Annotated in this window: 53 protein-coding genes (1 of these 53 running past the window's edge); 17 read left to right on the top strand and 36 right to left on the bottom strand. The window is 68.0% G+C overall.

Annotated features, from left to right (window positions below; translation table 11 throughout):
• Positions 1-460, top strand: partial view of an MFS transporter gene (locus DIE17_RS20785; RefSeq protein ID WP_044843220.1) — the end only. Its footprint begins 968 nt before the window's first position; only the last 460 of its 1,428 coding nucleotides appear in the window; the start codon falls outside the window, past its left edge; it ends in the stop codon at positions 458-460.
• Between the two features lie 104 nt (positions 461-564).
• Positions 565-897 carry a cupin domain-containing protein gene (locus tag DIE17_RS20780; protein WP_044843221.1) on the top strand — a complete coding sequence of 111 codons (333 nt, stop codon included), beginning with the start codon at positions 565-567 and terminating at the stop codon, positions 895-897.
• 13 nt (positions 898-910) lie between these two features.
• On the opposite strand, the gene DIE17_RS20775 is transcribed toward DIE17_RS20780, so the two are convergent.
• From DIE17_RS20775 to DIE17_RS20765, 3 genes are all read right to left on the bottom strand, one after another.
• On the bottom strand, positions 911-1,888 hold the full coding sequence (locus DIE17_RS20775; RefSeq protein ID WP_124921260.1) for a helix-turn-helix domain-containing GNAT family N-acetyltransferase: 978 nt from the start codon (positions 1,886-1,888) through the stop codon (positions 911-913).
• A 138-nt stretch (positions 1,889-2,026) separates the two neighbouring features.
• Positions 2,027-2,785 (bottom strand): SDR family oxidoreductase, encoded by a 759-nt coding sequence (locus tag DIE17_RS20770; RefSeq protein ID WP_124520955.1) that lies wholly within the window; start codon positions 2,783-2,785, stop codon positions 2,027-2,029.
• A gap of 113 nt (positions 2,786-2,898) precedes the next feature.
• On the bottom strand, positions 2,899-3,843 hold the full coding sequence (locus DIE17_RS20765) for a LysR family transcriptional regulator (RefSeq protein WP_124488134.1): 945 nt from the start codon (positions 3,841-3,843) through the stop codon (positions 2,899-2,901).
• 183 nt (positions 3,844-4,026) lie between these two features.
• Between DIE17_RS20765 and DIE17_RS20760 the strand changes: the two genes are divergently transcribed.
• Entirely contained in the window at positions 4,027-5,241 is a 1,215-nt protein-coding gene (locus DIE17_RS20760) for an FAD-dependent monooxygenase (protein ID WP_124921259.1), read from the top strand.
• An 84-nt stretch (positions 5,242-5,325) separates the two neighbouring features.
• Here DIE17_RS20760 and DIE17_RS20755 read toward each other — a convergent pair whose 3' ends face one another.
• Both DIE17_RS20755 and DIE17_RS20750 read right to left on the bottom strand, forming a co-directional pair.
• Complete coding sequence (locus DIE17_RS20755) at positions 5,326-6,726, bottom strand: LLM class flavin-dependent oxidoreductase (protein ID WP_124921258.1); 1,401 nt, start codon at positions 6,724-6,726, stop codon at positions 5,326-5,328.
• Positions 6,723-7,988, bottom strand: coding sequence for an acyl-CoA dehydrogenase family protein (locus DIE17_RS20750; RefSeq protein WP_044843227.1), 1,266 nt, complete (start codon positions 7,986-7,988; stop codon positions 6,723-6,725). The genes DIE17_RS20755 and DIE17_RS20750 overlap by 4 nt, the downstream gene beginning before the upstream one ends.
• A 293-nt stretch (positions 7,989-8,281) precedes the next feature.
• On the opposite strand from DIE17_RS20750, the gene DIE17_RS20745 reads away from it, so the two are divergent.
• Entirely contained in the window at positions 8,282-9,520 is a 1,239-nt protein-coding gene (locus DIE17_RS20745; protein WP_124488131.1) for an SfnB family sulfur acquisition oxidoreductase, read from the top strand.
• 130 nt (positions 9,521-9,650) lie between these two features.
• Here DIE17_RS20745 and DIE17_RS20740 read toward each other — a convergent pair whose 3' ends face one another.
• Positions 9,651-10,589, bottom strand: coding sequence for an alpha/beta hydrolase (locus tag DIE17_RS20740; RefSeq protein WP_124488130.1), 939 nt, complete (start codon positions 10,587-10,589; stop codon positions 9,651-9,653).
• 61 nt (positions 10,590-10,650) lie between these two features.
• The gene (locus tag DIE17_RS20735; protein ID WP_124921257.1) at positions 10,651-11,754 is read right to left on the bottom strand and encodes an OpgC domain-containing protein; all 1,104 of its coding nucleotides are present in this window, start codon (positions 11,752-11,754) and stop codon (positions 10,651-10,653) included.
• A gap of 381 nt (positions 11,755-12,135) precedes the next feature.
• Between DIE17_RS20735 and DIE17_RS20725 the strand changes: the two genes are divergently transcribed.
• Positions 12,136-13,290: a porin gene (locus tag DIE17_RS20725; RefSeq protein ID WP_044843230.1), complete on the top strand. Its 1,155-nt coding sequence runs from the start codon at positions 12,136-12,138 to the stop codon at positions 13,288-13,290.
• A gap of 51 nt (positions 13,291-13,341) precedes the next feature.
• Here the strand turns inward: DIE17_RS20725 and DIE17_RS20720 are convergent, their stop codons facing one another.
• Complete coding sequence (locus DIE17_RS20720) at positions 13,342-14,253, bottom strand: LysR family transcriptional regulator (protein ID WP_124921256.1); 912 nt, start codon at positions 14,251-14,253, stop codon at positions 13,342-13,344.
• 138 nt (positions 14,254-14,391) lie between these two features.
• Here DIE17_RS20720 and DIE17_RS20715 point away from each other — a divergent pair, with 138 nt between their 5' ends.
• Both DIE17_RS20715 and DIE17_RS20710 read left to right on the top strand, forming a co-directional pair.
• On the top strand, positions 14,392-15,408 hold the full coding sequence (locus tag DIE17_RS20715; protein ID WP_124921255.1) for an aldo/keto reductase: 1,017 nt from the start codon (positions 14,392-14,394) through the stop codon (positions 15,406-15,408).
• A 279-nt stretch (positions 15,409-15,687) separates the two neighbouring features.
• A complete protein-coding gene (locus DIE17_RS20710; protein ID WP_124488125.1) occupies positions 15,688-16,428 on the top strand; it encodes a sulfite exporter TauE/SafE family protein in 741 nt (246 codons plus the stop codon).
• Positions 16,429-16,447: 19 nt separating this feature from the next.
• Here the strand turns inward: DIE17_RS20710 and DIE17_RS20705 are convergent, their stop codons facing one another.
• Both DIE17_RS20705 and DIE17_RS20700 read right to left on the bottom strand, forming a co-directional pair.
• Positions 16,448-16,834 (bottom strand): ester cyclase, encoded by a 387-nt coding sequence (locus tag DIE17_RS20705; RefSeq protein WP_124921254.1) that lies wholly within the window; start codon positions 16,832-16,834, stop codon positions 16,448-16,450.
• A 42-nt stretch (positions 16,835-16,876) separates the two neighbouring features.
• A complete protein-coding gene (locus DIE17_RS20700; RefSeq protein ID WP_124488124.1) occupies positions 16,877-17,773 on the bottom strand; it encodes a LysR family transcriptional regulator in 897 nt (298 codons plus the stop codon).
• Between the two features lie 536 nt (positions 17,774-18,309).
• Here DIE17_RS20700 and DIE17_RS20695 point away from each other — a divergent pair.
• The 3 genes from DIE17_RS20695 (at position 18,310) to DIE17_RS20685 (ending at position 21,327) form a co-directional block, all read left to right on the top strand.
• Complete coding sequence (locus DIE17_RS20695) at positions 18,310-19,146, top strand: peptidoglycan DD-metalloendopeptidase family protein (RefSeq protein ID WP_124488123.1); 837 nt, start codon at positions 18,310-18,312, stop codon at positions 19,144-19,146.
• Positions 19,147-19,335: 189 nt separating this feature from the next.
• Positions 19,336-20,226: a class A beta-lactamase gene (gene bla, locus DIE17_RS20690; RefSeq protein ID WP_124921253.1), complete on the top strand. Its 891-nt coding sequence runs from the start codon at positions 19,336-19,338 to the stop codon at positions 20,224-20,226.
• A gap of 228 nt (positions 20,227-20,454) precedes the next feature.
• Positions 20,455-21,327, top strand: coding sequence for a LysR substrate-binding domain-containing protein (locus DIE17_RS20685; RefSeq protein ID WP_124921252.1), 873 nt, complete (start codon positions 20,455-20,457; stop codon positions 21,325-21,327).
• Between the two features lie 31 nt (positions 21,328-21,358).
• Here DIE17_RS20685 and DIE17_RS20680 read toward each other — a convergent pair whose 3' ends face one another.
• From DIE17_RS20680 to sapR, 9 genes are all read right to left on the bottom strand, one after another.
• Positions 21,359-21,694 carry a type 1 fimbrial protein gene (locus DIE17_RS20680; RefSeq protein ID WP_124921251.1) on the bottom strand — a complete coding sequence of 112 codons (336 nt, stop codon included), beginning with the start codon at positions 21,692-21,694 and terminating at the stop codon, positions 21,359-21,361.
• 364 nt (positions 21,695-22,058) lie between these two features.
• On the bottom strand, positions 22,059-22,313 hold the full coding sequence (locus tag DIE17_RS20675; protein WP_124488210.1) for a GlsB/YeaQ/YmgE family stress response membrane protein: 255 nt from the start codon (positions 22,311-22,313) through the stop codon (positions 22,059-22,061).
• A 145-nt stretch (positions 22,314-22,458) separates the two neighbouring features.
• Entirely contained in the window at positions 22,459-23,220 is a 762-nt protein-coding gene (locus tag DIE17_RS20670; RefSeq protein WP_124520696.1) for an ABC transporter ATP-binding protein, read from the bottom strand.
• Complete coding sequence (locus DIE17_RS20665) at positions 23,217-24,131, bottom strand: ABC transporter ATP-binding protein (RefSeq protein WP_124921250.1); 915 nt, start codon at positions 24,129-24,131, stop codon at positions 23,217-23,219. The genes DIE17_RS20670 and DIE17_RS20665 overlap by 4 nt, the downstream gene beginning before the upstream one ends.
• Position 24,132: 1 nt before the next feature.
• Entirely contained in the window at positions 24,133-25,047 is a 915-nt protein-coding gene (nikC, locus tag DIE17_RS20660; RefSeq protein WP_124492228.1) for a nickel transporter permease, read from the bottom strand.
• A 66-nt stretch (positions 25,048-25,113) separates the two neighbouring features.
• Positions 25,114-26,184: an ABC transporter permease gene (locus tag DIE17_RS20655; RefSeq protein ID WP_124921249.1), complete on the bottom strand. Its 1,071-nt coding sequence runs from the start codon at positions 26,182-26,184 to the stop codon at positions 25,114-25,116.
• A 10-nt stretch (positions 26,185-26,194) separates the two neighbouring features.
• Positions 26,195-27,796, bottom strand: coding sequence for an ABC transporter substrate-binding protein (locus DIE17_RS20650; protein WP_124921248.1), 1,602 nt, complete (start codon positions 27,794-27,796; stop codon positions 26,195-26,197).
• A gap of 64 nt (positions 27,797-27,860) precedes the next feature.
• Positions 27,861-28,424 (bottom strand): D-alanyl-D-alanine dipeptidase, encoded by a 564-nt coding sequence (gene ddpX, locus DIE17_RS20645; RefSeq protein WP_124489615.1) that lies wholly within the window; start codon positions 28,422-28,424, stop codon positions 27,861-27,863.
• A 15-nt stretch (positions 28,425-28,439) separates the two neighbouring features.
• A complete protein-coding gene (sapR, locus tag DIE17_RS20640) occupies positions 28,440-29,321 on the bottom strand; it encodes a sap1 transcriptional regulator SapR (protein ID WP_044843248.1) in 882 nt (293 codons plus the stop codon).
• 257 nt (positions 29,322-29,578) lie between these two features.
• On the opposite strand from sapR, the gene DIE17_RS20635 reads away from it, so the two are divergent.
• Together DIE17_RS20635 and DIE17_RS20630 are read left to right on the top strand one after the other, a co-directional pair.
• The gene (locus tag DIE17_RS20635) at positions 29,579-29,827 is read left to right on the top strand and encodes a helix-turn-helix transcriptional regulator (protein ID WP_044843249.1); all 249 of its coding nucleotides are present in this window, start codon (positions 29,579-29,581) and stop codon (positions 29,825-29,827) included.
• A 3-nt stretch (positions 29,828-29,830) separates the two neighbouring features.
• The gene (locus DIE17_RS20630; protein ID WP_124921247.1) at positions 29,831-31,165 is read left to right on the top strand and encodes a type II toxin-antitoxin system HipA family toxin; all 1,335 of its coding nucleotides are present in this window, start codon (positions 29,831-29,833) and stop codon (positions 31,163-31,165) included.
• A 36-nt stretch (positions 31,166-31,201) separates the two neighbouring features.
• Here the strand turns inward: DIE17_RS20630 and DIE17_RS20625 are convergent, their stop codons facing one another.
• From DIE17_RS20625 to DIE17_RS20595, 7 genes are all read right to left on the bottom strand, one after another.
• The gene (locus tag DIE17_RS20625) at positions 31,202-32,455 is read right to left on the bottom strand and encodes a hypothetical protein (protein ID WP_124921246.1); all 1,254 of its coding nucleotides are present in this window, start codon (positions 32,453-32,455) and stop codon (positions 31,202-31,204) included.
• Between the two features lie 26 nt (positions 32,456-32,481).
• Positions 32,482-33,024 (bottom strand): class I SAM-dependent methyltransferase, encoded by a 543-nt coding sequence (locus tag DIE17_RS20620; RefSeq protein WP_124921245.1) that lies wholly within the window; start codon positions 33,022-33,024, stop codon positions 32,482-32,484.
• Positions 33,025-33,103: 79 nt separating this feature from the next.
• Positions 33,104-34,693: an ABC transporter substrate-binding protein gene (locus DIE17_RS20615; RefSeq protein ID WP_124921244.1), complete on the bottom strand. Its 1,590-nt coding sequence runs from the start codon at positions 34,691-34,693 to the stop codon at positions 33,104-33,106.
• A gap of 139 nt (positions 34,694-34,832) precedes the next feature.
• Positions 34,833-35,165, bottom strand: coding sequence for a hypothetical protein (locus DIE17_RS20610; protein WP_059533926.1), 333 nt, complete (start codon positions 35,163-35,165; stop codon positions 34,833-34,835).
• Between the two features lie 247 nt (positions 35,166-35,412).
• On the bottom strand, positions 35,413-35,742 hold the full coding sequence (locus tag DIE17_RS20605; protein ID WP_044843255.1) for a hypothetical protein: 330 nt from the start codon (positions 35,740-35,742) through the stop codon (positions 35,413-35,415).
• A gap of 135 nt (positions 35,743-35,877) precedes the next feature.
• The gene (locus tag DIE17_RS20600) at positions 35,878-36,798 is read right to left on the bottom strand and encodes a bestrophin family protein (protein WP_124921243.1); all 921 of its coding nucleotides are present in this window, start codon (positions 36,796-36,798) and stop codon (positions 35,878-35,880) included.
• Between the two features lie 12 nt (positions 36,799-36,810).
• Complete coding sequence (locus DIE17_RS20595; protein WP_124921242.1) at positions 36,811-39,135, bottom strand: FdhF/YdeP family oxidoreductase; 2,325 nt, start codon at positions 39,133-39,135, stop codon at positions 36,811-36,813.
• A 153-nt stretch (positions 39,136-39,288) separates the two neighbouring features.
• Between DIE17_RS20595 and DIE17_RS20585 the strand changes: the two genes are divergently transcribed.
• Complete coding sequence (locus tag DIE17_RS20585; RefSeq protein WP_124921241.1) at positions 39,289-40,710, top strand: PLP-dependent aminotransferase family protein; 1,422 nt, start codon at positions 39,289-39,291, stop codon at positions 40,708-40,710.
• A 67-nt stretch (positions 40,711-40,777) separates the two neighbouring features.
• Here DIE17_RS20585 and DIE17_RS20580 read toward each other — a convergent pair whose 3' ends face one another.
• Positions 40,778-42,019, bottom strand: a complete 1,242-nt coding sequence (locus DIE17_RS20580) for a mechanosensitive ion channel family protein (RefSeq protein ID WP_124921240.1) — start codon at positions 42,017-42,019, stop codon at positions 40,778-40,780.
• Between the two features lie 312 nt (positions 42,020-42,331).
• Between DIE17_RS20580 and DIE17_RS20575 the strand changes: the two genes are divergently transcribed.
• The gene (locus DIE17_RS20575) at positions 42,332-44,050 is read left to right on the top strand and encodes a SulP family inorganic anion transporter (RefSeq protein ID WP_124921239.1); all 1,719 of its coding nucleotides are present in this window, start codon (positions 42,332-42,334) and stop codon (positions 44,048-44,050) included.
• A gap of 96 nt (positions 44,051-44,146) precedes the next feature.
• Here the strand turns inward: DIE17_RS20575 and DIE17_RS20570 are convergent, their stop codons facing one another.
• On the bottom strand, positions 44,147-45,022 hold the full coding sequence (locus tag DIE17_RS20570) for a LysR substrate-binding domain-containing protein (protein WP_044843261.1): 876 nt from the start codon (positions 45,020-45,022) through the stop codon (positions 44,147-44,149).
• A 95-nt stretch (positions 45,023-45,117) separates the two neighbouring features.
• Here DIE17_RS20570 and DIE17_RS20565 point away from each other — a divergent pair, with 95 nt between their 5' ends.
• Entirely contained in the window at positions 45,118-45,714 is a 597-nt protein-coding gene (locus DIE17_RS20565) for a LysE family translocator (protein WP_124489625.1), read from the top strand.
• A gap of 34 nt (positions 45,715-45,748) precedes the next feature.
• Here the strand turns inward: DIE17_RS20565 and DIE17_RS20560 are convergent, their stop codons facing one another.
• The 6 genes from DIE17_RS20560 to DIE17_RS20535 all read right to left on the bottom strand — a co-directional run bounded on the left by DIE17_RS20560 (position 45,749) and on the right by DIE17_RS20535 (position 50,252).
• Positions 45,749-47,203 carry a DHA2 family efflux MFS transporter permease subunit gene (locus DIE17_RS20560; protein WP_124921238.1) on the bottom strand — a complete coding sequence of 485 codons (1,455 nt, stop codon included), beginning with the start codon at positions 47,201-47,203 and terminating at the stop codon, positions 45,749-45,751.
• The gene (locus tag DIE17_RS20555; RefSeq protein WP_124921237.1) at positions 47,200-47,763 is read right to left on the bottom strand and encodes an isochorismatase family protein; all 564 of its coding nucleotides are present in this window, start codon (positions 47,761-47,763) and stop codon (positions 47,200-47,202) included. Before DIE17_RS20555 ends, DIE17_RS20560 begins: the two co-directional genes overlap by 4 nt.
• A gap of 70 nt (positions 47,764-47,833) precedes the next feature.
• On the bottom strand, positions 47,834-48,289 hold the full coding sequence (locus tag DIE17_RS20550) for a MarR family winged helix-turn-helix transcriptional regulator (RefSeq protein ID WP_124921236.1): 456 nt from the start codon (positions 48,287-48,289) through the stop codon (positions 47,834-47,836).
• A 168-nt stretch (positions 48,290-48,457) separates the two neighbouring features.
• Entirely contained in the window at positions 48,458-48,694 is a 237-nt protein-coding gene (locus tag DIE17_RS20545) for a hypothetical protein (protein ID WP_044843266.1), read from the bottom strand.
• Positions 48,695-48,740: 46 nt separating this feature from the next.
• Complete coding sequence (locus DIE17_RS20540) at positions 48,741-49,820, bottom strand: serine hydrolase (RefSeq protein WP_124921235.1); 1,080 nt, start codon at positions 49,818-49,820, stop codon at positions 48,741-48,743.
• Between the two features lie 195 nt (positions 49,821-50,015).
• Positions 50,016-50,252, bottom strand: coding sequence for a hypothetical protein (locus DIE17_RS20535; protein WP_185500292.1), 237 nt, complete (start codon positions 50,250-50,252; stop codon positions 50,016-50,018).
• A gap of 93 nt (positions 50,253-50,345) precedes the next feature.
• On the opposite strand from DIE17_RS20535, the gene DIE17_RS20530 reads away from it, so the two are divergent.
• Complete coding sequence (locus tag DIE17_RS20530; protein WP_124921234.1) at positions 50,346-51,221, top strand: LysR family transcriptional regulator; 876 nt, start codon at positions 50,346-50,348, stop codon at positions 51,219-51,221.
• A 71-nt stretch (positions 51,222-51,292) separates the two neighbouring features.
• Positions 51,293-51,577, top strand: a complete 285-nt coding sequence (locus DIE17_RS20525) for a transcriptional regulator (protein WP_124921233.1) — start codon at positions 51,293-51,295, stop codon at positions 51,575-51,577.
• A gap of 52 nt (positions 51,578-51,629) precedes the next feature.
• Here DIE17_RS20525 and DIE17_RS20520 read toward each other — a convergent pair whose 3' ends face one another.
• On the bottom strand, positions 51,630-52,373 hold the full coding sequence (locus DIE17_RS20520; RefSeq protein WP_124921232.1) for a transporter: 744 nt from the start codon (positions 52,371-52,373) through the stop codon (positions 51,630-51,632).
• 68 nt (positions 52,374-52,441) lie between these two features.
• Positions 52,442-55,222, bottom strand: coding sequence for a magnesium-translocating P-type ATPase (mgtA, locus tag DIE17_RS20515; protein ID WP_124894294.1), 2,781 nt, complete (start codon positions 55,220-55,222; stop codon positions 52,442-52,444).
• Between the last annotated feature and the right edge of the window lie 835 nt (positions 55,223-56,057).

Below are 56,057 nucleotides of genomic sequence, written 5' to 3'. Positions count from 1 at the left end.
GAACGTGCTGTTCGCGTTGACCGGCGGCTTGCTGGGCATGCGTCTCGCGTATCGATATCCGTCGCGTCACGTCGCGATCGCGGGCTTCGCGCTGCAGTTCGTCGCACTCGTCGCGCTCGCGCTGGCGGGGCATCCGCACGGCGCGTTCGCGATCGGCCTCGTGCTGCTGATGCTTGGTACATGGCTGTTCGCCGAAGGTTTCGGGCCGGGTGCGCAGATGATGATCTATCCGACGCTGTCCTATCCGGCAGCGATCCGCGGCACCGGTGTCGGCTTCGGACGCTCGCTGTGCGGGATCGGCCAGGCGCTCGCGCTGTTCGTGCTGCCGATCCTGCAGGCCCGTCTCGGCACGGACATGTTCTGGGTCGTCGCGGTCAGCGCGGCCACGCCGATCGTGTTCCTGCTGATCGTGCGTCATGAACCGACGGCGCGCGATATCGACGCCGAGGCGGCCGCGTGAATGCAGCGCTTGCCGGAACCCGCAAACAAGTTCGCCGCAATGCCGGCCTTCGCGCTACATTGGCGTCATTCGCCTTCAGCCGAAGGCCGACCCGGAGTCGAACCATGCAACGCCAGACCGGCAACCTGTTCAGCCTCGAAGGTGCGCGCGGCGACGACGAGCGCGTCGACGTGCTCGTCGCGGGATCGCGCCTGAACGTCGAGCGGATCGTGTCGATGGGGCACACGAGTCCCGATGGATTCTGGTACGACGATTCGCGTGCCGAATGGGTCGTGCTGCTGTCAGGCGCCGCGGTGCTCGAGTTCGAAGCGGACGCGACGCTGCACGACATGCGCCCCGGCGATTACGTGCTGATCGAACCGCATTGCCGGCATCGTGTCGCGTGGACGCATCCTGAAGAACGGTCGGTCTGGCTCGCGATCTATCACGATCGATGAAACGTGCGGCGACTTATCGACCTGGCCGCCGCCGGCTGAAGCGCTGCTCGACGACGTTGGTTCCCCATTGCGCGCCCTCCGATTCGCTGGTCAGCGCAAAACCGAACGATTCATACAGGTGGCGTGCCGAATCCAGCCCCTTGAACGTCCACAGGTAGGTCTCGTCGAACTGCTGCTCATCGACGAAATGCATGGCGCGCGTCATCAGTTCCCGTCCGATCCCGAAGCCACGCAATCCATCATCGACGATGAACCACCGCAAATGTGCGATTCCCGTGGCTTTATTCCCGTCTATCGCGACCGACGCGAGCGCGCGGCCGTGTTCGGCATGGAGCCACAGAGCCTTGCCCTCGGCCGGCAGGGTGCCGGCAAATTCCGCGAGTTCGGTCGCCACCTTTTTCTCGAAGAAAGCGCCGAACCCCCAGTGTTCCGAATAGAAGCGCGCGTGAAGGCTTGCTATGTCGCCGATACAGCCGGGCTGGTAGCCGTCGACGATCTGCGTGGTGTCCGCTTTAGGCGTGCGCGCGTCGGTGGCATTGTCTTGCGCGAGCGCATCGCTATAAAGCGCGAGGGCGCGGACGAGAGTTTGCTGGTCCGCCGGAACCATCCGGCGTAACGCATTCGACACCTGACGTGTCGCAAACTGGTCGATCTTCTTGCGCAGTTTCTGCCCGTCGGCAGTCAGGTACAGCTGCGTCGCACGCGCATCGTCGGGCGAGATGCGGCGCGTCACGAAGCCGGCCGTTTCGAGCCGCGAAAGCTGCCTGCTCGTGTTCGATTTATCCAGACGCAGAATGCTGCCCAGATCCTTCGCGCTGATGCCGGGCGCCATGCCTATCTCGAGAACGGCGTGAACGGCAGACGGCGCCAGATCGCTGTCGGCCAATGTCGCCCGCATGAAACCCAGTTCGCGAACCAGTTTGCGCGAGAAGTCCCGAAGCTCGAGGATCGTCGCTTCGCGCGTCTTCGACGGAATATCGATGAGGTCCATGGCGAGCCCGGGAAAGTTGCGTGTCGCAAGTAATATTAGTTGCGACACGCAACTTGTCAAGGACGAGCGGCGCCGGGGAGCCGGGCGACGTGCCCGGCATCGCGGCCCGGCGCGGCAGAAACGGCGCGGCGCCGGGCTTTATCCCCGTCCCACGAACGGCATCGTCGTCGCCATGATCGTCATGTTCAGGATGTTCGTGTCCAGCGGAAGAGTCGCCATCTGAACGACCGCATTCGCGACATGCGTGACGTCCATCCGCGCCTCGGGCGCCATGCGGCCGTCGGCCTGCAGCACGCCTTCCGTCATGCGATCCGTCAGCGACGTCGCCGCGTTGCCGATGTCGATCTGGCTGCACGCGATGTTGTATGCACGGCCGTCGAGCGCGAGCGACTTGGTGATGCCGGCCACCGCATGCTTGGTGGCCGTGTACGCGATCGTGTTCGGGCGCGGCGTATAGGCGGAGATCGAGCCGTTGTTGATGATCCGGCCACCCTGCGGCGTTTGCGCCTTCATCAGGCGCCACGCGGCCCGCGCGCACAGAAAGACGCCCGTCAGGTTCGTCGCGACGACGTCGTTCCATACGTCGAACTCGTGTTCGTCGAGCGGCACGGCCGGCGCATTGCGCCCGGCATTGTTGAAGAGGACGTCCAGCCGCCCGAACCGCTGCGCGATCTGCGCGAATGCGTGTTCGACCGACGCTTCGTCGGTGACGTCGGCCGGAAACGCGTGTGCGTCGCCACCGTCGGCGACGATCGCCTCTTTCGTTTCACGCAGCGAGGCTTCCTTGCGTCCGAGCAGCGCGACGGCAAATCCGGCGTTCGCGAGCGCGATTGCCGCGGCACGACCGATGCCGGATCCGGCGCCCGTGACGGCGGCGAACTTCTTCGAGGCAGACATGGCTTGATTTCCTGCGGGTTGGATGAGGAAAGCGGCGGCGGGCGCGCGATGGACTCGCCGCGCCGGTCGAAGCGACATCCTACCGCGCACGCCGGATTTCGCGACGCGAGCGGCTATGCCTTGCGCGTCGGCGCGGCCTTGCGTCCACGCGTTCCGGCTTCCGCGAACAGGCTGACCACGACGTCCCTGAGCCACCGGTTGCCCTCATCCTGATTCACGCGCGCGTGCCACAGCATGTGGATCGGCGCGCCCGGCAGCGTGACCGGCAACGCGCGCCAGCCGAGCGAAAACGGCGCGGCGAGCTGCAGCGCCAGGTGTTCCGGCACGGTCGCGATCAGGTCGGTGCGCTGCAGGATATAGCCGACGCTCATGAAATGCGGCACCGTCAGCCGCACGCGGCGCTTCACGCGGCGGCGCTTCAGCCATTCGTCCACCTGGCCGTGACCGGTGCCGGCCGACACCACGACGAGATGCTCGGCCGCTCGCCATGCGTCGACGGTCAGCGGCGCGTCCTCGAGAGGATGCCCGCGCCGGAACAGGCACACGTATCGCTGATCGAACAGCCGGCGCTGATAGAACCCGCCCTGCAACTGCGGCAGCAGGCCGATCGCGAGATCGACGCGGCCGTCGGCCATCTCGTCGGCGAGATTGACGCTCGTGTTGCGCACCGTATTGAGCGCGATGCCCGGTGCCGTGCGCGACAGGTGTTCGAGCAGCGCGGGCAGGAACACGACTTCGCCGATATCGGTCATCCCGATCGTCATCGTGCGCGATGCGCGCAGCGGATCGAAACCGGTCTCGGGGTTGAGCGCGGCATGCAGCGTCGACAGCGCGTGCGCAACCGGTTCGGCCAGGCGCAGCGCGAACGGTGTCGGCACCACGCCGCCCGGCCCGCGCACGAACAGCGGATCGCCGAGCCGGCGGCGCAGCTTCGCGAGCGCGTTGCTGACGCCCGGCTGGCTCATGTTCATCTGCTCGGCGACGGTCGACACTCGCCGCTCCTGCATCAGTCGCTGAAACAGCAGCAACAGATTGAGGTCGATCTCGCTCAGTTCCATGGTTCCGGGTTGTCTCCGATCATTCCGTTTGGTGATGAGGCAGATTCCCTGCATTTTATTGTGGGATAAGGGGGCGCTGCTGAAAATACCGATACGGCGCTCGCATTCGACAGGCGCGCCGGGCGGGGCACGCGCACCGCGGTCTCGACCACTCACCATCTGAATATCGGAGACACGTTCATCATGCAGACGAATCTGAGGATCGCGATCGTCGGGGCCGGCATCGGCGGCCTGACGCTGGCGCTTGCATTGCGCGAGCTGGGCATCGACGCGCAACTGTACGAGCAGACCGACGTGCTGCGCGAGGTGGGGGCAGCCGTCGCGCTGTCGGCCAACGCGACGCGCTTCTACGAACGGATGGGATTACGGCCGGCTTTCGACTCGGTGTGCGCGGAGATTCCCGGCCTCGTCTATCGCGACGGGCGCAGCGGCACGGTGATCGGGCATCATCGCGGCGAACCCGACTATCGCCGGCAGTTCGGCGGCGCGTACTGGGGCGTGCATCGCGCGGACCTGCAGGCGATCCTGTCGAAGGCGGTCGGTGTCGAGCAGATTCATCTCGGCCATCGGCTCGTCGATCTCGCGCAGCATCCGGATCGCGTCACGCTGAGCTTCGCCAATGGCGCACGCGTCGACGCCGATCTCGTGATCGGCGCGGACGGCGCGCGTTCGATCACGCGGCGCTGGATGCTCGGCTACGACGACGTGCTGTATTCGGGGTGCTCGGGCTTTCGCGGCGTGGTGCCGGCCGAGCGGATGGACCTGTTGCCCGATCCCGAGACCATTCAGTTCTGGGTCGGGCCGCACGGCCATCTGCTGCACTATCCGATCGGCGACAACGGCGACCAGAACTTCCTGCTGGTCGAGCGTCATCCGTCGCCGTGGCCGTCGCGCGACTGGGTCATGCCGGCGCAAGAGGGCGAGCAGTTGCGCCTGTTCAAGGACTGGCATCCGGCGGTGGTGCAGATGATCACCGCGGTGCCGATCAGCCAACGCTGGGGGCTGTTCCACCGGCCGCCGCTCGGCCGCTGGAGCCGCGGGCGCGTGACGCTGATCGGCGACGCCGCGCATGCGCTGGTGCCGCATCACGGGCAGGGCGCGAACCAGTCGATCGAGGACGCGATGGTGCTGGCCGCGCAGCTGGCGAAGGCCGGGCGCGGCAACTGGCGCGAGGCGCAGGAAGCGTACGAGCGGCTGCGGCGCGGCCGCACGCGCAAGGTGCAGTACGCGTCGATCTCCGCGGCCGACGTGCTGCATCTGCCCGACGGGCCGGCCGCGCAGGCGCGCAATGCGCGTCTCGGCGAGCGCGACAGCGTGCTGCATCACCTGAACTGGATTCACGATTTCGACGCGCTCGCCGATGAACCGAACGAGCGGCAGGGCGGGACGTGGCTGTGAGCGGCAGGGCGCGGTGCGATCGGCGGCAGCGCGACCGGTGATCGGCGCGGCAGTTGCACGGTCGTTCGTCGGGGCGGCTGGCCGTCACGCGTAGTCGGCCACCTGTTGCGCGTCGCGCTTGACCTGTTCGATGTCGCGAAACCGCGCGGCCGGATGGTTGTCGGGCAGCCGCGCCGACGCACCGAACAGCTTCTCGCGCAGCGTGCCCGGCGCATATTCGGTCGGATAGACGCCGCGCCGCTGCAACTCCGGCACGAGGTAGCGCACGATGTCCTCGAAGGTTTCGTGCGCAACGGCATACGCGAGATTGAAGCCGTCGACGTCGGTCGCGGCGACCCATTCCTGCAGGATGTCCGCGACGGTCTGCGCGGAGCCGACGAACACGGGCCCCATCCCGCCGATGCCGCCCCACGCGGCCAGTTCCTCGATCGTCCACGCGGTATCGCCGCCGGCCAGATGCTCGACGGCCGACACGATCGCGTTCGTCTCGACGCGCCGGACGGGATCGGTCGGCGCGTACTGGCCGAAATCGATGCCGGTCCAGCCGGACATGAACACGAGCGAGCCGTCGTACGACACATAGCGGCGGTACTCGTCGAACTTGGCCTGCGCCTTCTCGTCGGTCTCGTCGACGATCACCGTGACGAGGTTGTAGATCAGCACGTCGTGCGGGTCGCGGCCCGCGGCGGCGGCCTGCGCGCGCACGTCGGCGAGATAGCGCGCGAGTTGCGGGCGGGTCGGCGCGGCGACGAACACGCATTCGGCGTGCTGCGCGGCGAACGCCTTGCCGGGGCCGGACGCGCCGGCCTGGAACAGCACCGGCGTGCGCTGCGGCGACGGCTCGCACAGGTGATAGCCGGGCACGTCGAAGAAGCGCCCCTTGTGGCCGATCTCGTGCACCTTCTCCGGATGCGTGAACACGCGGCCGTCGCGATCGCGCACGACCGCGCCGTCTTCCCAGCTGCCTTCGAACAGCTTGTACAGCACCTCGACGTATTCGGCCGCGACCGCATAGCGGTCGTCATGGGTGCGCAGTCCATTGTCGCCGACGTTCTTCGCGCCGCTTTCCAGATACGACGTGACGATATTCCACGCGAGCCGGCCCTTCGTGTGATGGTCGGCGGTCGACAGCCGGCGCGCGAACGTGTACGGATGCTCGAACGTCGTCGACGCGGTGATGCCGATACCGAGATGCTCGGTCGCCGTTGCGATCGGCGCGGCGAGCTGCAGCGGATCGTTGACGGGGATCTGCGCGGCCTGGTGCAGCGCGTGGTAGTTGCTGCCCTGGTAGACGTCGTAATAGCCGATCACGTCCGCGATGAAGATCGCGTCGAAGATCCCGCGTTCGAGCACTCGGGCGAGATCGGTCCAGTAGTCGAGATCCTTGTACTGCCACGAACGATCGCGCGGATGCGCCCACAGGCCGGGTGACTGATGGCCGACGCAATTCATTTCGAACGCGTTGAAGCGGATGGTCTTGCTCATCGCGCCGCTCCCGTTTCCGTGCCGGCTTGCGCACCTGCACCGTTGCCGACGCGCCAGACGAACGGTGGCGTGCGTCCGTTGATGACCCAGTCGCCGACGATCCGCGCCTTGTAGACGAGCGGATTGTGCGATGACACCGTGCGCGCGTTGCGCCAGTGACGGTCGAGCGCGGTCGTGCTGCGCGTCGCGGATGCGCCGAGCGCGTCGAACAGGCGCGTCGCCGCGCGCAGCACGAGTTCCGACACGACGAGCTGGCTCTGCGCGGATTCGATTTCGGCGGCGACGTTGGCGGCATGTTCGGCTTCGTCGTCGCCGCCGAAGCGTGCGACGTACGCCTGCTGCAGCGGTTGCGCAGCGCGCAGCGTGAGCGCATCGGCCGCATAGGCCCACGACGCGATTTCGCCGATCACCTGCTGGAGCTGCGCATCGTCGCCGGCGCGCGCGGCGTTGCCGTGGCTGTACACGCGCGTGCGGCCGCGCACGAGCTCGCCCGCGTCGCGCACGATCGCATGGCCGATGCCGGCCAGCGTGGCGACGTGGAACAGCTGGTAGAACGCGGTCTGGTATTTGAAGCGGCGTGCGAAATCGATCACGTGGTCGGCGTCGACCGCCGCATTCTCGAAGCGCGTCGTGCCGCTGCCGGTCGTTTTCTGGCCGAAGCCGTCCCAGTCGTCTTCGAGTATCACGCCGGGCTGCCCGGTGGCGATTGCGACGATCACGTCGCTGCCATCCTCTTCGCGCTGCGCGAACACGTCGATCCAGTCCGCGAACAGGCTGCCGGTGCTGTAGAACTTCCGGCCGTTCAACACGAGCCGGCCGTTTTGCTCCGATACCTTGGTGATCGTCTGGCCGAGCGGAACGTCGCCGGCCTCCGACCACGCATTGCCGACGAGCTGGCCGCTCGCGAAACGATCGAACCACGTCGTGCGCTGCGGCCCGGGCGGCGCGTTCAGCCAGTCCTCGACGAACGCGAAGTGGCCGCGCAACGCTTGCGGCAGATTGGAGTCGGCGGCGGCGAGTTCGGTCAGCAGCCGGAACAGCTGCGGCAGCGACGCGCCGGCGCCGCCGTCACGCACCGGCAGCCGTATCGCGCCGAAGCCGGCGGCCTTGAGCCAGCCGATCGCTTCGTACGGCAGTTCGCGGCGGCGTTCGCGCTCGGCGGTGCCGGCGGCAATCCGGTCGAAGATCGGCCGGAACCGGCTCGCGAGCGCGTCGTAGTCGGTGCCGGTGGACAATTCGGTATCTGCGTGCGACGAAGTCATGCGGGGTTCCTCGTAGGGCGGGGCCGTTTGCACCGGGAGCCCAGTATAGGAAGCACGACGCGCACGTTCCAATAACGGATTCGCAGATCGTTATCGTCGCTGCGCATTACGCGAACGGCGCCGTGAAACGTCGACGCCAGGGCGTCGATTGCGACGCCGAAGCGCGGAAGCGGATGCGGTGCCGTGCGATGTCGTTTGTTATCCGAAGGAATATCGTTACGAGAATCGCTCGGTTTGCCGGCCTGCGGCGCGCTGCTAGATTGAGTGCTTTCGTGATTCGACAGGAGAGCCCGATGTCAGATACGAGCGCGACGATTCAGGACCGGCCGGCCGACGCAAGACCGCAGGTGGCCCGCGTGATCGCCGACGACGCGCAGGCGATCGCGGTTGCGCAGGCACTCGCGCAACGGCTGGCCGAAGGGGCGGCCGAGCGGGACCGCGAGCGCCGGCTGCCGCGCGACGAGATCGAATGGTTCTCGCAGTCGGGGCTGTGGGCGATCACGGTGCCGAAGGCCTACGGCGGCGCGGGCGTCTCGAACGTGACGCTCACCGAGGTGATCAAGATCGTCGCGGCGGCCGATGCGTCGCTCGGGCAGTTGCCGCAGAACCACTTCGGGCTGGTCGACGTGATCGCGCTGACCGGCACCGATGCGCAGAAGCGCCATTTCTTCGCGGAGATCCTGAGCGGCAAGCGCTTCGGCAACGGCTTCTCGGAGAAGGGCACGAAGCACGTGCTCGACCTGAAGACGCGCGTGCGGCGCGACGGCGACGACTATGTCGTCGACGGCACGAAGTTCTATTCGACCGGCGCACTGTTCGCGCATTACGTGCCGGTGCTCGGCCTCGACGATGCGCAGCAGGCATGGCTCGCCTACATTCCGCAGCCGACGCCGGGGCTGACCGTGATCGACGACTGGTCGGGCTTCGGGCAGCGCACGACCGCGAGCGGCACGGTGGTGCTGGACAGCGTGCGCGTGCCGGCTTCGCATGTGTTGCACGCGCAGCGCGTGTCGGACGAGCCGACGCTCAACGGCCCGCTGTCGCAGATCATTCAGGCGGCGATCGATGCCGGCATCGCGAAGGCCGCGATCGCCGATACGGAGGCGTTCGTGCGCACGCGCACGCGGCCGTGGGTCGACAGCGGCGTCGAGCGGGCGGCCGACGATCCGTTGATCGTCCGCGAGATCGGCCGTCTGCACATCCAGCTGCATGCGGCGGAAGCGCTGCTCGAACGTGCGGCGCGCACGCTCGACGAGATCGGCGCGCGCGGCACGGTGACCGACGACGATGTCGCGCGTGCATCGGTCGCGGTCGGCGAGGCGAAGGTGTTGACGACCGAGATCGCGCTGCTAGCGGGCGAGAAGCTGTTCGAGCTGGCGGGCACGCAGTCGACGCTCGCCGAACACAATCTCGACCGGCACTGGCGCAATGCGCGCACGCACACGCTGCATGATCCGGTGCGGTGGAAGTATCACCTCGTCGGCAACTACTACCTGAACGGCGTTCGGCCGGCGCGTCACGCGTGGAATTGAATCGGGCGCGAGGCAGCGCGACAGCGCGGCGCGCGCCTTGCGCCGGTGACGCCGGCGCAGAGTAGGAAGCGGCGTCAGGTGATCGTTGTGCGGTTGCCTGACGCGTCGGCCGGCTCCATTACGTCACGCATTACTTCACGCATTCCAGCGCGTACTTCAACCCCGACCCGAGCACCCCGCGCCACACGTCCCACGTGTGCCCGCCATCGACGATGCGCAGTTCGGCCGGGTTCTGCGCGCGGCGCAGCTGCGTGTACAGCACGCTCGATTCGGCCTGGATCGTCAGGTCGTCGTCGCCGGCCGCGATGAACATCGGCACGCGCCAGTTGCGCGCGAAATAGCCGCGCATCAGGGCCGGGTAGTTCAGCTCGTGCCACACGCGCGGGTCGAACTGCCGGTCGCCGAACACGCCGACATAGCGCGCGGCGGAATTGAGCGGCGGCTCGTTCGCGTAGATCGCGGGGCTCAACAGCATCGCGCCGCAGAACAGGCCCGGTTCGAGCAGCGAGAAACGCAGCGCGCCGAAGCCGCCCATCGACACGCCGCCGATCGCGCGGCCCGCGCGTTGGTTCGACACCGCGAAGTGCGCTTCGACTTCCGGCAGCAGGTCGTTCAGGAACGCGCTCTGCATCTTCTCCTTGCGGTCGACGTACCAGTCGGTGCCGCCTTGCGGCATCACGATCACGACGGGCGGGATCTCGCGGCGTTCGATCAGCGTGTCGGCCGTGGCCTGCAGCCGGCCCTGCGTGATCCAGTCGTTTGCATTGCCGGCATTGCCGTGCAGCAGGTACAGCACCGGGTAGCGCGCGCCTTCCGGGTTGTAGCCGGGCGGCAGGTAGACCGTGTACGACCAGTCGCGCTTGAGCGACGCCGACCGGAACGCGCGCAGCACGACGCTGCTGCCCGGATTCACCGGCGGTTCCTGGGCGGCCGGCGCCACCGTTGCGGGCGGGACGATCGCGGGCGCGGACGTCGCCGGCGCGGCCGCGGGCCCGCCCGGCGTGGCGTGGGCAGTGGCGATGGAGCCGGCGATCAGGGCGACGGCGAACGGAAGGGCGAGTCGGCGCATGGCGAAGCGTTTCAGGAGAGGCGCCCGCTATCGTAGCAGCGGCGCGTGACGGCGCGGCACGTCATCGCCGCGTACGGAACGGGAACGACAGCCGCGACACCAGCGGCGCATAAAGCTTCGCGACGAGATACAGCAGGCCCATCGCGACGACGTCGGCGGCCAGGCCGAGCGGCACGTCGAGATAGCCTTCGGTCGCCTGGTAGAGCAGCGAGTCGACCGCGAGCGAGATGCCGGTGCCGGCGACGAAGCACAGCAGCCCCTGGCGGCCGATCGTGCCGATCCACGGTATCGCGTGCGCGACCTTCTTCATCCACCCGAGGTGCACGAGCTTGGCCGCGAGCCACGCGATCGCGAGGAAGTTCGCGAGCCGCAGCGCGCCGAGGTTCTGCTTGATCGACGGATCGGTCGGGAACGGCTCGACGCGCAGCCGGTAGTACGCGCCGGCCGCGACGATCGCGAGCGACACGGCCGTCAGCAGCCAGCCCTGGGGTTTCGGCGCGAGCGTCTGGTAGACGGGCTGGCAGCGCGCGATCACGCCGAGCACGAACAGGAACTGCCACGCGAACGGGTTGAAGTCCCACGGCGCGCCTTCGACGGTCGGCAAGAAGCGCGCGACGTGCGGCGCCGCGTACCAGAGCGAGCCGCTGAACGCGAGCATCAGCCACGGCTGGGTGCGCGCGAGCGGCAGCGCGAGCGGGACGAGCAGCGCGAAGAACGCATACATCGGCAGCACCGACGCGAGATACGGCTGGCGGCGGAACAGCAGGATGTCGCGCAGCGCGGCGAGCGGCTTGTGGAGCAGGCCGTCGAGATCGTTGGTCGGCATGTTCGGGCCGTCGATCGAGAACGCGTTCAGCACGGCGGTGATCAGCAGCATCAGGCCGGCCGTCACGAGGAATGCGCGGTAGATCTCGAACGCACGGCGGATGAAACGCTGGCGCGCGGCGGCCTCGTCGTGGCGCTCGGCGAGCGAGTTGTACGCGATGGCGGTCGCGAAACCGCCGAGGAACACGAACACCTCGGCCGCATCGCACAGCGCGTACGCATGCAGCGTCACGCGCGACAGGATGCTGCCGCCGATGTGATCGACGACGATCACCAGCAGCACGAGGCCGCGGAAGAAATCGAGTTCGGCGTAGCGGCCGGCCCGGGCGGCGGCGGTCATCGGGCCGCCTCCCGGCGCGCGCCGCGTGCGCGGCCGGCACCTGCCGCGCATGAATCGGGGTGAAGCATGAATTCGTGAAGAAATGACGAACGGATGCGCATTGTGCCACCGATACGGTGCCGTCCGGGTTTACGCGGATAGCGGGCCGGCCGGCCGCTGCCGATAAGCGTGCTCATGGCATCGGAAAAACAGGGCAGTTGGACGAGCGCAACGCTTTGCTGGCCGCGCCCACGCCCCGATGGACGGGCGGTTTGCGACGTGACACCATTTTGTCCTCGCGGCCGCACACCGCGCAGTCCGCCCTGCGGGCCACCTCTATAAAACAGACCAAACAATTGCCGGGCGAATGGCCTGCCCGGCACCCGGCTCCGGAGATCCGTCATGAAGAAGCACGTCATTTTTGCCGCCGCGCTGGCTGCTTTCGCCGCGCCGGCCTTCGCGCAGGACAGCGTGACGCTGTACGGCCTGATCGACGAGGGCTTCAACTACACGAACAACGTGAGCGTGAACGGGGTCGGAAAAACGAATTACCAGCTCGCGAGCGGCTATGCGCAGGGCAGCCGCTGGGGCCTGAAGGGCAGCGAGGACCTCGGCGGCGGGCTGAAGGCGATCTTCACGCTGGAAAACGGCTTCGACGTGAACAACGGCCGGTTCAACCAGGGCGGCCGGATGTTCGGCCGCCAGGCGTTCGTCGGGCTGAGCGCGTCGCGCTTCGGCACGCTGACCTTCGGCCGCCAGTACGATGCGGTCGTCGACTATCTCGCGCCGCTCACCGCGAACGGCAACTGGGGCGGCACGCTGTTCTCGCACCCGTTCGACAACGACAACACGGACAACTCCTTCCGCGTCAACAACACGGTCAAGTACGCGAGTCCCGACTGGAACGGACTGTCGTTCGGCGGCACCTACAGCTTCAGCAACAGCACGGGCTTCTCGACCAACCGCCAGTACAGCATCGGCGCGCAGTATTCGCTGGCCGGGCTGCAGGTCGCGGCCGCGTATCTGCAGGCGAACAGCCCGGGCGTCGGCAATGCGGGCGCGATCGCGGCCGACGACGCGAACTTCGTCGCCGACCGCCTGCGGATCTTCGGCGGCGGCATCAACTATACGTTCGGTCCGGCGACGGTCGGCTTCGTCTATACGAAGACCGACGTGAAGAACCCGGTGTCGACCGTCTACCTGCCGGCGTCGACGTTCGACGGCCTCGGGCTCACGGCGACCAGGTTCCAGAACTTCGAGATCAACGGCAAGTACCAGCTCACGCCCGATTTCTATCTCGGCGCGCAGTACGTGTATACCGACGGCAAGTTCGACGCCGCAGCCGGTTCGTTCAAGCCGAAATATCACACCGTCGGGCTGATGGCCGACTACAGCCTGTCCAAGCGCACCGACGTCTACCTGCAGGGCGCATGGCAGAAGGTCGCCGGCGACAAGACGGGCACCGCGGCCGACGGCGGCTACGTGGTCGGGACGGACGGTCCGTCGTCGTCGGCGAACCAGTTCGCGGTGCGCGCCGCGATCCGCCACAAGTTCTGATGCGCTTGACCGGCCGGCGCCCGGGGTGGGCTGCCCTGGCGCCGGCCGTCGTCATTGCGCCCGGTGCGCGTCGTCGAGCGTGTGCGCGAGCCAGTCGACGAAGATCCGCACGCGCGGCGCCAGATGCCGGCCGTTCGGAAACACGACCGACACCGGCAGCGGCGCCGCATGCCATTCCGGCAGCACCTCGACCAGCGAGCCGTCTTCCAGCAGCGGCGCGAGCCCGTCGCGCGGCGCCTGGATCAGCCCGAGGCCCGCGAGGCAGCACGCGAGATACGCGTGCGAGCTGTTCACCGCGACCACGCTGCGCATCTTCACGGTCTGCAGCGCGCCGGAATCCATGTCCGCATATTCCCAGTCCAGCTCGCGGCCCGTGCGGCTCGAGAAATAGCCGACCGCGAGGTGGTCGGGCAGATCGTCCGGCGAGCGCGGCGTGCCGTATCGCGCAAGATACGCGGGCGACGCGCAGTTGATCTGCGCCATCTCGCCGACGCGCCGCGCGACCAGCGACGTGTCGGACAGCACGCCGACCCGCACCGCGCAGTCGATCCCGTCGGCGACGAGATCGACGAAGCGGTCGGTCGTGCTCAGCACCACGCGCAGGTCGGGATAGCGTGCGTGGAAATCCGGCAGCGCCGGAATCACCTTGTCCAGTGCAAAGCGCTCGGGGAGGTCGACGCGGATCAGGCCGCGCGGCGACGCACCGGCTTCGTCGAACAGCGTCTCGGCGTCGTCCAGGTCGGCCAGAAGTCGCGTGCAGCGCTCGTAGTAGGTCGCGCCTTCCGCGGTCAGCGCGACGCGCCGCGTCGTCCGCTGCAACAGGCGCACCTTCAGGTGCTTCTCCAGGTACTGGACGGCATTGCTGACGGTCGGGCGCGGCAATTGCAACTGCTCGGCGGCTTTCGTGAAGCTGCCGAGGTGGGCGACGCGCGCAAAGATGCGCATTGCATGCAGATGGTCCATGCGGGGCGGAAACGTGACGGATCGGGAGGCTCCATTGTTAATCAGCGTCGAATGATTTGGTTGGGCGTTTCGCGTTTATCGCGCGCCGCATTACGCCCAGAATCCGGTTCATTCACTCACAACCGCGAGGAAACGGACATGGACAAGCGTCAACTGGGCCGCACGGGCCCGCAGGTATCGGCGATCGGGCTCGGCTGCATGGGGATGTCGGATCTCTACGGGCCGGCGGATCGCGACGAAAGCGTCGCGACGCTGCACGCGGCGCTCGACAACGGGATCACGCTGCTCGATACCGGCGACTTCTACGGGATGGGCGACAACGAGATGCTGATCCGAGACGCGCTGCGCGGCCGCACGCGCGACCAGGTGCTGATCAGCGTGAAGTTCGGCGCGCTGCGCGATCCGGCCGGCGCGTTCGTCGGCTACGACGCGCGGCCGCAGGCGATCCGTAATTTCGTCGCGTATTCGCTGAAGCGGCTCGGCACCGACCACATCGACATCTACCGGCCGGCGCGCGTCGATCCGGCGGTGCCGATCGAAGAGACGGTCGGGGCGATCGCCGATCTCGTGAAGGCCGGCTACGTGCGCCACATCGGCCTGTCGGAGGTCGGGGCCGACACGATCCGCCGCGCGGTGGCCGTCGCGCCGATCGCCGACCTGCAGATCGAATACTCGCTGCTGTCGCGCGGGATCGAGACGGACATCCTGCCGGTGTGCCGCGAACTCGCGATCGGCGTGACGGCCTACGGCGTGCTGTCGCGCGGGCTGCTCGGCGGCGGCTGGAGCGCGGCGCGGCAGGGCGAGCGCGATTTCCGCGCGGCCAGCCCGCGGTTCCAGGGCGGGAACCTCGCGCACAACCTCGCGCTGGTCGACGCGCTGCGCGCGATCGCCGACGAGAAGGGCAGCAACCCGGCGCAGATCGCGATCGCATGGGCGCTGTCGCGCGGCGACGACATCGTGCCGCTGATCGGCGCACGCAAGCGCACGCAACTCCAGGACGCGCTTCAGGCATCTAAATTGCAACTAACGGTCGATGATCTCGCCCGCATCGAAGCGGCGGTTCCCGCCGGGGCGGCTGCCGGCGAGCGTTATCCGGCCGCGCAGATGGCGCACCTCGACAGCGAGCAGGGACGGGGGCCGGCGCACGGTGCCTGAACGGCGCGCATGGCGGTGCGACGGGGCGACGGGGCAACGGGGCGACGGGGCAACGGGGCAACGGGGCAACGGGGCGATGAGGCGATGAGGCGATGAGGCGATGAGGCGATGAGGCGATGAGGCGATGAGGCGATGAGGCGATGAGGCGATGGGTGGCGGGGTAGCGGGGTGACAGGCCCCGCCGGGCGGGCCCGAGCCAGCCTCAGGCAAAGCCAGATGGCCGACGGCGTGACGGTGGTTCACCATCGGCGCCGTATTCAACCGGACCGAACCCCCGCCATGCAAACGCATACGCTGACGATCATCGTGCTGGTCTTTCTGCTCGCCGGCGCGGTCAAGGGCATGATCGGCCTCGGGCTGCCGACGATCGCGATGGGGCTGCTGACGCTCGCGATGTCGCCGTCAGCCGCCGCGAGCCTGCTGCTCGTGCCGTCGTTCATCACCAACGTGTGGCAGTTGTGGCTCGGCCCGTCGTTCGGGCCATTGCTGCGGCGTTTGTGGCCGCTGCTCGCCGGGCTGACGCTCGGCACGCTGACGGGCGGGCTGCCCGCGCTCGCGGCCGGCAGCGCGTGGACCCGTGCGGCACTCGGCATCGTGCTGGTCGCATACGGCGGCTGGGGCCTCGCCGCCGCGCGGCTGCCCGCGCCGGGCCGTCACGAAAAGTGGCTGTCGGCCGCGGTTGGCTACCTGACGGGCGTCGTGACGGCCGCGACCGGCGTGTTCGTCGTGCCGGCCGTGCCGTACCTGCAGGCGCTGCGCCTGTCGAAGGACGACCTGATCCAGGCGCTCGGGTTGTCGTTTACCGCGTCGACGATCACGCTCGGCCTGCAGTTGCGCGTGACGGGCGCGCTGCAGACGGTCGATCTCGGCGTATCGGCGCTGGCACTCGTGCCGGCGCTCGCGGGGATGATCGGCGGGCAGTACGCGCGACGCGTGATGAGCGAGAAGGCGTTCAAGCGCTGCTTCTTCGTCGGGATGATCGCGCTCGGCGCCTATATGGCCGTGTCGGGGCTGCGGTAAGCCGTGACGGCCGGCAGCGTCACAGCTGCGCTTCGATCGCGGCCTTGTCGATCACAGACCAGACCTGCCGGATCCTTCCGTCGTGAAATTCGTAGAAGACGTTTTCGGCGAACGTGACGCGCGTGCCGTCGACGGCGAGCCCCATGAAGGTCCCTTTCGGCGCACAGGCGAAGCGCAGCCGGCATGCGATGCGCGGCGGTTCGCACACGAGCAGCCGGACCTCGAAATGGAGATCCGGAATGTCGCGGAAATCCTGCTCCAGCATCGCGCGATAGCCGGCCAGGCCGAGCGGCCGGTGGTTGTGGATCACGTTGTCGGCGACGTACCGGCCGAGCGCCGGCCAGTCCTGCCGGTTCAGGCAGTCGATGTAGGCGCGATAGTGCATCGCGAGTTCGGGTCCGGTCATGGCTGCGATGTCTCCTCGGGTATCGCCACGCGCGCGCGACGTTCAGCGTGGCGGCATGTCGCCCGACAGATACGACACGAACGCCTGCGTGTATTTCGGCAACGCATCGAACGAGCGCGCGCAGAGCGTCAGCTTGCGGTGGCTCCACGCATCGGACAGCTCGACGAGCCGCACGTCCATCGTCTGCATCGCGCGTTCGGCCGCATGGCGCGACACGATGCCGATCCCCACGCCGCTTGCGATCACGCGGCAGATCGCATCGAAACTCTTCAGTTGCACACGGTAGCGGATACGCTTGCCGAGCGCACGCGCCTGGTCCGCCAGATGGACCTGCAGCGCGCTGCCGTCGGTCAGCCCGATGAAGTCCGCGTCGGCGATCTCGTCGAACGCGACCTTGTCGCGCGCGGCGAGCGGATGACCGGCCGGCACGACCGCGATCAGCCAGTCCTCTCTGAACGGCTTCTGTTCGAGCCCGCCGAGTCCGACCGAATCGGCGACGATGCCGACCTCGGCCGTCCTGTTGCGGATCGCATGCACGATTTCCTGGCTCGAGCGCTCCTCGACGCTGATCGACAGTTTCGGATGAAGCGGCAGATACGCGGCGAGCGCGTCGGGCAGGTATTCGCTCAGCGACGCCGTGTTGCACAGCAGCCGGATATGCCCGCGCAGCCCCTGGCCGTATTGCTGCAGCTCGCCGCGCATGTGGTCGATCTGCTGCAGCACCGTGCGCGCGTGGTGCTCGAGCGCGCGGCCGGCGTCGGTTACCTGCGCGCCCGACTTGGTCCGGTGCAGCAGCGGCACGCCGAGCTCGTCCTCCATCCCGCGGATCCGCTCGCTGGCGGCCTGCAGCGTGATGTGGGTGCGCTCGGCGCCGCCCGTGATCGTGCCGGCCTCGCAGATGTTCAGGAAGAGCCGCAGGTCGGTCAGGTCGAAGCGCATGATCGGTGGGGGCGCGTAAGGATGGGTATGGCCGATAAGTTAGCAGGAACCGCCGCACCGGTCTCAGGCTGGGCCTGAGGCCCCGTTCGCCGGTTCCGCATTTTCGGGGCGGGATCGATGCCGGATCATGGCGGCATATCAACCGGGGGAGACTGTCATGCGGGTCGATTCGTCGTGGGGCGTGTCGTTCAAGATCGCGCTGCACGTGCTGTTCCTCTGCATCGGCATCGCGTGGGCCTGCGCGGAGCTGGTCGACTGGCTGCGTTGAGCGGGCGGACGGCGCGGGCCGCACTGGCTCGCCGGCGCGCTCACGCGCGCAATGAAAGCCGTTCGAAATAATCGGCGCATCGCGAAATTTCTTCCGAATCACCCGTCCAATACCGTCAAGTTTTTCCGAATCCGACCGTATTCCCGGTAACAAGTGTTTGCCGGCACCCGGTTCGTGATCGTTTGTCATCATTGTTTGCATCCGGTTACACGTCGGCCGTTCCGTTTTTGAGATGCTTGAAAGATTGTCAAACCGGAGTCGATCGTCCATGAAACAGCGCGAGATTTGCCGCAAGTCGGCGTGGCTGTCCGGCCTGGCCGCGGTGCTCGTCATGGCCGGTTGCGCCAGTACGCCGTCCGTCCCGCCGAGCGATACGCTGGCGGGCTCGACGTCGGGCCAGCCCGCCGCCGCGCCGGCGGCGCCGCCGGCGCCCATTCTCGTCGCGCAGAAGTACGTGGTGAAACGCGGCGACACGCTGTCGGGCATCGCGTCCGCCAACGACTGCAGCGTCGCCGACCTGCGGACCTGGAACAAGCTCGACGGGCGCGGCAGGCTGCGCATGGGGCAGGTGCTGCGCATCGTCCGGCAGCAGCCGCTGCAGGCGCCGGGCGCGTCGGCCAGCGCGCAGGCGGCCGCACCGGCCGCCGCGAGCAATGCGGCGGGCGCCGCGCAGGCGAGCGCATCGACGGCGAGCGACCGGCAGGTCGTGAAGGAGACCCGGCGCCATGCGGGCGCGGTGGCGCTCAGATGGCCCGCGCAGGGCAAGATCGTCGACGCATTCAAGCCGGGGCAGAACCGCGGCATCCAGATCGCCGGCCGGCCGGGCGACCCGGTTCGTGCGGCCGCCGACGGCCGCGTGATGTACGCGGGCACCGGCCTGAACGATTACGGCACCTTGATCATCGTCCAGCACAACGCCGATTTCCTCACGGCCTATGCGCACAACCGCAAGCTGCTCGTGAAGACCGGCGACATCGTGCGCCAGGGTGACGAGATCGCCGAGATGGGCGACCTCGACAACTCGCGTGTCGCGCTGCTGTTCGAGGTGCGGCGTGACGGCAAGCCCGTCAATCCGATGCCGTACCTGCCTTCGTCGCAAGGCTGACGCGAGCGGCGCGCGCTGCTACGCTAGGGTCTGTTCATGTGAGTCCCGCCGCATGCGGGGCCGACGGACGTCTTCGGGGATGCGCGGCGAATGCCGTCGCGAGCCGGCCGTCGGCGTGAACACGCGCGCATCGCCGATGCGCGCGTGCGTTGCTCCGTGCCACCGTTTCCGACCGAACAGCCTTCATCCATGGAACACTCTCCGACACGCCGCTCGCTGTTGCTCGCCGCCGTCGCCGCGCCGTTCGTCGCCGCCTGCTCGTCGGCACCCGTCGCCGACCAGGGGCGCGCCCACGTCGCCCAGGCCGAACTCGCCGCGCTCGAAAAAGCGTCGAACGGCCGGCTCGGCGTTGCCGCACTCGATACGTCGAACGGCACGCGCATCGCGCATCACGCGCGCGAGCGCTTCCCGCTGTGCGGCACCTATGCGGTCGTCGCCGCCGCCGCGATACTCGCGCGCGGTTCGCTCGACGCATCGCTGCTGCCGCGCCGCATCCTGTACCGCCGCTACGAGGTCGTGGCCGGGTCGCCGGTGACGGAAAGCCATGTGGATACGGGGATGACGATCGCGCAGCTCTGCACCGCGCTGCTGCAGTCGGGCGACAAGGGCGCGGGGAACCTGTTGATGGGCGTGCTCGGCGGCCCGCAGGCCGTCACGTCGTTCGCGCATGAAAGCGGCGACACCGCGTTCCGGCTCGACCGCTGGGAACCCGAACTGAACCAGGCCGCGCCCGGCGACGAGCGCGATACGTCGACGCCGGTCGCGATGGTCGACATGCTGCAGCGGCTGCTGCTCGGCGACACGCTGCGCGAGCCGCAGCGTGCGCAGCTCACCGAATGGATGACCGGCGGCGCGACCGGAATCGCGGCCGGCGTGCCGCCCGGCTGGCGCAGTGCCGGCAAAACCGGCACCGGCGGCTACGGCACGACGACCGACGTCGCGGTGCTGTGGCCGCCGTCGCGCGCGCCGATCGTGCTGGCCGTGTCGTTCACGCAGCCGCGTGCCGACGCGGCGGCACGCGCGGACGTCGTCGCGTCGGCGGCGCGCATCGTGGCGGGTGCGCTCGTTCCCACCGCCTGAGCGCGGCGGCACGCGCGGACGTCGTCGCGTCGGCGTCACGCATCGCGGCGGGCGCGCTAGTTCCTACGACCTGAGCGCCCGGCGCACCTCGCGTAAAGCCCGCGTTTGGCTTATCGTGTCGATCAGCGCGCGCCGATGTCGACGCGCGGTCCTGCCGCGCCGTCGTTCGGCGCGGTCGATCCGCGATCCGCGATCCGCGGTCCGTTTACCCGCCTTACCCGCTTCGTCATGCGCCGACTTCCGCCCCTGCACGCGCTGCAGATCTTCTCGACCGTGGCTCGCCACCGCAGCTTCACGCGCGCGGCCGAGCAGCTGTGCCTCACGCAGGGCGCGGTGAGCCGGCAGATCCTGACACTCGAAGCGCACTACGGCTTTCCGTTGTTCAAGCGGCACGCTAAGGGCCTCACGCTGACGGCGGAGGGCGAGCAATTGCTGCCGGTCGTCAACGAGAGCTTCGCGCGGATCGAGGACATCTCGATGAAGCTCACGCGGCAGCGCACCGATCTCGCGCTGAAGGTGCCGACCTGCGTGATGCGCTGGATGCTGCCACGCATCATGCGCTTCCAGGGCGAGCATCCCGATCTCCACGTGCAGATCACGACCGCGTGGCAGCACGTCGTCGATTTCTCGGCCGAGCCGTTCGATGCGGCGGTCGTCTATGGCACGTCGCCGGGCGCGGGCGTGTTCGCGCTGCCGCTGTTCGACGAGCGGCTGACGCCGGTGTGCGCACCCGAGCTGCGGCACGCGACGCCGCTCGATGCGGTTGGTGATCTCGCGCGCCATACGCTGCTGCATCCGACGCGCGACCATCGCGACTGGCGCGCGTGGCTCGATTACGCGGGCGAGCGTGCCGTCGACGCGGAGCGCGGCCCGACTTTCGACACGCTCGATCTCGCGACGAACGCGGCGATGCAGGGCTTCGGCGTTGCGATCGGCGACGTGACGCTCGTCGACGACGACGTCAGCGCGCGCCGGCTCGAACGGCCGTTCGACATCGTGCTCGAGACCGGTGCCCGCTATTTCTTCGTCTATCCCGAGAGCATCGGCGGCCAGCAGAAGATTCGCGCGTTCAGCGACTGGATCGCCAGCCATCGCGACTGACGCGCGACGCGACGCCCGAGGCGCGTGTTGCTTACTGATAGGTGACGACGGCGATCATCGGCGCATGCGCGTTGGCCGGACGGTCCGGTAAAACGATTGCGCGCGACGCCTGCGTAAAGGTCGTGGTCTTGATCGTGCGCAGGCTGGCCGCGTCGACGAACGCGACCTGTCCGGTCGCCGGACGCGGGCAGTCGGCGCGCACGTGGGCATGCGCGGTGTCGGCGGTGTCGAGCGCGAACGAGCACGGCGGCTCGACGATCATGCCGGTGAAGTGGATGATGCCGGACGTGCCGGCGGCAAATGACGAGGACGAGGCCAGAAGCGCGGCAGCCAGGGCAAACGAGGCGGCAAACAGGCGATGCTTCATGACAGGCTCCAGAGAGGAAGCGCGTCGCAGCGGGGCCGCTCGAATGGCAGTCCGTCAACGCTGCGGTGCTGTATGCGTAAACGGCAAATCCATCGGACCTCTTGAATGAAAAGACGGAAATAACGGCAATAAGCAAATGACGCCGTATTCCTTCAATCAATTTATCTCAAATTTGTGCGGCCGCAAGTCAGGGTATTGCCGGTGGCATAAGCTTGCGGAAGGGGCGTCAATGGATGCGGCGTTTGCCGGTAAATCGTTGAGGATTCAACGATTCGAGGGGGGCGCGAATTGAGGTGTGCAAAAAGAAAAACGGCCGCTCGTGTGAACGAGCGGCCGTTGTGCACCGACGCGGGCGATGCGGCGGTCAGCCCGCGCGCTTGCGCACCGCGCCGACGATCACGAGCAGCACGATCGCGCCGATGATCGACGCGATCCAGCCCGCGCCCTGGCCCGGCGCATACCAGCCGGCAGCGCGGCCGATGTAGCCCGCGACGAGCGAGCCGACGATGCCGAGCACGATGGTCATCAGGATACCCATCTTGTCGTCGCCGGGCTTGAGCGCACGGGCGAGGAGGCCGACGATGAGCCCGACCACCAGGGTTTCGATGAATTGCAGCATGAACGCCTCCCTATAGCTGTTGAGCTGTTGACGAAAGGACATGGACCCGCGCGGCGCGCGAGGGTTCCATTCGGTGGCGCGTCGGCGCACTGGCGCACCGACGCACGGGGTGCCGAGTATCGCACGCCCGCGCGTCGCGCACATGTCAGGCGACCGGATCGAGCCGGCGGTACCCTTCTGTCGCGCGCAGCAGCGTGCGCGTGTAGTCGCGTGCCACCTGCCCGGCGCGCACGTCCTCGATCCGCAGCTGTTCGACGATCTCGCCATGCTGCATCACCGCGACGCGCTGGCACAGGAAGCCGATCACCGCGAGGTTGTGGCTGACGAGGATCATCGTCAGGTTGCGTTCGCGATGCAGGCGGCGCAGCAGGTTCAGGATCTCCGCCTGCACGGACACGTCGAGCGCGGAGGTCGGCTCGTCGAGCAGCAGCACGCGCGGCTCGACGATCAGCGCGCGCGCGATCGCGACACGCTGGCGCTGGCCGCCCGACAGCTGGTGCGGATAGCGGAAGCGGAACGCCGGGCCGAGCCCGACTTCGGACAGCGCGCGGGCGATGCGCGCGTCGGCGTCGTCGATCCCGTGGATCGACAGCGGCTCGCGCAGCGTCTGGTCGACCGTGAAGCGCGGATGCAGCGACGCGTACGGATCCTGGAACACCATCTGCACGTGGCGGCGGAATGCGCGGTCGGGCGTGCCGCCGACGGGCCGGCCGTCGATCGACAGGCTGCCGCCCGCGAGCGGCACGAGGCCGGTCAGCGCACGCAGCAGCGTCGACTTGCCGGAGCCCGATTCGCCGACGAGCCCGAACACTTCGCCGTCGCGCACCGCGAAGCTCGCATCGCGCACGGCGTCGACATGGCCCGTGCGGGTCGGAAAACGGATCGAGGCGTGATCGACGTCGATCATCGTGCGGACTCCTGTTGTGCCGTCGCGGCGCTTGCAGGCGAAACGGTATCGAGCCATGCCGGATCGCGCCGCAGCACCGGCAGTTCGTCGGGCGGGTTCGCGAGCGGCGGGTTCGCCGCGAGCAGCCCGCGTGTGTAGGGATGCGTGGCGTTGCGCAGGTCGCGCGCGGCGCAGGTTTCGACGACGCGGCCCGCATACATCACCGCGACGCGATCGCAGAACGACATCACGAGCGGCAGATCGTGGCTGATGAACATCAGCCCCGTGCCGTGCCGCGCGATCATCGCGTCGAGCACCGCGAGCACCTGCATCGATACCGCGACGTCGAGCGCGGAGGTCGGTTCGTCGGCAATCAACAGGCGCGGGCCGGTCGACACCATCATCGCGATCATCACGCGCTGGCCCATGCCGCCCGACAGCTCGTGCGGATACGCATCGGCGACGCGCGCCGGATCGCGGATCTGCACGGCCGCGAGCGCATCGACGATCCGTTCGCGCAGCGCGCGGCCGCGCAGCCCCGGCTCATGCAGCCGGAATGCTTCGCCCATCTGCTTCGCGACGGTCATCACCGGGTTCAGCGAATACTTCGGATCCTGCAGGATCATCCCCATCTGGCTGCCGCACAGGCGCCGGCGTTCGCTCGCCGACATCGCGAGCAGATCGTGGCCCGCGAAGCGCATCGTGCGGGCCGACCAGCGCGCGGCTTCGGGCAGCAGGCCGAGCAGCGCGCGGCCCGTCAGCGATTTGCCGGAGCCCGATTCGCCGACGATGCCGAGCCGTTCGCCGGGCGCGAGCGTCAGCGACAGGTCGCGCACCGCGTCGGACACGACGCCGTCGTGTCCGCGAAACCCGATCTTCAGGCCGTCGATCTCGCAGAGCGGCGCGGCGGCGTTGACGGAATTCAGTGACATGTCACGCTCCATGACGCGGATCGAAGACGTCGCGCAGCCCGTCGCCGAGCAGGTTGAACGCGAGGCTGACGAGCAGGATCGCCGCGCCGGGCAGCGTCGCGACCCACCACGCGTCGAGCAGCACGTTGCGGCCGGACGCGACCATGAAGCCCCATTCGGGGCTCGGCGGCTGCGCGCCGAGGCCGAGGAAGCCGAGGCCGGCGACGGTCAGGATGATGCCGGCCATGTCGAGCGTCGCGCGCACGATCACCGACGACATGCACAGCGGCACGATGTAGCGCAGCAGGATCCGCGGGCCCGATGCGCCCTGCAGGCGCGCCGCGTGGATGTAGTCGGCCTGCGCGATGCGGATCGTCTCCGCGCGCGCGAGCCGCGCATAGGCGGGCCACGCGGTGATCGAGATCGCGACGACCGCGTTGATCACGCCGGGCCCGAGCGCGGCCGCGAACGCGAGCGCGAGCACGATCTTCGGGAACGCGAGGGCGATGTCGGTAATGCGCATCAGCACGCTGTCGACGAAACCGCCGCAATAGCCGGCCGTCGTGCCGATCGCGAGGCCGATCGGCACGACGATCACGACCACGAGCAGCGCGATGCCGAGCGTGAGGCGCGAGCCGTCGATCAGCCGCGAGAGGATGTCGCGGCCGAGCTGGTCGGTGCCGAGCCAGTGCGACGGCGAGCCGGGCGGCAGCAGGCGGTCGGACAGCACCTGGCGCAGCGGATCGTGCGGCATGATCAGCGGGCCGACGATCGCGACGACGATCAGCGCGACCAGGATCGCGAGCCCGAACAGGTTGAGCGGATTGGCGGCGAAGCGGCGCCAGCGGCGATACGCGAGGCCGAACGCGGCCTGCGCGCGCGACGCGGGCGCATCGGAAAGCAGCCACGCGCGCAGCGTGAGACGCTCGGCATTCATGGTCGGGACACCTTCGGCATGGACGGGAAAGGAAGCAGGGCGGCAGCAGTCATGTCGCGGCAGCCCTCAGCGCGCACGCGGATCGAACACGCGGTACAGCGCGTCGGTCAGCAGGTTGACGGTGATGAACATCGCGCCGATCACGAGCGTCGCGCCGAGCACTGCGTTCATGTCGGCGTTTAGCAGCGCACCCGTCAGGTACGAGCCGAGCCCCGGCCACGCGAACACGATCTCGGTCAGCACCGAGCCTTCGAGCAGGTTGCTGTACGTGAGCGCGATCACGGTCAGGAGCGGCACCGCGATGTTCCCGAACGCGTGCCGCCAGATCACGCGGCGCTCGGACAAGCCTTTCGCGCGCGCGGTGACGATGTATTCCTGGCTCAGCTGGTCGAGCATGAACGAGCGCGTCATCCGGCTCAGGTACGCGACCGAGTAGTAGCCGAGGATCGCGGCCGGCAGCGCGATGTGCGACACCGCATTGCGGAACACGTCCCACTCGCCCGCGAGCGCCGCGTCGATCAGCAGGCTGCCCGTGCGCGGGTCGACCATCCCGTCGTACACGGGATCGAGCCGGCCGGGGCCGCCGACCCAGTGCAGCCGCGCATAGAACAGCAGCAGCCCCATCAGCCCGAGCCAGAACACCGGCACCGAATTGCCGATCAGGCCGACGAAGCGCGCGACGTGGTCGATCGGCCGGTTGTGCTTCACCGCGGCCGCGACGCCGAGCGGCACGCCGATCGCGATGCCGATCAGCGTCGCGATCGTCGCGAGTTCGAGCGTGGCGGGGAACACGCGCCTGATGTCGTCGAGCACCGGGTTCGACGTCAGCAGCGACATGCCGAGATCGCCGTGCAGCACGTCGCGCGCGTAGATCATGAACTGCGTGACGAGCGGCTTGTCGAGGCCCAGCGCGATGCGCTCGGCCGCGTACGCCTCGGCCGACGCGCGATCGCCGAGGATCGCGAGCACGGGATCGATCGGCACCTTGCGGCCGATCACGAACGTCAGCGCGAGCAGCCCCGCGAACGTGACGGCGAGCGTGAGCGCCCAGCGCAGCACGCGCAGCGCCCAGCGTACGGCCGGGCGGCGCGCGGGCAGCGTGCGCAGTGCTTCGAGGGAGGAGGCGGGAGTCGACATGCGGCGAATCTTATTGCTTCTTCAGGTTACGGTACGACACGAGATCGTTGATCGGTCCGACTTCGAGCCCGCTCACGCCGGGCCGCGTCGCGACCTGCGCGACTTTCTCGAACATGATCACGAACGGCGAGCGCGCGAGCAGGTCCTTCTGCATCGCCTGATACCGTTGCGCGCGTTGCGCGGCGGTCGGCTCGGCGAGCGCGGCGTCGGTCTCCTTCGTCAGTTGCGGAATGTCCCAGCTGTTGCGCCAGGCCAGCATTTTATAGCTCGACTTGTCGGAGTTGTCGGGGTTCCATGCGAAACCCTGCGCATTGCTGTGCGGGTCGATGTAGTCGGCCGACCACTCGCCGATATAGATGTCGTGCTGGCGCGCACGGTATTTCGCGAGCGTCTGCTTGTTGTCGCCGGGAATCAGCTGCACCTTGACGCCCGCCTGCGCGAAGTTCGCCTGCACGGCCTGCGCGATCTCCGTATACGGATAGTCGTTGCGCACGTCCATCGTCACCGAGAAGCCGTTCGGCACGCCGGCCTTCGCAAGCAGCGCCTTCGCCTTCGCGACGTCGAGCTTGTACGGGTTCGCCTTCAGCGTGCCGAGGAAGCCTTCGGGCAGGAAGGTCTGGTGCACCTTGTAAGTCGTCTTCACGACGTTGGTCTGGATGCCGGAATAATCGATCAGCCACTTCAGCGCTTCCTGCACGTCGGGCTTCGCGAGCGTCGGGTTCTTCGTGTTCAGGCCGAGATAGAGCAGCGTCGCCTGCGGCGAGGCCATCACCTTCGCCTTGCGGGATTTCACGACCGACGCGAGATCGTCGGGGCTCAGGTCGCGCGCCGCGTCGACGTCGCCGTTTTCCAGCAGCAGGCGCTGGCTCGCCGCTTCGGGCACGTGGCGCAGCACGATGCGCTTCATCGCGAGCGGCAGCCGGTAGCCGTCGAAGCGCTGCAGCACGATGCTGTCGCCGGCCGCCCACTTGACCAGCTTGTACGCGCCGGAGCCGGCCTCGTTGGTCTTCAGCCATGCGTTGCCGAAGTCGTCGCCCTGCTGGTGCGACAGCAGCAGCTTCCTGTCGAGCACCGACGCGGGCCACGAGCCGAGCACGTTCAGCACGAAGGTCGGCGCGTATTTGTGGTCGGTCGTGATCGACACCGTCTGGTCGTCGAGTTTCTTCACGTTCGCGACGACGTTCGCCTTCGTGAGGCCGATGCCGGTCAGCACGGCGGCCGGACCCTTGTCGAGCAGCACCGCGCGCTGGATCGACCAGGCGACGTCGTCGGCCGTCAGCGGGTTGCCCGAGTGGAACTTGAGGCCCGGGCGCAGCTTGAACGTATAGGTCAGCCCGTCGGGGCTCACCGTCCACGACTGCGCGACGTCGCCGTTGAATTTCGACGGATCGCGCAGGTCGACGCGCACGAGCCGGTCGTACGTGTTCGCGACGTATTCCTCCGGCACCAGCTCGTAGATCTCGCCGGGATCGAGTGTCGTGAATTCGTCGAGCAGCGTGGCCATCACGAACATGTCCTTCGGCGTTTCCGCGCGTGCGGCGGCAAGCGGAACGGCGGCGAGCACGGACGCGGCGGCCAGCGCCGCGACGAGCCGGGAGGTCAGGGGCTTCATGTGCGTTTCTCCATGTGTCGTTGAAGTCGTTGAACGTGAACGGTGAAGGGAACGTGCAGTGTCGTTACATCAGGCGCCACGGGCCGCTCGCGGCGTTGTCGATCTGCGGCAACGCATGCGAACCGGGCAGCTCGTAGTGCCACCACTCGCTGTCGATATGCGCGAAGCCGGCCGCGTGCATCACGCCGAGCAGCAGCAGCCGGTTGCGTTGCACGGCTTCGGGCAGCCCCGCGTGGAAGTGGCCCGACGCGGCCACCATCTCGTCGAATCCGGTGCCCATGTCGACCGCCTCGCCGTTCGCGTCGACGAGTGTCAGGTCGAGCGCGGTGCCGCGGCTGTGGTTCGAGCCGCGGCCGAGATCGGCGACGAAGTTCGGGTCGGGCAGGAAATCCCACAGCACCTGCTGCGCCTGCGGCGGCCGGTACGCATCGTAGACGCGCAGCGTGAAGCCGGCCTGCGCGGCGACGTCGACCGCGCGGCGCAGCGCGGCTTCGGCGGGCTCGAGCAGCAGGCAATGCGCGCGGCGGTAGATCGCCTTGCCGGTCAGGTTGCGCTCGGTCGCGTAGACGAGATCGATCTCGACGCGATGCGTGGCGGGTGTGATTTCGACGAGGCGGGGAGGGTTCATCGGCGGTCGGGGCGCTCAGGATTCGAATTGGTCGAACGTGCGCTGCAGTTCGCGGTTGCGCGCGACGCGCCGGTCGATCGCGGGGCCGAGGCGGTCGACCACGGCGGTGATCAGCAGGTTGAACAGGCAGGTGAGCGGCGCGAGCGAATCCCAGAACTGGCCGACGTCGGTCTTCACCTGCAGCAGGTCGGCCGGCCATTCACGCGCCCATGGGCAATAGAGATCGGTGACCAGCGCGAACGGCTGGCCGCGCTCGGCGGCCGCCTGGCAATAGCGGCGCGCGCTGCGCGAATAGGCACGCGTATCGGTGACGATGCAGTACGGCCGCTCGAATTCGGAGTTCAGCGAATCGACGTACGAGCCCGACTGGCCGTCGGAATAGAACACGCGCGGGCGCAGGTATTCGAGATAGCTGCTGAACGCATTGCTGATGCCGCGGGTCGACTGGATGCCGAGGATGAACACGGCGTCGGCATGCGCGATCCGGTCCGCGACCTGCGCGAACACGGGTTCTTCCGCGAGCCGGTAGACGTGGCGGATCGCGTCGAGTTCGCGATCGAGCGACGATGCCAGCGTGCCGTCGCTGCGGGTGCCGTCGCCGTCGCTCACGTGTGTGCCGGCGGCGCGGCGATATTCGTCGAGGCGATCGGTGATCATCCACGGGCGATCGCTGCCGCCGCGCAGTTCGCGTTTCAGATCGTCGAGGTTCCGGTAGCCGATGCTGCGCAGGAAGCGCCCGACCGAGATGCCGCTGGTGCCGGCCTGCTGAGCGATCTGGTCGGCGGTTTCGAGCCCGAGACGGTCGAGATTCGCGAGCATGTAGCTCGCGATGCGCTTCGCGGTCGGCGTCAGCTCGGCAAAGCGGGATTCGACGGTATGGGCGAACGCGCAGGTCATCGGTCTGTTAGATGTTTGTCATCGGACGATTCGGTGTCATCCATCTAACAAAACCAAAATCATTCGCGCCAGCGGATAAAAACTATGGTTTGGCGGAGGGTGATAGGGTCGGGTACGCGTCCCCGACGGCAATGTCGCGATGCGTAATCACGCAGATTATTTCTGACAGAGATGTTTTGCGCTTATGTCTGTCAGCAATAATTTACGTTTATGTCTGTCAGAGATATACTGCATTTATTGCCTACTGGACCCGAGCCGTGGATTTCATCGTCAATACGCCCGCGCAACTGGGCGAAATCCTGTCGTCCGCGCGTCAGGCCAAGGGGCTGACGCAAGCCGAGGCGGCGGCGCGCATCGGCGTCGGCCAGTCGCGCCTGTCGTCGCTCGAGACCACGCGCACCGCCAGCCTGTCGCTCAGCCAACTGCTCGAACTGACCGCGCTGTACGGTCTCGAGCTCAGCGTCCGCACAAAGGACGGGCGCGACGCTGCCGACATCGACTGGTAAGCGATGGGGCGCAACTCGCACACCCGCGCGCTGTCGATCTGGGCCAACGGCCAGCGGGTCGGGACATGGCGGATTCCGGCGCGCGGCGACATGGAGTTGCGGTACGACGCCGGCTGGAAGCAGTCCGCCGCGGGCCGCCCGTTGTCGCTGTCGCTGCCGTTCGGCGTCGGCGATACGCCGTTGCGCGGCGAGCGTGTGAACCACTACTTCGACAATCTGCTGCCGGACAGCGACGCCATTCGTCGCCGGCTGGCATCCCGGTTCGGCACGGCGACGATCGAGCCGTTCGATCTGCTCGCCGCGCTCGGCCGCGACTGCGTCGGCGCGGTGCAACTGCTCGGCGAGGACGAAGTACCGGCCGGCCATGACCGCATCGACGGTACGCCGTTGTCGGACGACGAGGTGGCGCGCGTGCTCGATCAGGCGAGCGGGGTGGCAGGTGGCGCGCAGGACGACGACGCCTTCCGCCTGTCGCTCGCCGGCGCGCAGGAAAAGACCGCGCTGCTGTTTCACGAAGGGCGATGGCTGCGCCCGCACGGCGCGACGCCGACCACGCATATTCTGAAGTTGCCGCTCGGTCTGGTCGGCAACAAGCGTGCGGATCTCACCGTTTCCGTCGAAAACGAGTGGTTGTGTCTCGCGATCCTGCGCGCGTACGGCCTGCCGACGGCCGATGCCGAAATCGTGCGTTTCGGCGAGCACAAGGTGCTGTCGGTCGCGCGTTTCGATCGTGCGCTGCATCGTGAAGGTGGATGGCTGTTGCGCTTGCCGCAGGAGGATTTCTGCCAGGCGCTCGGCGTGCCGCCGCATCTGAAATACGAATCGCAGGGCGGCCCCGGCGTGCCGGATCTGGCCGCCATCCTGCGCCGGTCGGAAACGGCGAAGGACGACCTCGACACGCTGTTTGCCGCGCTGATCGTGTTCTGGATGCTCGCCGCACCGGACGGGCATGCGAAGAACTTCAGCCTGCGCCTGCTGCCGGGCGGTCGGTTCCGGTTGACGCCGCTCTACGACGTGATGTCGATCTGGCCGGTCGAGGGCGACGGCGCGAACCAGTGGTCGTGGCACAAGGCCAAACTCGCGATGGCCGTGCACGGCAAGCGCAAGCACTACGCGATGCGCGACATCACACGCCGTCACTTCAGTGCGATGGCCGAGCATTGTCTGCTCGGCGATATCGCGACGCCGATCATCGAACGGCTGGTCGCCGCGACCCCGCACGTGATCGAGTCGGTCGGCGCGACGCTGCCGGCCGGGTTTCCGGCGCGGATCGCCGAACGCATTCTGGGCGGATTGCGGTTCGCCGCCGAACGTCTCGCCGAAACACCGCGCGCCTGACGTCGGGCGGCGAACCGCCTACGCGTCGTCCACTGCCTACTGCTGCATGTCCGGCGCCTCGCGCAGCCGCCAGATCGCGTTGCACTGCTGGCCGCCGAGGCTCGTCGAGCGCAGCGTGATGACGGTGCCGGCCGAGATCCGATACCAGAAATGGGTCATCAGATCAGGGCCCTTGTGCTGCGCCTGCCCATCGATCAGCACCTCGCATCGCAGCGGCGACGGCGAGCCGGACGGGTGCGTGATGTACACGTTCAGCCGCGCGATGTCGCGGGTCGCGGTCAACACGATCTCGTGGTTCCCGCTGCCGACGAGCATCGTGCCGCCCGGTTCGTCGAGCGCCTGCAGGTATGCGCCCGCGCTGCCCTCGATCGCGGCGGAGCTGACGGTCAGCCCGGCCGAACGCACGTATTCGGCCGCGGCGATGCGGGCGGCGGCCGTGTCGGACGGTGCCGGCGTGCCGTCCGACAGCGCGAACGGCATGCCGTCGCGCAATGCGGCGTCGACGTGGTTCGCGTAGTAGCGCCAGCGATCGAAGAAACGGATGTCGCCGGTCATGTGCAGCGCGCGGATCGGTTCGCCCTGATAGCGCAACGTCGTGGTGCCGTTGCTCGGGTCGAACGATTCGTGAATGCCGTTCTTGCTGACGAAGTTCTGGACCGGGTCGAGCAGCGCGGTTTCGCCGCGTGCGCCCCACAGGTGCAGGAACGTCGTGTCGATTCCGAAGCATTCCTGAAAGTCGGTGCCGATGCGGGCGATGCAGTCGCGCAGATGCGCCGCGTAGCGCGCCCACGCCGTGGCCGAGCCGGCGACGAGCCCGGCCTGCAGCGCACCGCCGTGACGCGCCTGCACGTCGTCGACGACGAGACGCCAGTGCGCGTCGCGCCGCTCGCCGATCAGCGGCGTGACGACGAACGTGCAGAACAGCGGGTCGGGGCACGCGTACAGGCGGTCGTCGGCGATCCGGGAGAACAGGTCGAACGAGGACGCGCAGAACCAGATGTCCGCGTCGTACAGCGCGAGTTTCGTGATGTGCGGATTGCGCGCGCAATAGTCGGCGGCCTCGATGAAGCGGCCGACCGGCAGCGCATGCGCGCTCGACGCTTCGACCACGTCGACCGACTGGCTTTCCAGGATGCGCCGCTTGCGTTCGGACAGCCCGTAGCCGATGACGGCCACCTGCCCGTCGTAGCCGGTCTGCCGCAGCGACAGCAGGAACGGCACGAGCATCTCGTACCACGCGCGGTTGTTGTCGTTGATCGCCACGCAGACCGCGTGTCCGTTCGCATGCATGGTGCCTCCCGTTGCGCGTGCGCGGCTCAATATCCGACGTGACGCTCGCACACGACAGCGCCGCAGCCGCGGCTGTCGTGATACGTGATGTGAAACTGCTTGTTGTCCCACAGCCACTGGAATACGGCCTGGTAGACGCCCGACGTGTTCATGTCGTGCAGCACGATCTTCTTGCGCGCGAGCGGGCCGAACCGGTTCAGTTCGGCGAGCGTCTGCTCGTACGTGTGCGTGGTGTCGATGAACAGCAGGTCGCACGCGAGCGGCTCCATTGCAAGGTCATCGGCAATCCTGAATTCGAAGTCGATCGCCAGTTCCTGTGCCGCGTGCTTCAGCTCGTCCTGGATGTGGAAATACTGATCGGTGATGTCGACCGACACGAGCCGCTTCGGCTGCGCGAGCATGAAGGCCGTCGTGGTCAGTCCGGTGAACACGCCCAGCTCGAGGATGCTGTCGCATCCGGCGGCCGTGCGGGTATAGAAGTCGAAGCGCGACGGGCTGTCGCCGAGCCAGCCGATCGGTTCGATCTTGTACTGGAGGAATTCCAGCCGCAGTTCTTGTAATGAGCGCATTGCGTAGTCCCCGAGCGAAGCGTATTGGATGACGGATGCACCCGCACGCCGGCGTCGCCGGTCGCGCGGGCAGCCGGCCTTATTTCGCCAGCGTCCGGTACGACACGAGGTCGTTGATCGGGCCGATCTCCGGCCCGGTCGTGCCGGGGCGCGTCGCGACCTGCACGACCTTCTCGAACATGATGATGAACGGCGAGTTCGCGAGCACGGCCTTCTGCAGCGCCTCGTAACGCTGCGCACGCTTCGCGGGCGACGGCTCGACCAGCGCGGCCTCGGTGTCCTTCGTCAGTTGCGGGATGTCCCAGCTGTTGCGCCACGCGAGCATCTTCGTCTTCGACTGGTCGGAATTGTCCGGATTCCAGGCGAAGCCGCGCGCATTGCTATTCGGGTCCATGTAGTCGGGCGACCATTCGCCGATGAAGATGTCGTGCTGGCGCGCGCGGTACTTGCCGATCGCCTGCTTCGCATCGCCCGGGATCAGCTTCACGCGGATGCCGCCCTGCGCGAAGTTGGCCTGCAGCGCCTGCGCGATCTCGAGGTACGGATAATCGTTCGGCATGTCCATCGTCACGTCGAAGCCGTTCGCCAGGCCGGCCTTCGCGAGCAGCGCCTTCGCCTTCGCGACGTTCAGCTTGTACGGGTTCGCATTCAGCGTGCCGAGGAAGCCTTCGGGCAGGAAGGTCTCGTGGACCTTGTAGGTCGTGCTGACGATGTTGCGCTGGATGCCGTCGTAGTCGACCAGCCACTTCATCGCCTGCTGGACCTCGGGCTTCGCGAGATTCGGGTTCTTCGTGTTCAGGCTCAGGTACAGCAGCGCGGATACCGGCCACGACGCGACCTTGATCTTGCCGGCCTTGGTCAGCGCGGCGAGGCTGTCGGGGCTCAGGTTGCGCGCGGCGTCGACGTCGCCGTTTTCCAGCAGCAGCCGCTGCGCGGATGCCTCGGGCACGTGGCGCAGCACGACGCGTTTCATCGGGTACGGCGCGCGGTACTTGTCGAAACGCTGCAACACGATGCTTTCGTTCGGCGTCCACTTGGCGAGCTGGTACGGGCCCGAGCCCGCGTCGTTGGTCTTCAGCCAGCCGCTGCCGAAATCGTTGCCTTGCTGGTGCGACATCAGCAGCTTCTTGTCGAGCACCGACGCCGGGCACGCGCTCAGCACGTTGAGCACGAAGCTCGGCGCGTACTTGCGGTCGGTTTCGAGCACGAAGGTCTGCGGGTCGACCGCGCGCACCTTCTGCATCACGTTCGTTTTCGTGAGGCCGAGATCGGCGAGCACGCCGGCCGGGCCCTTGTCGAGCACGACGGTGCGCTGCAGCGACCATGCGACGTCGTCGGCGGTGACCGGGTTGCCGGAGTGGAACGCGAGGCCGGGGCGCAGCTTGAACGTATAGGTGAGCCCGTCGGCGCCGACCGTCCAGGATTGCGCGATCTGCCCGTCGAAGCGCGTCGGGTCCTTCAGGTCGACCCGCACGAGCCGTTCGTAGGTGTTCGCGACGTACTCGGACGGCACGAGCTCGTAGATCTCGCTCGGATCGAGGGTCGTGAATTCGCCGAGCTGGGTGGCGACGACGAAAATGCCGGGCGGCGTCGCGGCCTGCGCCGGCAGCGCCGGAACAAGCGCGACGAGCGCGGCGCTGACGAACAGCCGGGACAGCAGGTGCTTCATGCGGGCTCCGTGGAAAGGGAATCGTGGTGCGATTCTCTCATCGACGGCCGCCCGGATGAAAAAATTCGACGGGCGCGCCTGACGGCGCCCCGGGGGAAGCGGCTTGCGTGCCGGGCGCGGTGCCCGGCACCGGCGTCGGTCAGATCACGCAGCGCGCGATCGCGAAGCGCATCGCTTCCTCGGCCGGCTCGCTGCCCGAGCCGCGCACGACCTTGACGACCGAACCGTTGCCCGACGGCGTGAGCGTGACGAAGTACGAGCGCGAGCCGACGGTGATGTCGGTCACGCCGTTGTGCTGCGATTGCTCGGTGCCGGACAGGCGGCTGTCGAGGCAGTTGGCGATCGCGTGGGCCGGACGCGCCGACGACACGTAGATCATCGGCGCCGGGCCGGACGCGGCCGAGTCGGACGAGGGCGCGGAACCGCAGGCGGCGAGCAGGGCGGCGGGAAGGAGCAGCAGGAATCGTTTCATGATCGGAATCGTCGTGTGTCTCGTGTCGAGGCTGGGGCGCGGGGTACGCGAAACGCGAAGCTTCGCGACGAAACCGCCGCAATCGTGCCGTTTTTGACGGTCGATACGGGCGGCGGCTGACGTCGGAGTATACCCGCGGCACTTGACACGAACGGTCGGCTGAAACGATTCGATACAACAACAAGCGCCCGCTGTCGCGCGGCGGCAGCGGGCGTTTCAAGCGATGGCGAATCGACGTTTGCCGGCGTTATTGGCCGATCTTGTGGCTGACCGCATTTTCCTGCTGGTTCAGCACGTGCTTTTCGCTCTGCGTAATGTGGCCGCGATCCTGCGCGGCCATGTCCCGCTCTTCCCGGCGGATCCTGCGGTCGTCACGGTGCAGGCGCGCGGCCCGGGCGTGCGACATCTCGCCTTCCTTCACTTCGTGACGGATCCGGCGATTCTGGTTGGCGAGACGCTGGTTGACCTCCTCGCGGCGCGGATGCGCCTGCTGCCACGGCGTTTCGGCGAACGCGGTGCCGGTCAGCACCGACATCAGGGTGGCGGCGATCGCGAGATGGCGGGTAAGGGCTCGCATGAGGTTTTCTCCTGTCGTTGCGCGTCACGAAACGTGCGCGCTTGTCGAAAAAACGCTGTGCGGGCCCCGGCTGTTGACGTTTCCGGCTGTATCGCTTGCAAGTGATTATTACAGCGCGTCGGCCGTATCGGCCCGTCAGGTGAGCCGATACGCCGGGCCGGGCGTCACCTCCGCCGGCAGCGGCTCGCGGTTCAGTTCGAGCAGCGTGCGCTCGATCGTGCGCGTCATCGCATCGAGCGCGAGGTGGTTCGGCCCGTCGCCGAACGGCTCCGCGATCGCATGCGCGATCGCGTCGAGCGCGATCAGCGTATAGGCGACGAACACGGTGACGAACGGCGTCGCCGCGCCGATCGAATCGACGAGGCCGAACGGCAGCAGCACGCAGTACGCGTAGATGGTCCGGTGCAGCAGCACGTCGTACGAGAACGGGATCGGGGTCGACGCGATGCGCTCGCAGCCGCTCACCATCGACACCAGATCGTCGAGGCGCGCGTCGAGCATCCACAGCCGCGTATCTGCGAGACGGCCCGCATCGGCGCGCGCGGCGAAGGCTTCGCGCAGTTCATGAACGATCGCGATCGGCGCAAACCGGGCGGCGACGATGTGTGCATAGGTCGCGTCGTCGAGCAGCGTGCGCAGGTCCGGCGCCGGATCGGTGCCGCGCAGCTGATGCTTCAACGCATAGACGAACGCGACGACCTTGCGCACGAACGCCTGCCGTGAGGCATCGTCGCCGTCGACCACGCCGTAGCAGAGCGATTGCGACACCAGCGTGCGCGTGGCGGTCAGCACGCCACCCCACAGCTGCCGGCCCTCGCGATAGCGTTCGTAGCTCGCGTTGTTGCGAAACCCCGCGAAGATCGCGAGCGTGAGACCGATCAGCGTGAACGGCGTCGGGTTCAGCGGCACCTTCTCGCCGAGCACGCGGCCGCCGCCCCACACCGCGACGAGGCTGATCGCGAGCGTCAGCACCAACTGCGGCAGGATGGTCGGCAGCACCGACCCGTTCCAGACGAGCAGCATCCGCAGCCAGTGCTCGCGCGGGCGGACGATCATCGCGGCGCTCCGTCAGGCGGCAGCCGACGCCGGCGCGGCCGCGCGATGCAGCAGCACCGGCACCGACTTCGACGTCGGCGTGTTGCACACGTCGCCGACGCTGTCGAGCGGCACCAGCGGGTTCGTTTCCGGGTAGTACGCGCCGATGCAGCCGCGCGGGATGTCGTATTCGACGAGCAGGAAGCCGTCCGCGCGCCGCTCGATGCCGTCGTGCCACACGGTTTCCATGTCGACCCGGTCGCCGGCCTTCAGGCCGAGCATCGCGAGGTCGTCGCGGTTGGCGAACACCACGCGGCGCTGGCCGTACACGCCGCGATAGCGGTCGTCGAGCCCGTAGACGGTCGTGTTGTACTGGTCGTGCGAGCGCGTCGTCATCAGCGTCATCAGGCGCTCGCCGTGCAGTGCGCGGGCGCGCTGGATCGGCGTGTCGGTCGGCAGCGCATGCGCGATGAAGTTCGCCTTGCCCGTCGGCGTCAGCCATTCGCGATCGCGCGACGCGACGCGCAGGTGGAAGCCGCCCGGCCGCGCGATACGCGTGTTGTAGTCGTAGAAGCCGTCGAGCGTCGCCTCGATCGCGTCGCGGATCTTCGCGTAGTCGTCCTTGTACGCGAGCCAGTCGATCTTGCCGCTGCCGAACAGCGCGTGGCCCATGTGCGCGACGATCGCCGGTTCCGACATCAGGTTCGCGGACGCCGGCTTGTTCATCCCGTACGACACGTGGACCATGCTCATCGAATCCTCGACCGTCACGCCCTGCGCGACGTTGTCCTGCAGGTCGATCTCGGTGCGGCCGAGCGTCGGCAGGATCAGCGCGTCGCGGCCGTGGATCAGGTGGCTGCGGTTCAGCTTCGTCGTGATGTGCACGGAGAGATCGCAGCGGCGCATGCCTGCCCACGTGCGCGGCGTGTCGGGCGTCGCCATCGCGAAGTTGCCGCCGAGGCCGATCAGCACCTTCACGTGGCCTTCGAGCATCCCTTCGATGGTTTCGACGACGTCGTAGCCGTGGTGACGCGGCGGTTCGAAATCGAACACGTGGCCGAGCCGGTCGAGGAACGCCTGCGACGGCTTTTCCTCGATCCCGACCGTGCGGTTGCCCTGCACGTTCGAGTGGCCGCGCACCGGGCACAGGCCCGCGCCGGGGCGGCCGATGTTGCCGCGCATCAGCATCAGGTTGGTCAGCATCTGCACGGTCGCGACCGAATGCTTGTGCTGCGTGATGCCCATGCCCCACGTCGCGATCACGCGCTCGCTGCGCGCGTAGCGCTGCGCAAGGCCGTCGATCTGCTCGTACGGCACGCCGCTTTCGGCCGTCAGCGCGGACCAGCTTTCATTGCGCAGATCGTCGGCGAACGCGTCGAAGCCGGCCGTGTGCTCGTCGATGAATGCGGTGTCGAGCACGCGCGGCGCGCCGGCGGCGCGCGCGGCATCGTCGAGCTCCAGCACGCGCTTCGCCATCCCCTTGATCAGCGCGAAATCGCCGCCGATCGTCGGCTGGATGAAGGTCGACGCGATCTTCGTGCCCGACATCGTCAGCATCTCGAGCGGGCTTTGCGGATCGGCGAAACGCTCGAGCCCGCGTTCCTTCAGCGGGTTGATCGACACGATCGTCGCGCCGCGCTTCGCGCATTCGCGCAGCTCGCCCATCATCCGCGGATGGTTGGTCGCCGGGTTCTGGCCGAAGATCAGCAGCATGTCCGCATGCTCGAAATCGTCGAGCGTGACGGTGCCCTTGCCGACGCCGACCGACGCCGGCAGCCCGCGGCTCGTCGCCTCGTGGCACATGTTCGAGCAGTCGGGGAAGTTGTTCGTACCGTACAGCCGCACCAGCAACTGGTACAGGAACGCCGCCTCGTTGCTCGCGCGGCCGGACGTGTAGAACGCGGCCTGGTTCGGGTCCGGCAGCGCGCGCAGGTGGCGCGCGATCAGCTCGAACGCGTCGTCCCACGCGATCGGCACGTAGCGGTCGGTCTGCGCGTCGTACACCATCGGGTCGGTCAGGCGGCCGTGTTGTTCGAGCTCGAAATCCGACTGTTCGAGCAGCTCGGTGACCGTATGCGCGGCGAAGAACTCGGGCGTCACGCGCTTGCTCGTCGCTTCGGCGGCCACGGCCTTCACGCCGTTTTCGCAGAATTCGAACGTCGATGCGTGCTGGCGGTCCGGCCACGCGCAACCCGGGCAGTCGAAGCCGTCGGGCTGGTTCTGGCGCAGCAGCGTGCGGTAGTTGCCGCCGGTGACCTTTTCCTTGATCAGGTTGATCGTGACGGCTTTCAGCGCGCCCCAGCCGGCAGCCGGGTGGGTGTACGGTTCGATGCGCGCGGCGGCGGATTTCTTTTTCATGATGCAGGGTGTCAGGGGCGATGCACGCAGAGTACGCGCGGCGCTCCGGCCGCTGTGTGTACACCTTTCATCTTCAAAAAAGAGTACAGTTTCGGCCATCCGGGCAGTGCGGACCGCAACTGTGTTGTTGAAGGGAAGTTGAAAGGGAGGCGCGTGAAGCGTTACGAACAACTGGCCGACGATCTGCAGGCGCAGATCGAGCGCGGCGTGTACCGGCCCGGCGAGCGGATTCCGTCGGTGCGCCAGGCGAGCCGGCAGCAGCAGCTCAGCGTCACGACCGTGCTGCGCGCGTACCTCGTGCTGGAGAGCCGCGGCCTGATCGAGAGCCGGCCGCAGTCGGGCTACTTCGTGCGGGCGCGCGCCACGGCGCCGGCCGAGGCAGAGCTGCACATGTCGGCGCCGGCGGCCGAGCCGTCGGCGGTGGACGTGAGCCGGCTCGTGCTGTCGACGTTGCGCACGATCTCGCGCGACGACGCGGTGCCGCTCGGCTCGCCGTATCCCGATGCGTCGCAGTTCCCGGTGCAGCGTCTCGCACGCTACGCGCAGACGATCGGGCGGCGCCGCACGCGCTGGGGCGTGATCGACGACCTGCCGCCCGGCAACCCGGAGCTGATCCGCCAGATCGCGCGGCGCTACGCGGAGCGCGGAATTCCGGTCGAGCCGGGCGAGATCGTGATGACGATCGGCGCGACCGAGGCGATCAACCTGTGCCTGCAGGCGGTCGCGAAACCGGGCGACACGATCGCGGTGGAGTCGCCGACGTTCTACGCGATGCTGCACGCGATCGAGCGGATGGGCATGCGCGCGCTGGAGGTGGCGACCCATCCGGGCGACGGCATCGATCTCGACGCGCTCGAACGGATCCTCGCGCGCGAGCGCATCGCCGCGTGCATGGTGATGCCGAATTTCCAGAATCCGCTCGGCTTCCAGATGCCCGATGCACGCAAGCGCGCGCTCGTCGAGCTGCTCGCGAAGCACGGCGTGCCCGCGATCGAGAACGACGTCTATCACGAGCTGCATTTCGGCGACACGACGCCGAGCGCGCTGAAGTCGTACGACCGCGACGGGCTCGTGCTGCATTGCGCATCGTTCACGAAGAGCCTGTCGCCGCGCTACCGGATCGGCTGGGCGATGCCCGGCCGCTACCGCGACCAGGTCGAGAAACTGAAATTCCTGAACACGCTCGCGACGCCCGCGATCGAGCAGCTCGCGATCGCCGAATACCTGAAGCACGACGGCTACGATTTTCATCTGCGGCGGATGCGCAAGCAGTATGCGCAGCAGGCGAGCCTGATGAGCGCGATGGTGCGGCGCTTCTTCCCGGCAGGCACGCGGTTGTCGCAGCCGCAGGGCGGGTACGTGCTGTGGGTCGAGCTGCCGCGGCAGGTCGATGCGATGAAGCTGTATGCGCTCGCGCTCGCGCAAGGGATCACGATCGGGCCCGGCCACATGTTCTCGGCAACCGCCGATTATCGGCACTTCATCCGGCTCAACTACAGCTATCCGTGGTCGCGGCAGATCGAGGAGGCGCTGAAGGTGGTGGGGCGGCTCGCATCCGAGTGCGCGGGGCGGTGAGCGGCGCGGCGCCCGCCGCGACACCGCGTTCCTGGCGGCGACCCGTTGCCGGCCGCGCAGGCAAGCGTCACCGCGCGGACGGCGCGGGCAGTCCGGCTTGCGCCGTGTCGACCATCCGGCGCATGTCGAAGCCCGACGGATGCTGGTACACACGCAGCCCGAACTCCGGCAGCACCGCGATCAGGTGATCGAACAGGTCGGACTGGATCGCCTCGTAATCGACCCAGGTCGTCGTGTCGGTGAAGCAGTACAGTTCGAGCGGAATGCCTTCGGCCGTCAGCGGCAGCTGGCGCGCCATGGACGTCATGTCGCGGCGAATGTGCGGATGGCCCTTCAGGTAGTTCGCGACGTACGCGCGGAAGGTGCCGAGATTCGTCAGCTGGCGGCGGTTCGCCGGGCATTCGCCGGCCGCGCCGAGCGTGCCGTTCCATTGCGCGATCGCGTCGACCTTGTCTGCCAGGTAGTCCTTCAGCAGCGTCAGGCGTTCGAGCCGTTCGATCTCGTCGTTGCCGAGAAAGCGCACGCTCGTCGCGTCGATGAACAGCGCACGCTTGATGCGGCGCCCGCCGGCCTCGGTCATCCCGCGCCAGTTCTGGTAGCTCTCGGTGATCAGCTTCCAGGTCGGCACCGTGATGATCGTGTGATCGAAGTTCGCGACCTTGACCGTGTTCAGCGTGATGTCGATGACGGTGCCGTCCGCGCCGGCCGACGGCATCGTGATCCAGTCGCCGATCCGCAGCATGTCGTTCGACGACAGCTGCACGCCGGCGACGAGGCCGAGCAGCGTGTCCTTGAAGATCAGCATCAGCACCGCCGACATCGCGCCGATGCCCGACAGCAGCAGGCCGATCTGCTTGCCGGTCGCGTCGCCGATCACGACGAGCGCGGCCGTGATGAACATCACGAGCTTGACGAGCTGCATCGCGCCTTTCAGCGACAGGCGCGGCTGGTCGCGCCGGCTCGTGCGATGCGAGTGTTCGAGCGCGGACAGCGTCGCGCTGATCGTCATCGACACCAGGAACACGATCAGCGCGAACAGCACCTTGTCGGCAGCCTGCGCGGCCACGGCGGGAATGCCGGGCACCGCGCCGAGCCCGAGCTTGATCACGACGAACGGCACGATGCGGTTCAGCCACTTGAATGCGCCGAACTCGAACAGCGCGTCGTCGATGCGGGTGGCCGACAGCCGCGCGAGGCGCGCGACCACGCGGAACAGCAGGAAATGGACGGCGGCGGCGATCGCGCCGGCGGCGGCGAGCAGGATGAGGATGCCGACGAGCGGCGCAAACCAGGATTCGTTCAGGGTCATAAGGGTGGACAGGGGCCTTCTCGTGCGTTGAATCTGTACCGCGACGCGGCGCGCGCCCGGTGAAGGGCACATGAAAGGGACCGTGATTGTGCCATCGGGTTCCGGCCGGATGTCGCGAATGCGTGACGCAGGGCTCCTCAACATTCTCGCCGTTGCGCGGATTTTCCTCGAGTCCTTGAGTCCTTGAGTCAGTGTGTTCACGCCGCGCAACATACTGTGCACTTGCCACGCATCGCCCGCTCGGGGCACGATGCGCGAACGGCTTCGCGAACCCCGCTTCCACGTCGTTCCGGTCAACCACGCATTTCACGCATGCAAGATTCCAACGAAAGCCAGCCGTCACGCGTGCGGCTGCTGAAGGGCATTCTGCCGGTTCGGCGCGCGTCGGCCATCCGCGACGTGTTCGCGGGCATCTCGCTCGCGTCGATGGATATCCCGCAGGTGCTCGGCTATGCGCGCATCGCCGGCATGCCGGCCGTGACGGGCCTCTATACCGTGTTCCTGCCGCTGATCGCGTTCGCTTGCTTCGGCGCGTCGCGCCATCTGGTGGTCGCCGCCGACTCCGCGACCGCGACCATTTTCGCGAGCCGCCTGTCGTCGATGGCGCCGGCGGGCAGCGCCGAGTACGTCGCGCTGGCCGGCATGGTCGCGCTGCTGACCGCCGCGATGCTGATGCTCGCGCGCATCTTCAAGCTCGGCTTTCTCGCCGATTTCCTGTCGCGCACGGTGCTGGTCGGATTCCTGGCCGGCGTCGGCGTGCAAGTATCGATCGCGATGCTCGGCGACATGCTCGGCTTGTCCGTGCCGTATCCGGCATCGCGCAGCGTCGCCCAGCTCGACTACGTCGTCACGCATGCGATCCACGCGCATCGGCCGACGCTCGCGCTCGCGGCGCTCGTCGTCGTCGCGATTCTCGCGTGCAAGCGCTTTGTGCCGCGCGTGCCGATGCCGATGATCGCGGTGGCGGGCAGCATCGCCGCGAGCGACTGGTTCGGCTTCGCCGCGCAAGGCATCGCCGTGCTCGGGCCCGTCGCGGGCGGCTTGCCGCCGCTGCGCTGGCCGTCCGTCACGTGGCAGCAGTTCCTCGATCTCGTGCCGGTCGCCGCGTCGTGCTTCGTGATGATCATCGCGCAGAGCGCGGCGGCGGCCCGCGTGTTCGCGCAGCAGTACGGCGAGGACGTCGACACCAACGCCGACATCCTCGGGCTCGCGGCCGCGAACGCGGCGGCGGCGGTGGGCGGCGCGTTCGTCGTCAACGGCAGCCCGACGCAGACCGCGATGGCCGACGGCGCGGGCGTGCGCAGCCAGATCGGGCATCTGGCGTTCGCCGCGGTCGTCGCGGCGGTGCTGCTGTTCCTGAGTGCGTATCTGCAGTACCTGCCGCATGCGGTGCTGGCCGGCATCGTGTTCACGATCGCGCTCGGGCTGATCGACGTGCGCAGCCTCGCGGCGATCCGCAGGGAAAGCCCTGGCGAATTCACGCTCGCGCTCGTCACCGCCGCGGCCGTCGTGACGGTCGGTGTCGAGCACGGGATCCTGCTGGCCGTCGCGCTGTCGCTGATGCGGCACGTGCGCCACAGCTATCAGCCGCACACGATGGTGCTCGAAGCCGCCGACGGCAACGGGCGGTGGCTGCCGGTGCCGGCCCGGCCGGGCGCGATGACGGCGCCGGGGCTGATCGTCTACCGGTTCGGCTCCGACCTGTTCTTCGCGAACGACCATCGGTTCGCCGCCGAAGTGACCGAACTCGTCGACGCGTCGCCGGTACCGCTGCGCTGGTTCATCGTCGACGCGGGCGCGATCACCGATCTCGATTACTCGGCCGCGCGGACGATCACCGATCTCGTCAAGGCGCTGCACGCGCGCCGGATCGGCGTGCTGTTCGGGCGCGTGAACCGCTACCTGCTCGCCGATATGGAGCGCCACCGGATCACGGAGATCGTCGGCGCGTCGTGCATTTTCCCGACGCTGCACCAGGCGCTGGAAGCGGCGGGCGTGACGCCGGCGCAGCAGGAGCCGGGGGTCACGTAGCGGAAATTGGAAGGTGGAAGGCGGAAGGCGGAAAGCTGGGGGAACGCGGGAGGCGGGAGGCGGAACGCGGGAAGTGGAACGCGGGAAGCTTCACCGCTAAGCGGCTGCGCGCACGCGCGCGAAGCCGTTGCGCAAATGGCGGGCCAGTTCCGCCGCGGCCGGCGCGTGCTGGCCGCGCGGCAGATGCAGGTTGATCGCGAAGTTCGGCAGGGCGGGCAGGCCGCTGTCGGCCGGCAGAATGTCGAGATCGGCCGGCACGGTGGACGCGAGCCAGACGGTCACCGCGAGATCGGAGCGCACGGTCGCGGCCGTCGCGTCGATGCTGCCGTTCTCGAACACGGTGCGCCACGCGCGATCGCAGGCCCGTAGCGCGTCGAGCACGGTCGGGCGGAACGCGCAGGTCTGGTCGACCATCGACACGGGCAGCGGCGTCTGCAGATGGGCGCTACCGCCTTTCGCGCCGACCCAGACCAGACGGTCGACGGCGATGCATTCGCCGCGCGACGGCCCGACCGGCGCCTCGATCAGCGCGACATCGATCTCGCCTTGCCTGAGCGCCTTGCGCAGTGCGGGCGACGCCGCGCACACGAGCGACAGCGCGACTTGCGGATGCGCGTGCGCATAGCCTTTCAGGATCGGCGCGAGACAGCTGCCGACGAGATCCTGCGGCGCGCCGATGCGCACAGCGCCTTCCATCGCACCGGCCGTCAGCTCGGTCAGCAGCGCGTCGTGCGCGGCGAGCAGCCGGCGCGCCTGCGCGAGCAGACGCTCGCCGTCCGCCGTGAGCAGCAGGTTGCGATGCTCGCGCACGAACAGCGGGCCGGACAGCGTTTCGAGCCGCGCGACCTGCTGGCTGACCGCGCCTTGCGTCAGGTGCAGCGCGCGGCTCGCCGCCGTCATGCTGCCGTGATCGGCGACCGTGACGAAGGCGCGAAGCAGGGCGATGTCGAGGTTGCGTGTCATGGTTCGCATTATGAATGCTAATGACTGGCATAAAAAGCTTTCGCTGTCGTAATGCACGGAGCGCGGGTAAAACGGAGCTTCGACGACCCGAACCGGGAGCCCGTGTGCCGCTTCAAGACTATTTGCCGCTGCTGTTGTTCGTGATCGTGTCCACGGTGACACCGGGTGGCGCGACGACCCTCGCAACCGCATCGGGCGCGCATTTCGGCTATCGGCGTTCGCTGCCGATGATGACGGGCATCGCGGCCGGCCTGGCATCGATGGCCGCCGCCGCCGCGGCCGGGCTCGGCAGCGTGTTGCTGGCCCTGCCCGCGCTGCAGCTCGGGATGAAGGTGCTCGGCTCGCTGTATCTGCTGTGGCTGGCCACGCGCATCGCGCGCGGCGGCAAGCCCGGTGTCGACGCGGCCGTGCAGCGGCCGCAAGGATTCGTCAGCGGCGTATGGATGCTGTGGCACAACCCGAAGGGCTGGGCGATGACGCTCGGCGCGGCCGCGTCGTTCGCCGCGCTCGCGTCCGGCCCCGTGCGGCTCGGCGCGTTGCTCGGGCTGGCGTTCGGCGTGGCGGCGATGGCGTCGCTGTCGCTCTGGTGTTGTGCCGGGCTGCTGTTCGCGCGCGTGCTGCGCACGGAGCGGCAGTGGCGTTGCGTGAATGCGGGCTTGGGGATCCTGCTCGCGGCGTCGATCGTGCCGATGTGGCTGTAGCAGCGGCGCTGCGCGCACGGCGCAGCCGCGACACTCAGCGAGAACCGTCCCGCGCGGCCCTGGCGGGCCGTCCGCCCGCGCCGCTCGACCATCGCGGCAGCCGCAGTGTCGTCGCGAAGCTCGCCGCATGCAGTGCGCAAAGCAGGCCGAACGTCCACGCGTAGGCGGCCCCGTGCGTGCCGCCCGTCGACGCGGATTCGGCCTGCAGCCGCCACGCGAGAAACAGCGTGCACATCGTCGTGAACGTCGGGCCGCCGAGGCGCTGGACGATATTGAGCGACGTCGTCGCCATCGGCAGGTTGTGCCGCTCGACCGACGCATACGCGGCGGAAATCGACGGCGCGCCGATCGCGCTCTGGCCCATCCCGCGCAGAAACAGCGCGGGCACCAGCACGGCGGGATCGTAGCCGGCCAGCGCGAGATACACGAACGGCAGCGTCGCGGCGAGCGCCAGCAGCGCGCCGGCGGCGGCCAGCCGGCGCACGCCGAACCGGCCGGTCAGCGCGCCCATCGACGGATAGGTGACGAGCATGCCGAGCCCGAGCGGCGCCAGCAGCCAGCCCATCTCGCCGGGCGAGCGGCCGCACGCCTCGATCAGGAACACCGGAATCAGCATCTGGCCCGCGTAGATCGCGCCGTTCGACAGAAACTGCGTGGCCGCCGCCGCGCCGAACACGCGCGAGCGAAACAGCGCGAGGTCGATCAGCGCCCGCTCGCCTTTGCGCAGCTGGACGCGCAGGAACGCGGCGAGCAGCAGCACCGAGCCCGCGATCGCGGCGATGCCGGGCACCGCGTCGATGCGCTCCGCGCCATACAGGAACAGAACGAGCGCCGGCGACAGCAGCGCGAGGCCGACCCAGTCGAGTTCGCGCTGCTGCGTTTCCTCGCGGTCGCCGGGCAGGAACCACACGGCCAGTGCCAGCGCCAGCGCGCCGACCGGCAGGTTCACGAGAAACAGCCAGCGCCACGACGCGTACTGCAGGATCGTACCGGCGACGACCGGCCCCAGGATCGGTGCGATCAGCACGGGTACCGCCGCATAGCCGATCACGCGCGCCATCTGCTGGCCGGCCACGCGCGCGATCATCATCTGCGCCATCGGCGCGAGCAGCCCGCCGCTGACGCCTTGCAGCACGCGGAACGCGATCAGCGACGGCGCGGACCACGCGAGCCCGCACAGCGCCGACGTCAGCGTGAACGCGGAGAAACACCACAGGTACAGCGCCTTCGCGCCGATGCGATCGACCAGCCAGCCGTTCAGCGGCAACACCAGCGTGAGCGCGAGCAGGTAGCCGCTCGTCACCCACTGGATCGTCGACAGGCTCGCGTGCAGGTCGGTCGCGAGGCTCGACAGCGAGACGTTGACGATCGTCGCGTCGAGTTGCGACAGCAGCGAGCCGAGCGTCGCGACCGCGCTGACTTTCCAGATCGACGGACCGAGCCGTTCGGCCGCACGGCCCGGCGCCGGCCGCGCGCGTGGGTCGTTCACGCGCCGCGGCGGTCGAGCAGCGCGACGATCTCGTGCGTCGAGCCCGTTTCGCCGAGACGCGGGAACAGCCGTTCGACGCTGTTCGTGTGCGCGTCCACGTTGAGGTCGGTCATCGCATCGACCGCGAGCGTCACGTTATAGCCGAGTTCGTGCGCCTGTCGGGCCGTCGATTCGACGCCGATGCTCGTCGCGATGCCGGCCAGCACGATCTGCGTGACGCCGGCCGCCTTCAGGTGCGCGTCGAGATCGGTGCCGGTGAATGCGCCCCAGGTCTTCTTCGTCACGGCGTGGTCGCCCGGCTGGCGGTTCAGTTCGGGCAGGAGCTCGGCCCAGTCGGCCGGGAACGGCTCCTTGCGCGGCGGCAGTTGTGTCCGGCCCGGTGCGCCGCCGGCGACGTTGACGAGCACGACCGGCAGGCCGCGGCTGCGGAAGGCATCGAGCAGTTCGCGCGTGCGCTCGATCACCGGTGCGACCGGGTGGGCGGTGGGCAGCGCGACGATGCCCTTTTGCAGGTCGATGACGACGAGTGCCGTATGCGTGTCGAGACGGGTTGTGCTCATGATGCGGATGCTCCGTGCATGGGGAGAAGGGGCACGTGCCGTACGAATGCCGCGCGGCACGCACGCGGGATCACTGCTCGCCGATGCGCCGGATCAGCGGAATCGCGGCGGCGAGTGTGCGGAGGTCTTCGGCATCGAGCTTCTCGATCGCGGCGCCGAGCCACTTGTGCTTCGCGGTGTCGCGCTTGCGCCGTGCCGCCAGGCCGGCCGCGGTCAGCAGGAACAGGATCTGGCGGCCGTCGGTCGGATGCGGCTCGCGTTCGACGAGCCCGTCTTCCTCGAGACTCGCGAGAATCGCCTTCATCGACTGCGGCTTCATCGCCTCGGCGCGCGCGAGATCGGCGGTCGTCATGGGGCCCTGTCGTTCGAGCCGCGCGAGCGCACTCGTCTGCGACATGCCGAGCCCTTCGGATTCGATCTCGGCGCGCAGCCGTCGAATCAGCTGGCCGACCGCGAGGGTCAAGTCGGCGGCGACGGTGTCGGCGGAAATGCGGGCTGTGCGTGGCGGAGTCATGCGGCGGATCATAGAACACGACAGTTAAACTTGCAAGTTTAACTGTCTAGTTTGGCGGGCGTTCGCGATGCACGGCGCATGACGTACGACGCACCGCGTCCCGACGCACGATGCGCCGGCGAGGCCGGTTGGGGAGAACCGCGGGCGGAGGCTCGGCAACAGCCGATTGGCGGCCGGACGCTACGCGCGGCGCGGCAACGGAACCGGCACGACGTCGTTGTACTTCGGCGACGCATTTTCGTGCAGCAGGTCGCCGAGATATTGCGCGAGTTCGTCCGCGGCGAGCGCGGACGGAACGTGCAGGTTGGCCGGTCGCCGCTTGCCTTCGGTGCCGAGATCGAACACCGCCCAGCGGCCGTTCGTCCGCACGACGGCGAGCAGGCGTCCGAACGCGTTGAAACGGTATTCGTCCTGCATGGCATCGCTCCTTCGTGGATGAATGTGCCGGCCGCGCGCGCCGCGTTTACCGGATCGAGCAGGTCAGCCAGCGATGGATCTTCAGCGCATCGCTCGACACGCCGGCGCGCGTCGGTGCGCCGAGCAACACGACCGTTTCGCGGCGGCCCTTCACGCGCATGCGCATCACGACGCCGTGCCCCGATTCGTTGATGAAGCCGGTTTTCTGAAGCCGGATCGGCAGGCGGCCGTCACGCACGAGCGGATCGGAGTTCACGTACAGCAGCTCGCCGTCGCCGGCCTGCACGGTGGTCGACGTGTCCGTCGAGAAATAGCGGATCAGCGGATCCTGCGCGGCCGCGCCGACGAGCCGCGCGAGATCCTCGGCGGTCGACACGTTGTGCGGCGACAGGCCGGTCGGTTCGCGGAAATGCGTATCGCGCATCCCGAGCCGGCGCGCCTCGCGGTTCATCGCCTTCACGAACGCGGCACGGCCGCCCGGATAGTCGCGGCTCAGCGCGGCGGCCGCGCGATTTTCCGACGACATCAGCGCGATATGGAACATCTGGCGGCGCGACAGTTCGGCGCCGATCGGCAGCCGCGAACCGGTGAACTTGATCGTGTCGCGATCGCGAGAGGTGACGCGCAGCACGCCGTTCAGCGGTCGGTCCGCGTCGCGTGCGACGACGGCGGTCATCAGCTTCGAGATCGACGCGATCGACCGCACCGTGCGTGCGTTGCGGGCGAGCAGCGGTGTGCCGGAGTCGACGTCGAGCACGTAGGCCGCGCGCGAATGTAGCGAGCTCACCGCGCGCGGGCTGTAGCCGCAGCTCGCGAGCAGGCGCGGCTGCGCGGCGGGGCGCGGGCGAACCGCGTTCGTGCGTTTCGCGCGCCGGTGCTGCGGTGCGGGCGCCGCGTGACGCTTGACTGCATGATGCGTCACGCGCGGGCGGCGGTGCTTGACGGCCTTGTGCTTGCGGTGGGCGGTTTGTTTCTTGACGACTTTCGCATGCGCATGGGGCGTCGCCGTGCGATGCGGCTGCGCACGCTGCGCCGTCGCGTTCGTTGCGAACGCAAGTGTCAGGAACGAGAGGGCGATGAGCAGGGTGGTCCGGGCACGAGGCAGGCGCGCGATGAGTCCGGTCAAGCGAGAGTCTCCTTTTCACGCGCGTTGCGGCGGCGCGAAATGCGTGGGCGGTCAGCGGGTGCGGGAAATTATAAGGTCGATTGTATGGCGATGACGATGGATGTGCGCGCAATCGCGTGCGATCCGGGCGGAATGTCGAGGCTGTTGTGAAGCGCCGAACGCGTGCGGCGGGCGAAAGGCGCCCGCTGCGTCGAATCAGCGCGGCCAGTTCCGCCGCGACACGACCGCGAAGCTGATCGCGATCGAACCGGTGACGACACGCGGCGGCGTGTCGTCCAGCGCATCGCCGAAGCGGAAGCGGCGGCCGCGTCCGTCAGAGCGTGCGGTACGACGCTCGGGCATCGGCGTGTCGGGCTCGACACCGCCCGTGTCGGCGACGACCGTATCGCACGACATATCGGTCAGGCACTCGGCTAGATGATCAACAGGCATGACAGTGAATTCCGCGAAGGGCATGCCCGTATTGAACGCCACGCGGTTCGATCAGTAAAATGAATGTTTCGATCGCTCCGATTCCTTAAAAGAATGGAATTGAAACTGCTCCGAACCTTCCTGACGGTCACCGAACTCAGCCATTTCAGCCGCGCGGCCGACACGCTGCACATGAGCCAGCCGGCGCTTAGCAAGCAGATCGGCGCGCTCGAGGCGAGCCTCGGCGGCAAGCTGTTCGAACGTGGCAGGCATGGCGCGGAGCTGACGCCGTTCGGTGAACGCTTCCTGCCCGACGCACAGGCGCTCGTGCGCGATGCCGACGAAATCCTCGCGCGTGCACGGGAGGCGACCAGCGGGCAACGCGGCCATCTGCGGCTCGGCATCTGCCTGTCCGTGCTGACGCTCGTGCCGAAACTCGTCGCGGAATTCAGGCGCCGCAATCCGGGTGTCGCGGTCACGTTGAGCGACCTGTCGTCGTCCGAGCAAACCCGCCGGATGCGTGCCGGCAAGCTCGACGCCGGGTTCCTGCGTTTGCCGTCGGATGAAGGCTTGTCGTCGTTCAAGGTGATCGACGAGGGGCTCGCGCTCGCGGTGCCGCCGCACCTCGGCTTCAAGCGCGTGCCGGCCGATCTCGACGTGCTCAACGAGATCGGCTTCATCGCGTTGCAGCGTGCACGCGGCCCCGGGCTCGCCGCGCAGATCGACCGGTGGTGCGTCGGGCGGCGCTTCGTGCCGCAGGTCACGCAGCAGGCGGAGGACGTGCAATCGGTGCTCACGTCGGTCGCGGCCGGGGTCGGCGTCGCGTTCATTCCGTCGCACGCGCAGTACCTGCTGCGCGACGCGACCGTGTTGCCGCTCGCCGGCAGGGACGCGAAATGGCGCGTCGGGCTCGCGTGGCTGTCCGGCCGCGACGATCCCGTGACCACGCGTTTCGTGTCGTTCATGCGCGCCGCGATCAAGGGCGCGTGACCGGGCGTATAGTGTCCGCGATCGCCTTCCGCCCGAATGCCGGCCCGGCGCCGGCTCACGAACCCGACCCGATGACTTCAGAACCCGACGACTCCCCGCTCGATCCCGCACTCGTTGCGACGCTCGCGACGCTGCATGAAGCCGCGACCGATCCGTCCGGCAAAACGTGGTCGCTGCCGAAGATCGCGAAGCGCACGCAATTGCCGATGAGCACGCTGCGCCGCGTGCTGACGCAGCTCGACGCCGCCGGCCTGAGCGCGACGACGCTGAACGACGACGGCACCGGCAGCGCCGCCTTGACCGAAGAGGGGCGCGCCGTGTGCGCGCAACTGTTCTGTGGGAACGACCGCGGATGAAAAAACGGGTCGCCCGAAGGCGACCCGTCATATTGCGGTTCGACATGCAACATCACCACCGCGCCGTCACCCCACCCATGACGGAATGACGGTAGGTCTGGTCGTTCAGCCCATGCCGGTAGCCGACGTCGAGATCGAGCCAGGGCTTCGGCGAGTAGATCGCGCCCGCGATCACGAACGCCGGATTCGCGCCGGCCGTGCTCTCGGTGTTGCGCGACAGGCCGATGTCGGCCACGAGCTGCACCTTGTCGGTCGCCTTGTAAAGCGCCGCGGCCGACACGGCCCAGACCGAGCGCAGGTCGCCCTGGCGGTTCGGCTGGTACGCGAGGCCCGCATTCGCGAGCAGCGAGAAGCGCGCGACGTCGGCTTGCGCGAGCAGCGTGGCGCCGGTGCCGACGTGGCCTGTGCCGAGCCCGCGATCGTCGTTGCCGGTCGGCATCGTCACCTGCGGTTTCAGCGCAAGCGACAGCGGCCCGCGTTCGACGAAGCGCCACTTCATGCCGATCTCGACATCGCCGATGCCTGCGCCGTGTTCGTCGGTGCGCGTTTGCAGATGCGTGTAAGGCGCGTTCACGTAGAGATCGACGTGCTCGCCGAACCCGCGCGTGAGCGTTGCGTTCCACAATTGATGGCGACCGTTTTCGTCCTGTTTCGAGGTTTGCTCGCCGTTGAACTCGAACTGCCAGTTCGCGTTGCCCTGCGTACCCGTGTCGTCGCTGACGAGCGGATGGGCCGCGTACGCGTACAACGGCGCGAGCAGGGCGCTCGCGGCCGCGAGAGAAAGCATTCTTTTCATGAAGTCACCGTTGTCGTGTCGTGGGCGGCCGGCCCGCGCGGGCCGGCACGCCGTCGTTTCGGAGGCGATCAGAACCACTGCTTGTAGCGACGCACATAGATCGTCTTGACGATCTGCGCGAGCAGGATGTAGCCGACCATCGTCGCCGCGAGCCACAGCCAGTAGGTGCCCGGCAGGTGCATGAAGCCGAGCGAATCCGCGAACGGCGAGAACGGCAGCCAGCAGCCGATCGCGATCGCAGTGAACGTCGACAGCAGCACCGGCAGCGCGGCCGTGCTCTGCAGGAACGGGATCTTCTGCGTGCGCAGCAGGTGCACGACGAGCGTCTGCGACACGAGGCTCTCGATGAACCAGCCCGAGTTCATCACGATCTGGCCGCCCGAACCGCCGTGCAGGTGATACATCGCGCCCGCGCCGAACACGGTCCACATCAGCACGTAGGTCGTGATGTCGAACACCGACGACGTCGGCCCGACCCACAGCATGAAGCGGCCGATGTTGCCGGCTTCCCACTTGCGCGGCTTCTTCAGGAACTCGGGATCCATCTTGTCCCACGGCAGCAGCATCTGCGACGTGTCGTAGATCAGGTTCAACACGAGCAGCTGGGTCGCGAGCATGGGCTCCCACGGCAGGAACGCGCTGGCGACGAGCACCGAGAACACGTTGCCGAAGTTCGAGCTGGCGGTCATGTTCAGGTACTTCAGGATGTTGCCGAACGTCTCGCGGCCCTTGATCACGCCTTCCTCGAGCACCATCAGGCTCTTCTCGAGCAGGATGATGTCGGCGGTTTCCTTCGCGATGTCGGCGCCGCTGTCGACCGAGATGCCGACGTCGGCGTCGCGCAGCGCCGGTGCGTCATTGATGCCGTCGCCGAGGAAGCCGACCGTGTGGCCGTTCGCCTGCAGCGCCTTCACGATGCGCGCCTTCTGCAGCGGCGTGAGCTTCGCGAACACCGTCGTGCGTTCGACGACCTCGGCGAGCGTCGCGTCGTCGAGCGCCTCGATTTCGGCGCCGAGCATCGGCTTGCCCGGTTCGAGGCCGACCTGGCGGCAGACCTTCATCGTGACGGTCGGGTTGTCGCCCGTCAGCACCTTCACCGACACGCCGTTCTCGCGCAGCGCGGCAAGCGCCGGCGCGGCCGATTCCTTCGGCGGATCGAGGAAGGTCAGGAAGCCGCGCACGACGAGATCGCGCTCGTCGGCGGTGCGGTATTGTTCGAGTTCGTCGCCGCGCGGGATCGTGCGCGTCGCGAGCACCAGCACGCGGAAGCCGTCCTCGTTGTACGCGTTCGCCTGTTCGAGCAGCCGCTTGCGTGCGACGAAATCGAGCGGACGTACGCCGTCCTCGTCCTGCACGTGGGTCGACACCGCGAGCATTTCCTCGACCGCGCCCTTGCAGATCAGCTGGTGCGTGCCGTGCGTGTCCTCGACCACGACCGACAGGCGGCGCCGCACGAAGTCGAATGGCAGCTCGTCGATCTTCTTGTAGCCGTGCGGCTTCACGCGCTCGCCGATCTCGTCGGCGCGCGCGACCACCGCGATGTCGATCAGGTTCTTCTGGCCGCTCTGATGAAAGCTGTTCAGCCAGCCGAGCCGCAGGATGTCCTCGTTCTTGTGGCCAGACAGGTCGAGATGGTGCTCGAGGATGATCTTGTCCTGCGTGAGCGTGCCGGTCTTGTCGGTGCACAGCACGTCCATCGCGCCGAAGTTCTGCACCGAGTTCAGCCGCTTCACGACGACCTTGCGACGCGCCATCGCGATCGCGCCGCGCGCGAGGTTCGCGCTCACGATCATCGGCAGCATCTCGGGCGTGAGGCCGACGGCCACCGCGAGCGCGAACGTAAGCGCGCTCAGCCAGTCGCCCTTGGTCAGGCCGTTGATCATGAACACGATCGGCACCATCACGAACATGAACCTGATCAGCAGCCAGCTCACGCTCGCGACGCCGCGATCGAAGCTGGTCTCGATGCGCTTGTGGCTCACGACGTTGCGTGCGAGCGAACCGAAGTAGGTGTCTTCGCCGGTCGCGACGACCACGGCCGTCGCGGTGCCGCTCACCACATTGGTGCCCATGAAGCACACGTTCTCGAGATCGAGCAGCGACTTCGACGCATCGTTCGCGGCGGCGGACGAGCCCGTCGCGCCTGCGCCGGCCGACTTGCCGGCGACCGCGCCGAGCGTGTCGTATTTCTCGACCGGCAGCGCTTCGCCGGTCAGCACGGCCTGGCTGATGAACAGGTCGCGCGACGCGAGCAGGCGCACGTCGGCGGGGATCATGTCGCCGGCCGACAGGTGCACGATGTCGCCGACCACCACTTCACGCATCGGCACCTCGCGGCGCGCGGGCTCGGACACGTCGGTCACCGCGCGCTGCACGGTCGCCGTCGTGCGGACCATCGCCTTGAGCTTTTCGGCCGCGCGCAGCGACCGGAATTCCTGCACGAAGCGCAGCAGCGCGCTGATCGTGACCATCGTCAGCAGGATCGTCATCCCGACGAAGTCGCGATCGCCGGGCGCTGCGAAGTAGACGTCGGTGCAGAAGCTGATCGTGGCCAGCACCAGCAGCACGTAGACGAACGGATTGTGGAACGCGTGCAGCAGCTGGCGCGTCCAGTGCGGCGGCTTGTCGTGCGCGATCTCGTTCGGACCATTGTGCTGCAGGCGATCGGCGGCCTGGTCGTAGGTGAGGCCGCGCGTGCTGGTGCGCAGCGACTTGAAGGTTTCTTCGAGCGGGCGGGCCGCTTCCTGCGCGGCGCGCATGTTGCGCGGTTCGTTCTGCTGACCGGGGCCGGCGTTGATGAAGCCGCGCTGTTTCTTTTGCGATGTTTGCGAAGTGTTGTGTCGTGTCATGAGTCGCTCCTTGCGCACGAGGCGGCGGGCGGGGAGCGACCGTGACGTCAGCGACGCACGAGCGCTCCCCGCCGCGTCGCATCAGGCGCGATCGGCTGTGGATCGGTGAAGGGGGGAACGCTCGCCGGCGCGCGGAGTGCGGTCGGAGGAACGATGCGCGGCGTCGCACCGGCGAGCGGTAATCGACTACTGTCGTCCGAGTTCATCTGCACTCCTGTCGGTTGCGAGTAGGCGGCACGGGCGATCGGAAGCCGCGCACGCACGAGGGCGCGCGGCCGGACGGCACGCGAACGGAACACGCAGCTTGCGCTGCGCGCAGCACGAACGTACGCACGCTGCAACGCAGGGTTGCGCAGCGCGGACATTCGGCGATATCGAAAAAATTCGGCGGGGGATTCTGGCCGGTCAGGCCGGAAGGACGCCGCATCCTGCTTCCCGGGATGCGGCAGAAGACGAGGCTCTGCGCGGTTTCCTCAGGCAGCAGTCAAGTTGGTCGAGGACCAACTACAACTCGCATCGGTGTTCACAGAACACTCCATGTAATTCAGACGGGGGCGATGGTAAAGGCTCGTTGTGCGAAGCGTCAACCCTTTTGTCGGAAGATGCTTGCGAAATGTTATCGGCGCGATGCCGGACAGTCGGGCCGCCGGACGGCAGAAAACGCACGAGTCGCGGGGGGGGGGGGGGGGGGGGGGGGGGGGGGGGGGGGGGGGGGGGGGGGGGGGGGGGGGGGGGGGGGGGGGGGGGGGGGGGGGGGGGGGGGCCCCCCCCCCCCCCCCCCCCCCCCCGCAGCCGGCCCGGGGGCCGCCGCCCCGCCCGCAGCCCGGCGGCGGGC

The organism is Burkholderia sp. Bp9099 (assembly GCF_003857805.1).
GTDB lineage: Bacteria > Pseudomonadota > Gammaproteobacteria > Burkholderiales > Burkholderiaceae > Burkholderia.
Note: the sequence above shows the minus strand (reverse complement) of the source record. Positions and strands in the feature narration are given on the sequence as shown.

Excerpts from the sequence above, each read along its gene's own strand:
- DIE17_RS20780 (WP_044843221.1), top strand. The coding sequence starts at position 565 with ATGCAACGCCAGACCGGCAACCTGTTCAGCCTCGAAGGTGCGCGCGGC.
- DIE17_RS20775 (WP_124921260.1), bottom strand. The coding sequence starts at position 1,888 with ATGGACCTCATCGATATTCCGTCGAAGACGCGCGAAGCGACGATCCTC.
- DIE17_RS20770 (WP_124520955.1), bottom strand. The coding sequence starts at position 2,785 with ATGTCTGCCTCGAAGAAGTTCGCCGCCGTCACGGGCGCCGGATCCGGC.
- DIE17_RS20765 (WP_124488134.1), bottom strand. The coding sequence starts at position 3,843 with ATGGAACTGAGCGAGATCGACCTCAATCTGTTGCTGCTGTTTCAGCGA.
- DIE17_RS20760 (WP_124921259.1), top strand. The coding sequence starts at position 4,027 with ATGCAGACGAATCTGAGGATCGCGATCGTCGGGGCCGGCATCGGCGGC.
- DIE17_RS20755 (WP_124921258.1), bottom strand. The coding sequence starts at position 6,726 with ATGAGCAAGACCATCCGCTTCAACGCGTTCGAAATGAATTGCGTCGGC.
- DIE17_RS20750 (WP_044843227.1), bottom strand. The coding sequence starts at position 7,988 with ATGACTTCGTCGCACGCAGATACCGAATTGTCCACCGGCACCGACTAC.
- DIE17_RS20745 (WP_124488131.1), top strand. The coding sequence starts at position 8,282 with ATGTCAGATACGAGCGCGACGATTCAGGACCGGCCGGCCGACGCAAGA.
- DIE17_RS20740 (WP_124488130.1), bottom strand. The coding sequence starts at position 10,589 with ATGCGCCGACTCGCCCTTCCGTTCGCCGTCGCCCTGATCGCCGGCTCC.
- DIE17_RS20735 (WP_124921257.1), bottom strand. The coding sequence starts at position 11,754 with ATGACCGCCGCCGCCCGGGCCGGCCGCTACGCCGAACTCGATTTCTTC.
- DIE17_RS20725 (WP_044843230.1), top strand. The coding sequence starts at position 12,136 with ATGAAGAAGCACGTCATTTTTGCCGCCGCGCTGGCTGCTTTCGCCGCG.
- DIE17_RS20720 (WP_124921256.1), bottom strand. The coding sequence starts at position 14,253 with ATGGACCATCTGCATGCAATGCGCATCTTTGCGCGCGTCGCCCACCTC.
- DIE17_RS20715 (WP_124921255.1), top strand. The coding sequence starts at position 14,392 with ATGGACAAGCGTCAACTGGGCCGCACGGGCCCGCAGGTATCGGCGATC.
- DIE17_RS20710 (WP_124488125.1), top strand. The coding sequence starts at position 15,688 with ATGCAAACGCATACGCTGACGATCATCGTGCTGGTCTTTCTGCTCGCC.
- DIE17_RS20705 (WP_124921254.1), bottom strand. The coding sequence starts at position 16,834 with ATGACCGGACCCGAACTCGCGATGCACTATCGCGCCTACATCGACTGC.
- DIE17_RS20700 (WP_124488124.1), bottom strand. The coding sequence starts at position 17,773 with ATGCGCTTCGACCTGACCGACCTGCGGCTCTTCCTGAACATCTGCGAG.
- DIE17_RS20695 (WP_124488123.1), top strand. The coding sequence starts at position 18,310 with ATGAAACAGCGCGAGATTTGCCGCAAGTCGGCGTGGCTGTCCGGCCTG.
- bla (WP_124921253.1), top strand. The coding sequence starts at position 19,336 with ATGGAACACTCTCCGACACGCCGCTCGCTGTTGCTCGCCGCCGTCGCC.
- DIE17_RS20685 (WP_124921252.1), top strand. The coding sequence starts at position 20,455 with ATGCGCCGACTTCCGCCCCTGCACGCGCTGCAGATCTTCTCGACCGTG.
- DIE17_RS20680 (WP_124921251.1), bottom strand. The coding sequence starts at position 21,694 with ATGAAGCATCGCCTGTTTGCCGCCTCGTTTGCCCTGGCTGCCGCGCTT.
- DIE17_RS20675 (WP_124488210.1), bottom strand. The coding sequence starts at position 22,313 with ATGCTGCAATTCATCGAAACCCTGGTGGTCGGGCTCATCGTCGGCCTC.
- DIE17_RS20670 (WP_124520696.1), bottom strand. The coding sequence starts at position 23,220 with ATGATCGACGTCGATCACGCCTCGATCCGTTTTCCGACCCGCACGGGC.
- DIE17_RS20665 (WP_124921250.1), bottom strand. The coding sequence starts at position 24,131 with ATGTCACTGAATTCCGTCAACGCCGCCGCGCCGCTCTGCGAGATCGAC.
- nikC (WP_124492228.1), bottom strand. The coding sequence starts at position 25,047 with ATGAATGCCGAGCGTCTCACGCTGCGCGCGTGGCTGCTTTCCGATGCG.
- DIE17_RS20655 (WP_124921249.1), bottom strand. The coding sequence starts at position 26,184 with ATGTCGACTCCCGCCTCCTCCCTCGAAGCACTGCGCACGCTGCCCGCG.
- DIE17_RS20650 (WP_124921248.1), bottom strand. The coding sequence starts at position 27,796 with ATGAAGCCCCTGACCTCCCGGCTCGTCGCGGCGCTGGCCGCCGCGTCC.
- ddpX (WP_124489615.1), bottom strand. The coding sequence starts at position 28,424 with ATGAACCCTCCCCGCCTCGTCGAAATCACACCCGCCACGCATCGCGTC.
- sapR (WP_044843248.1), bottom strand. The coding sequence starts at position 29,321 with ATGACCTGCGCGTTCGCCCATACCGTCGAATCCCGCTTTGCCGAGCTG.
- DIE17_RS20630 (WP_124921247.1), top strand. The coding sequence starts at position 29,831 with ATGGGGCGCAACTCGCACACCCGCGCGCTGTCGATCTGGGCCAACGGC.
- DIE17_RS20625 (WP_124921246.1), bottom strand. The coding sequence starts at position 32,455 with ATGCATGCGAACGGACACGCGGTCTGCGTGGCGATCAACGACAACAAC.
- DIE17_RS20620 (WP_124921245.1), bottom strand. The coding sequence starts at position 33,024 with ATGCGCTCATTACAAGAACTGCGGCTGGAATTCCTCCAGTACAAGATC.
- DIE17_RS20615 (WP_124921244.1), bottom strand. The coding sequence starts at position 34,693 with ATGAAGCACCTGCTGTCCCGGCTGTTCGTCAGCGCCGCGCTCGTCGCG.
- DIE17_RS20610 (WP_059533926.1), bottom strand. The coding sequence starts at position 35,165 with ATGAAACGATTCCTGCTGCTCCTTCCCGCCGCCCTGCTCGCCGCCTGC.
- DIE17_RS20605 (WP_044843255.1), bottom strand. The coding sequence starts at position 35,742 with ATGCGAGCCCTTACCCGCCATCTCGCGATCGCCGCCACCCTGATGTCG.
- DIE17_RS20600 (WP_124921243.1), bottom strand. The coding sequence starts at position 36,798 with ATGATCGTCCGCCCGCGCGAGCACTGGCTGCGGATGCTGCTCGTCTGG.
- DIE17_RS20595 (WP_124921242.1), bottom strand. The coding sequence starts at position 39,135 with ATGAAAAAGAAATCCGCCGCCGCGCGCATCGAACCGTACACCCACCCG.
- DIE17_RS20580 (WP_124921240.1), bottom strand. The coding sequence starts at position 42,019 with ATGACCCTGAACGAATCCTGGTTTGCGCCGCTCGTCGGCATCCTCATC.
- DIE17_RS20575 (WP_124921239.1), top strand. The coding sequence starts at position 42,332 with ATGCAAGATTCCAACGAAAGCCAGCCGTCACGCGTGCGGCTGCTGAAG.
- DIE17_RS20570 (WP_044843261.1), bottom strand. The coding sequence starts at position 45,022 with ATGCGAACCATGACACGCAACCTCGACATCGCCCTGCTTCGCGCCTTC.
- DIE17_RS20555 (WP_124921237.1), bottom strand. The coding sequence starts at position 47,763 with ATGAGCACAACCCGTCTCGACACGCATACGGCACTCGTCGTCATCGAC.
- DIE17_RS20550 (WP_124921236.1), bottom strand. The coding sequence starts at position 48,289 with ATGATCCGCCGCATGACTCCGCCACGCACAGCCCGCATTTCCGCCGAC.
- DIE17_RS20545 (WP_044843266.1), bottom strand. The coding sequence starts at position 48,694 with ATGCAGGACGAATACCGTTTCAACGCGTTCGGACGCCTGCTCGCCGTC.
- DIE17_RS20535 (WP_185500292.1), bottom strand. The coding sequence starts at position 50,252 with ATGCCTGTTGATCATCTAGCCGAGTGCCTGACCGATATGTCGTGCGAT.
- DIE17_RS20530 (WP_124921234.1), top strand. The coding sequence starts at position 50,346 with ATGGAATTGAAACTGCTCCGAACCTTCCTGACGGTCACCGAACTCAGC.
- DIE17_RS20525 (WP_124921233.1), top strand. The coding sequence starts at position 51,293 with ATGACTTCAGAACCCGACGACTCCCCGCTCGATCCCGCACTCGTTGCG.
- DIE17_RS20520 (WP_124921232.1), bottom strand. The coding sequence starts at position 52,373 with ATGAAAAGAATGCTTTCTCTCGCGGCCGCGAGCGCCCTGCTCGCGCCG.
- mgtA (WP_124894294.1), bottom strand. The coding sequence starts at position 55,222 with ATGACACGACACAACACTTCGCAAACATCGCAAAAGAAACAGCGCGGC.